The organism is Moorena sp. SIO4A1 (assembly GCF_010672065.1).
In the GTDB taxonomy this organism is placed as follows: domain Bacteria; phylum Cyanobacteriota; class Cyanobacteriia; order Cyanobacteriales; family Coleofasciculaceae; genus Moorena.
This window is the reverse complement of record NZ_JAAHHX010000048.1, coordinates 1-49,624: the sequence shown is the minus strand read 5'-3', so window position 1 is coordinate 49,624 and position 49,624 is coordinate 1. Positions and strand designations below refer to the sequence as shown.

Here is a 49,624-nt window from a genome sequence, read left to right as displayed (position 1 = left end):
GAATCGGGAATCGGGAATCGGGAATCGGGAATCGGGAATCGGGAATCGGGAATCGGGAATCGGGAATCGGGAATCGGGAATCGGGAATCGGGAATCGGGAATCGGGAATCGGGAATCGGGAATAGTAGACAATAATTATCACAATTTATTTAGAAAATCTATCTAGTAATTACTATTGAAATAATTAATCATGACTTATAGCAATTTGTAGATATTTTAATTATAAAAATGAATGGGATAAAAAAGATTAATTAAATTTTGAAATTGGCAATGATAAATAACTTAGGTTGAATGCTAAATACTCTATTCCCTGTTACCTGTTCCTTGTTCCCTGTTACCTGTTCCCTAAAAACCTAGAAATACGTACTTAATAAAGTCGCCAACCGCTATATGAACAATGAACCTATTTTTAAAGTGCGTGACGTGACTAAAACCTATCAGATGGGGGAGGTGAATGTTCAGGCACTAAAATCAGTTACTATTGACCTCTATGCAGGAGAATTTGTAGTCTTGCTTGGTCCGTCTGGAAGTGGCAAGTCCACTCTGCTGAATATTCTCGGAGGACTTGATGTTCCTTCCTTCGGACAAGTCAAATTCTATAATCGTGATCTATCAAGTGCTGATGATCGTGCTCTTACCCGCTTTCGTCGGGAGTGCGTGGGTTTTGTGTTCCAATTCTACAATTTGATTCCCAGCTTGACGGCTCAGGAAAATGTTGCTCTGGTGACCGAAATTGCTCCTCGTCCGATGCGTCCTCGGGAAGCTTTGGGACTAGTGGGACTAGCCCATCGCCTTAACCATTTTCCGGCTCAATTATCTGGGGGTGAACAACAACGGGTTGCGATCGCTCGTGCTATTGCCAAACGTCCTCAAGTGCTCCTATGTGATGAACCAACCGGAGCGTTAGACTTTCAGACCGGTAAGCTAGTATTAAATGTATTGGAGCGAGTGAATCAGGAATTGGGAACAACTACTGCTGTAATTACTCACAATGCTGGAATTGCGGCTATGGCAGATCGGGTGATTACCATGCGTAGTGGTGAGATTATTAGTGTACATGGTAATCAGACTAAGATTGCTCCTGAGGATTTAGACTGGTAAGTGAACGATTGAGTACGTTAAGAATTAAATCAAATTACTTCGCTCGATAGAAAACGGGAGGTATAAAAGAACTAGGGGGAGTCACAAAGTAAGAGGTGTTAGCTATGATAGCAATATTATTAACAACTTTCTTAGTTTGTTTTCTGTTTGGTTTGACGTTAGTGTGTGAAGCTTTGTTTTACAAAGAAGAGAAGCAGTTATAAAAAATCCGCCAATCTTTTGAAACCCATTAGAAGGCACTAGTTTTAAGCTGATTGGCTCTTGAAGTTGGTCTTACACTTCCATGAATTCCCTAGACCGTAAACTCTTACGTGACCTATGGCAATTGCGAGGTCAGGTAATAGCGATCGCATTAGTAGTAGCCTGTGGCATTGCTAGCTTCGTTCTAGCCAGGAGTGCGTATAGCTCTTTGCGACTAACCCAAGACACATATTACAACCGCTACCATTTTGCCCAAGTTTTCGCTTCCCTCAAACGCGCCCCAGAAACCCTCAAAGCCCAAATTGCTGCTATTCCCGGTATTGCCCAAACCCAAACTCGGATTGTGGTTGATGTCACCCTTGATGTCCCTGGTTTAACAGAACCAGCCACAGGAAGACTAATCTCAATTCCTGAGCGTCGTATTTCCATACTCAATGACTTATTTATTCGTCAGGGTCGCTATATTGAACCAGGACGAGGAGACGAAGTACTCGTAAGTGAAGCTTTCGCCCAAGCCAATCAACTCAACTTGGGTGATACCATGGGTGCCATTATTAATGGACGTTGGGAAAAATTGCGAATAGTAGGAAAGGCGCTATCACCAGAATACGTTTATGAAGTGCGAGGTGCTGGAGAAATCTTCCCAGATAATCGGCGATTTGGAGTGGTTTGGATAGGTCGGGAAGCCTTGGGTAAAGCCTTCGACCTTGATGGTGCCTTTAATGATGTCACCCTTTCGTTAAGTCCAGGAGCTCAAGAAAGGGAAATTATTAGCCGTTTGGATCGATTACTGGAACGCTATGGTGGGTTAGGTGCTTATGGAAGGGAAGATCAGTTATCCCATCAAATCCTAGCAGATGAACTCAGCAGTTTGGAAGTTTCTGCTACCTTTATGCCTTCGATTTTTTTAGCGATCGCATCTTTCCTACTGCATGTTGTCCTCTCTCGCCTGATCGGAACCCAACGGGAGCAAATTGCTGTGCTCAAAGCCTTTGGTTACAGTAACCTAACCATCGGTATCCATTATCTTAAATTTGTCCTTGCCATTGTCAGTGTAGGAGGTATCCTTGGCACCCTAGTTGGTCTTTGGCTTGGTAATGGACTAACCCAACTTTATGCTGAATTTTATCGCTTTCCCCTACTACGCTATGACGTCAGCTCAGACTTAGTCGCCACCGCAATCATAGTCAGCTTTACCGCAGCAGCAATTGGTGGACTAATGGCGGTACGTCGGGCAATTTCTCTTCCTCCAGCCCAAGCCATGCGTCCCGAACCCCCAGCTGAATTCAAACCTACCATTATTGAACGGCTAGGTCTACAGCAGTTTTTCTCCCCTGCCGGTCGCATTATCCTACGTAATTTGGAACGCAAGCCCATCCAAGCTTTCCTATCCATTATGGGAATAGCTGTTGCTGTAGCAATTCTCCTGACTGGGTTTTACATGGGAGATGCACTGACATACCTGATGGATTTTCAATTCCGCCAAGTGCAACGGGAAGATCTCACCATTATCTTTAATCAACCCCGTCCCGCACGTACCCGTTACGAAATCACTCACTTACCAGGAGTTATTCGTTCCGAACCCTTCCGCATCGTACCAGTACGTTTACGCTTTGACCATCATACCTATCGCAGTGCTTTAACTGGAATCGACCCAGCCGGAGAATTCCGCCGTCTGCTAGACAAGAATTGGTACACCGTGCATCTACCCCCAGACGGAGTTGTCATGACTACCAAACTAGCCGAAATCCTAGGTGTTACTCCTGGAGATACCCTAACCGTGGAAGTCCTGGAAGGAAGCCGTCCCGTGCGTCACATTCCTGTAGTCGGCTTGGTGGATGAACTCCTCGGTGTCTCAGTATATATGGATATCCATGCCCTCAACCGACTGATGCGAGAAGGACAAACTATTTCTGGTGCTTACCTCTCCGTTGATCCTCACCTTGCTAGTCAGCTTTACTATCGCCTCAAACGTCTACCCGCCATTACCGGTATTGCCACCCGTGAAGCCAGCCTAGAAAGCTTTGAGGAAATTAGTGCTAAAAATCTGCAAGTCTTTACAGCAGTACTAGTAATTTTTGCCTGCATTATTACCTTCAGCGTAGTCTATAACTCAGCACGGATTGCCCTATCAGAAAGAGGACGAGAATTAGCCAGTCTCAGGATTATGGGATTTACTCGTGCTGAAATTGCCTTTATTCTCCTAGGTGAACAAGTTATTCTTACCCTACTCGCCCTTCCTATTGGTTTTGGACTGGGATACGGTTTAGCTGCTTTAATGTCTCTTGCCTATAATTCTGAACTTTACCGTTTTCCCTTAATTATTACTAAAGATACCTATGCTTTTACATTTGTTATCGTAATAGTAGCAGCATTCTGTTCTGGATTAATTATCCGTAGACAGCTCAATCGTCTGGACTTAATCGCTGTTTTGAAAACCAGGGAATAAGCATCAACATCGTGATAGTTAGTAAGCTATCAGTTATCAGTTATCAGCTATAAGCTAATGCTTACAGTATTAATTAAATAGTAGTAATTAAATAGTAATAATTAAATAGTAGTAATTAAATACTGTTGCGATCGCACAATCGATTCCGCGAGTTGAGACACTTCATGAAGCACCTTCCTCAACGGCTAACTTACCTTATGGTTGGAGTTGGCATCATCACAGTAGTTGTCCTAGGATTTCGTCCTGCACCGATTCGGGTTGATCTAGCCGAAGTTAAACGCAGTAGTTTGCAAGTAACAGTGGATGGAGAGGGAAAGACCCGTATCCGCTCCCGCTTCGTAGTTTCAGCTCCTGTTGCCGGTCGGCTGGCGAGGATAAAACTAGATGAAGGAGATAAAATTAAACAAGGGGCAATAATTGCCCAAATTGACCGCCTTCCTCTAGATTCAGACGTCCGAGAAGCTCAAGCACGGCTAAGGCAATGGCAAGCAGAGCGTGATGGGGTAGCAACCAAGCGACCAAAACCAGAAGCTTTATTCCAGGCTCAAGCCCGCATCCGGTCAGCAATAGCCCAACAGCAAGAAGCTCAAGCTCGGGTCCAGCAAGCATTAGCAGCACTAGAGCAAGCAAAACGCGATCGCAAACGCTCCCAACAGTTACACATTGATGGCGCAATCTCTCGTAAAGAGCTCGAAACAGCTCAATTGCTAGAAACTACCCGCCAGAGGGAATTAGAAGCAGCGCAACGGGAAGTGGATAGTGTGGCCGCTGAAGTCGTAGCCGCCAAAGAAGCCCGTGCCATTCTCCAAGCCGAACAGCGAGACCCTGACTATTTACTTGATGTCTACAATGCTCGCATTGCCAGTGTTCAAGCTGAACTTGCCAAGCTAGCTGATGACGCAGCCCGTGCTGAAATCTACTCCCCAATTGATGGTTATGTGCTACGAGTCAATCAGGAAAGTGCTCGATATGTACAAGCCGGAACCCCCCTGTTGGAAATAGGGAATCCTGCTGACCTAGAGATTGTCGTTGATTTGCTTTCTACTGATGCAGTCAAAGTCAAGCCAGGAGCAAAAATGTTTATTGAACATTGGGGCGGAGAGCGCACCCTAAACGCTCAGGTCAAGTACATCGAACCCTCAGCCTTTACGAAAATTTCAGCTCTTGGGGTAGAAGAACAGCGAGTGAATGCGATCGCTAATTTTGTAGATTCCCCAATTCCTTTAGGTGATGGCTACCGGGTAGAAACACGGATTGTAGTTTGGGAAAGCTCAGATGTGCTAGTCGTTCCCTTAAGTGCCATTTTCCGATGTGACTCACAACAAAATAGGGATGATTTGTCCGTGTCTGTAACAGGGGGAACACAGGGAAGTAAGCAATTTTCAGATCATCAAGGGAGTATCCAGCGCTCCAATTTCCAGACCTGGTGTACATTTGTGGTGGAAAACAACCAAGCCAAGAAACGTCAGATTATAATTAGTCAGCGCAGTAATCTTGAAGCAGTGATTCAACAAGGACTTCGAGAAGGAGAAATAGTCATCTTGCATCCCACTGAACAAATTCAGGAAGGAAAACAAGTTGCACCCCGTTGACTAGCTATCCGTTGAATAGCTATAATCAGTGATTTTAATTTCTATAATTTACATTTGAGATGTGAAACTTAATTGATAGCAAAAGGGATTGGCGTTCCTGAATTCAGGTATAATCTTAAACTAGCCAAATTAGCGTAGGCTAAATCACAAATCAATCAGCAACGCCGGAAATATTATAAGTTAATCAACATTTAACTGGCATATTTTTTCTTCAGCGCTCTTCGTTAACCTACCCTACGGGAACGCCAAAGGCGAACAACCTTTTTGAATTAAGAATTAAGAATTAAGAATTTGGAATTCTACATTCTTAATTCTTAATTCTTAATTCTGCATTCTGACAGACAACCTTTAACCTTCAACCTTTAACCTTCAACCTTTAACCGTTAGTTACAATTGCTCCAGGTAACTCAACAGGTCTGCCATATCTCCAGTTTGAGGTTGAAACTTAGGCATTGGTGGTGTTCTACCACTGATCACTTGCTGAATCAGGCTGACGTCAGACTTTCTCTTAGAGATATTCAGTAGACTTGGTCCTACATTACCATCCCCGTTGGCTCCATGACACCCAGCACAGTTGATTTGAAAAATAGCATTACCTCGGACTGGATCACCGTTCAGGGACAAAACCTTTTGTACATAAGGATCCGAATCCTGCATCATGGGAATTCCGATCAGGCTAAGACTTATAGCAAGCAAAGCCACTAGTACTATCAAGGTGACTCGCCGCACTAGAACTCTAGGTTGGACAAGCTGGTTTTCCAAAGGATCTCCTGTCAAGTTGACTATCGATAAAGCGCTTGTAATCTCGATAAAACTGAACCATTGATTAAGTTGTGTTAAGCAATGATAAGTAAATACTTAGACTAAGTATTATTTTTGTTTATAAACATAGCTTAAAATTTATGGAGTCATTAATCAAGATCTTGTGTTGTATTTGTATTATATGCTACACTATGCCTCCCTCTATATACCTGATACTAAGGGAATAGATCTAAGGTATACATTTTAGTATATAAGCTGGGATATAGGAAAAAGTACTCAAGTCAAGTCAGGGCTTAGGTCATTAGGTCAGAGCCTCCTAAGTGTGACTGAGCAATCTCAACCCATGGAACTCAGGATGCTTGATAAATTAGTGTTTGACCACCAGCAGCACCCTAAGGTTGATCAGACCTAGTAATATGAGAAACAGGTAAAAAAACTTAATTAGGAGACTTAGTGTGGTAGAACCGTTGCTTGTTGGGATTGTCCTTGGCTTAATACCTGTTACTCTATTGGGGTTATTTTTTGCTGCCTATATGCAATACCAACGGGGTAACCAACTTGGGGGTTAGTTTTTCCTTCCCATGAGCTGACCATTACCCCTGACTTAAACTAATGGGCAATAGAAGGTCAAGGCAGTATTGCCATAGACCTTCTGGCGACAAATTTCTAAATTGGGGATTGGTTGTGGTTGCCAGTAGTTAGAGCTATGCTCAACAGCTAACTCACCATGGCTGTCGAGGAGCTGGTATTGAGCGATCGCATCTAACACTGGCTGGTACAAATCACTAGCGTAGGGGGGGTCAAAATAAATGTGGTCAAACTGCTGAGGAGCCAAGGTTTTCAATCGCCTGACCACATCCCCCTGCAACACCCGAAATTCTTGCTGCGCCTGAGCCATCTGTTGCCAGTTTTGACGAATAATTGAGCAAGCTTTTGCCCATTTGTCAATCCCTACCACTAAAGCAGCTCCCCGACATAGAGCCTCAGCACCCATTGAACCACTACCAGCACATAAATCCAGCCATCGGCAATTCTCTACACTGCCTTGCCAAATATTAAATACTGCCTCCCGCACCCGTGCTGGTGTCGGGCGGGTAATTTGTCCTGGCAAAGTTTTCAGTTGGCGATTGCCGTAAATTCTCATCCAAACACAGGACAGTGGGGAGCGTGCTGATTAAATCAGTAGTAGTAGCAGAATTTTAAGAAGAATAATTTTCAGGCTTTGGTGACAAGTGTACGATCATGGCAGTAACTCTTGACCTGAGCCACGAAATTAGACAAAATTTGCAGTCCTGTAGTAGAAGACTTTTCCGGGTGAAACTGTACTGCTACGACATTATTGTAAGCGATCGCAGCCGTCACCGTTTGACTCCCATGAGTAGTAGTTGCGGCTCGAATCCCAGGGTCAACTGGGTCAACATAATAAGAATGGACAAAATAGACTCGGGGATTGCCCGATAAATGCTGCCAAAGGGGACAATCTGGTTGAGTAAACTCTAGCTGGTTCCAACCCATATGGGGAATCGTAATACTTGGTTCTCGACGAAAGCGGCGCACTGTGCCAGGCACAATCCCTAATCCAGGTTCTGTGCCTTCTTCACTAGCCTCAAACAGAATGTGTAAACCTAGACAAATACCTAAAAAGGGTTTACCGCTGGCAATAGCTTGTTTAATCGGTTGCTCCAGGTTACGCGATCGCAAATGTTGTATCGCTGGGTCAAACGCCCCCACTCCCGGTAGTACCACCGCATCCGCCTGTGCTATATCTGCTGCTAAATCTGTCACTAAGGTAGTTGCACCAGCTTTCTGTAACCCTTTACAGGCAGAGTGCAGGTTCCCCATGTCGTAGTCTACAACCGCAATTACTGGCATTAACCTGCTTTCCCTTACATTGAACTATTGAAGCTATTTTTATTTTAATTGGTTCTGTTGAATGAACAAAAAAATCCTCTTGACATCCTTTCAAACCTGGCTACCGGATCAGGTATCTAACTCCTCTGATGATTTATTAGGGAAAATTGCTCAAATCAATGATTTATCTGCTTCCCTGACTTTTCTTAGACAGTTGCCCGTCGATATTGCCGAAGCTAGTGCTCAGGTAATTGCCAAAATTGATCAAATACAACCCGATCGGATTATTTGTTGTGGAATGGCTACTAAACGGCACAAATTAACCGTCGAATCCTGTGCTAGTCGTGAAGATGACTGCCTTCAAACCCCAGTGAACTTAGAGAAACTAGTAGCTGCCTTGAGTGGATGTGAGATTAGCCATGATGCTGGTAAATTTGTCTGCGAAGGACTCTATTACGAAGTGTTGAAGTATCTTGGAGAACATCACCTCAATACTTCTTGTATCTTTGTTCATGTGCCTGTGCTGAATCTAGACAATTTGCCTAGTATCTTGGCTGATTTTAGGATAATTTTGGAACAAATGGCACAATAGACTTTGTCGCAGTTGTCGGTAACTTCAGATCGGGTAACTTCCGATCAGCACAGAATAATTGAGAAAAACATTATCACGAAAGCAATGCAGCGCCTTAATTAGAGGGTTTCCCCCACTCGCGCTTTGCATCAAGACAATACATTTACAAGAAGCCTAATCAAAACAACCTTGGCCAATAGGCCACGCGATCGCGTTCAACTTGCCAACCTTGGCCTTTGGCCACGCTACGCGAACAGCCTTCAACCTTGTCCAATAGGCCACGCTACGCGAACAACGTTCAACTTTGAACAAATACAAACTTTAGTTAAGAAATATTGATGCTTATAGCAGTATCTATTAATACAGGTAAACAGAGCTTACGCAATTCAGCCATCGACACACTACCTGTAGGGGTTAAAGGGTAACTGTTAACACTACCTGTAGAGTTCTTGCGTAAGCCCTGCATCAGCTGTTTCGGTGCTCAATACTGATTATAGGACTGATTGAAAAACTTTTCCCTCGGCAATATTACTGAAGTTGGTTACGCTAATTAGCTCAAGTCATCTGTCTCAAGTTAGGTTTAGCTCCTCAATTCGCTTCCTCGCTTAAGTTCTGGTATTTCTTTTTCAATAGATATTGACAATATTGGTTCAATAAGACTTAAATTCTTTCCTTTTATAGACAAACATATCCATAGGGAACTTAGGCCCCCTAGAAAGACTATCTAGAAAGACTCCCTAGTAATACTCCCTAGTAGGACGCTCACTAGCTAGTACTCACTAGTAGAATCGGGCTTGCAATTTTACTTGTGTAGATGCTGTAAATGCTAAGGATTTACATTGGTGGTACTTAGGGTAGTACTTCTGGTGGTACTTCCAATGCAATTGCTCCGAGTAAACCCTTGCGAAAATCCCCCAATAGTTGCCGCGCTGTACGTTCGATGTTTCCCTGATAGCGATAGTCGGCTAGACCATGTAAGTAATCTTCAGCGGTTAATGGGTTTGGGTCTAGTTGGTACCTCTTTTGTAAAGAAGACTTTAATAAAAGAGTGTACTCCTTCATATTATCTAAATCTTTCAGGAATGCAACCAGTGCTGTTGCTACCCGTTGGTTGTCGTAAGATGCTTCACCAATGTCATCACAGATAGCTAACTTGAGCGCCTGCTGCTGATTGTTTAACTTGGCAGGAATAACACCAGGAGCATCAAGTAGTTCAAGTTGGTCAGAAATACGTATCCAACGCAATTGGCGTGTCACACCGGGACGACGAGCACTCTCTACCACACGACGTCCCAAAAGTCGATTAATTAAAGCAGATTTACCGACATTGGGAAATCCAATTACCACAGCTCGGACAGGACGAGGTCGCATTCCCCGTGAGCGCCTACGTTGATTGATTTCCTCCCCAGCTGTCTGGGCGGCTTTAGCCACAGCGCGGATACCCTTACCCTGTTGAGCATTAGTGAAATAGGGGATATCCCCTTGCTGTTGAAACCACGATTCCCAAAGTTGGCGCATCCTTGGCTCAATCATATCCACCCGGTTAATCACTAACACCCGAGTTTTATTACCCACCCACTGGTCGGTTTGAGGATGATGAGTAGAGAGGGGAATCCGAGCATCCCGCACCTCTAATACCACATCGACTCGCTTCAACTGTTCCTTGAGTTCTCGCTCGGCTTTGGCAATGTGTCCGGGATACCACTGGATTGTCATGAGTCATTAGCCATTAGTCATTAGTCATTGCTGATTAGTCATTGGTCATTAGTTAATTGAAAATCGACCATTGGCAATTGACAATTAGTAACCAAGGAATTTTATGAAACCAATGACTAATCACAAATTAGGGAATAATCAAAACTGGGCAAGGGGACAAATTAATCACTCGATCGGCCACGCTATTAGCTATACCTTCATCTGTCAACCCTAGCCCCCTAGAGCCCATCACAATTAAATTTGCCCCAATTTCGTCAGCCACATCGCAGATCACGAAGGCAGGCTTTCCTTCCCGCTCCAGGGTTTTGGCTTCAATGCCTTGCTGAGCAAATAGTGCTTTGGCACCGTTAAGCAGTTCTGTTACTACTTCAGGGGATGTCATTGCCTCGGGAGCAGCAGCTGTACCCTGGCCAGGGTCAGGTTTTTCAACCACTGACAGCAGATATAGATTGCTGCCGTACTTTTGCACTATGTTCCCAACAACCTCAGCAGCTTCACGGCTTTCTCGACTTGAGTCAATGGGAAATACAACGGTATTGAACATATCACAGATTTCCTCCAGGATCCGGACTCCGGTAAAATGTGAACGGTCTTAACAAAAGAATACCTTTTGTCCTGGTCATTCAGCTGGTGACTTACCAGTTAATGTACAGCGAACTCTCTGACGTCAAATCATCCTGCAAGACGGCTGATAGTCGGGGATTAGCAGGCAATAGCAATTAGGAGATTAATACTGTGTCCAAGAAAAGTGTAGCCAATTTAAGTGAATCAGATTTAGCCGGAAAAACGGTATTGGTCAGAGCAGACCTGAATGTACCCCTGGATGACAATGGCACCATCACCGATGATACTCGCATTCGTGCTGCTTTACCCACTGTTCAAGATTTACTTAAGAAAGGGGCAAAGGTAATCCTGTGTAGCCACTTGGGACGACCCAAGGGACAAGTGAAGGAAAGTTTACGTCTAACCCCCGTTGCTGAGCGTCTTTCAGAACTTCTGGGTCAACCGGTGACCATGTGTAAAGACTGTGTTGGAGACGAGGTGGCTGCCCAAGTTGGTGCTTTGGCAAATGGTCAGGTGGCTTTACTGGAAAATCTCCGCTTCCACGCTGGAGAGGAAAAGAATGACCCAGAATTCACCAAACAGTTGGCATCCCTTGCTGATTTGTATGTCAATGATGCCTTTGGAACAGCGCACCGGGCTCATGCCTCTACTGAGGGAGTCACCCATTACCTGAGTCCTTCTGTAGCTGGGTACTTGATTGAGAAGGAACTGCAGTATTTACAAAACGCTGTAGAAAATCCCGAAAAGCCTCTAGCTGCAATTATTGGCGGCTCTAAGGTGTCCAGTAAGATTGGGGTGATTGATACTCTATTGGAGAAGGTGGATAAACTGCTAATTGGCGGTGGAATGATTTTTACCTTCTACAAGGCCCGTGGTATGAGTGTGGGTAAGTCCCTGGTGGAAGACGATAAGCTCGATTTGGCGAAATCCTTAGAAGCTAAGGCAAAAGAGCGTGGTGTGCAATTGCTGTTGCCCACTGATGTGGTGATCGCAGATAATTTTGCCCCTGATGCTAATTCCCAGACTGTCAGTATTGAAGCTATTCCCGATGGCTGGATGGGTTTGGATATTGGTCCAGATTCTGTAAAGGTGTTTCAGGATGCTTTAGCAGATTGCAAAACTGTAATCTGGAATGGTCCGATGGGAGTGTTTGAGTTTGATAAGTTCGCTAAGGGCACAGAAGCGATCGCAAACTCTATGGCTGAGCTGACCAAGACAGGTGCATCTACCATCATTGGTGGTGGTGACTCAGTAGCTGCCGTCGAAAAAGTTGGTGTTGCTGACCAAATGAGCCACATTTCCACCGGTGGTGGTGCCAGCCTTGAGTTACTCGAAGGCAAGGTTCTACCTGGAATTGCTGCTTTAAATGATGCCTAATTAGTGTTTTTTTTAACGCATTGTTTTAAATCATAGTTTTAAATAGGGAGATAGCATTGCTGTCTCCCTATTTATCATTATCTTGATGGTGAAATTTTTTGGTTTCCAATCAATCAGCATTGGTTTTTATAATCTATTTGGAAATCCTAGATTGGGACTAAGGGCGCAAAAGTCATAAAAAAAAGAGCATGGCGTAAACGTTACCATCAGTGATTTTTTGGTAAACCTCATGCAGCATTGCTCCTGCAACCTGCAACCTGCAACCTGCAACCTTCAACCTTCAACCTTCAACCTTCAACCTTCAACATTTAACCTTTAACCTTCAACATTTAACCTTAAAACTTCAACTTCCAACCAAAACTTATTCCCAACTTTGGAATTGATTCATCCAAGCTGTAATCTGATCACGGCGAGTTTCAAAGGTAGCAGCAATCCAGATAAACCCAATTCCCACAAACAGCGCTACCACCCATTTAGAAAATGGATAATCAACGCTAAAAATCAGTAGTTGGTAGATCGCATTAATTAAAAATGTTCCCGTCCCAACATAAAGAAATGCTCTTACTTTCATCGCCAATCCAGCAAAAATTAGCACTACACTAATTCCCCCAGTTAATAACCCAAGCCATTGAGCAGTCCAAAAGGAAACCAAACAAATCATACTAGTCCCGATTAACCGGAGATTGTGACGTATTTGTTTTTGGGGGGGTTGGCTTAGATAGGGATCGACTTGGGCAATATAGAGTAAGGATAAACTCAAGGGGAGAACATACCAAAGAGCAGCAGTTAAGTGTAGTTGTCCAAACCAGCGGAGCAACATCCAGTCAATTACTATTACACTGATAAAGGTAAACCGAATTTGCTGATTAAAAATTGCGAGAATAATATAGAAAGCTGCGATAATCAGCAAACTAGCTAAATTACCGCTATAGGGATTTTCTGCAATGGCAATCAGGGGGATTAAGAAAGCAGCGATTTGCCAAGGACGTTTTGACCAACCCCAATTTTCCCAAGGTAGGAAATACAAAAAGTAAGCGACTAAGGATGCGATCGCACCTTTCCAAGGCACTAATGGTCCGGATAACAGACGCGCCACAGGGGTATTAATCCAATACAGCCGCATCCCCCATGCTTCAGCAAAACCTAAATAAACCCAGATTTCTCCAAGCAAGGGATTCGACCGATTCCGTCCTTGAGAAATAGCATAGATAACTAAAAACGCGCCAGTACTAAATCCCAGCATCATAGCGGATTCAATGGGCTCAGTTGTTGCTGCTATCAACAAACAACTACTCCATATCCAATGGAGATAGGAAATAACCTTTAGTTCTTTTGGGGTAAAATGTAGATATCCTTTCAGCCAAGGAGAAAATACCCGATAGGCGTACATAATACTAGTGCCAAGCACTGCCATTATAATCAATCCATCCCCTCTTGCTCCTCCTCCTAACTGGGATAATTGATAGAACAACAGTTGATAGGCAGAAACCGATATCCCAAATAGCGCCAGGTAAATTAGAGGTTTAAATTCTGCACGGCGACGCCCTACCCCAATGGCAATTATTGCTAGGGCAAAAGAGGATAAACCTGTCCAATTGGTAAAGGTTCCCCAACTTAAGAGCGGTCCTAAGCTACCGTATAGCAGGGGAATAATATGCCAGCTACTAGGTATTTTGTCGAGATTAGATCGGCGTCGCCACCAATCTCCTAACAATTGAGCAATTAGTCCTAATATTATATTGGCAATGGCTAAATTGATCAGTGAATGCTCAAATAAGCCCAGCGCTTCTGTTAAGCCCAGCGTTTCTGTAGTTAACAGTTCCACACTCCAACCAATCCCATAAATAGCCCAGTTGGATGGATAAGGAAAACTGCGATACGCGATCGCTCCTAAGGTCACTGCATTTACAATGAGCATAAACCATGTTGGTGACCAAAACCCAATGTAGACTATCAGAGAATAACAAGTCAGCAGAATTAGCTGAAAAATACACAGTGCGATCGCCCACCCATCCATTGCTTGTGCATAGAGTTTTGGGAGGTTAGTTTGTTGTTCGCGTAGCGTGGCCTTTTGGCCAAGGTTAGATGGTTGAAGGTTAGATGGTTGAAGGTTAGATGGTTGTTCGCGTAGCGTGGCCTTTTGGCCAAGGTTGGATGGTTGAAGGGTTGAAGGTTGAAGGGTTGAAGGTTGAAGGTTAGTTTGTTGTTCGCCTTTGGCGTTCCCTTCGGGTAGGTTGGCTTGTTGATTTGAAGTTTTGAATTGTGATTGGTTATCCTGTATCTTGCTAATACGAAGTAACCAGCTTTGCCATAACCATAAGGTTAAAATAGCGATCGCTCCAACAACAAACCAATCTTGTCCGGACGGTTGGGGAAACCCAAGGATGCCATCCCAAAGCAGGAACCCGACTAAGCTGATGCCGCATCCTACGGTAATTGCTGCTGATGTTAATTGCTTTAAATAGCGGGTATTAACCAACATCAGTGCTGTAGCGGATGCTAAACTGATTAACCTAATTCCTGGTATTCCTAGGATCAGCAATTGGGATAGGATGACAGCAACTACACTCAACCGGATCACAAACTTGTCTTGAGGGGGTTGCCAACTGCGATAACCACGTGCTAATCCAGTCAGAGATAATGGAGTGATTAGCCACAACAGACCCCATGCTCTCTGGTAACTATCTGGGTTAACGTCGTAGGGACTATAGTTAACACACAATAATACATAACTCAGACCAGCTAAAGTTAAACCCAAGTGCCAAGCACTCTCTCGCCAAATCTTGACATAGTCAGAAGTAGCGGGAATCTTTAAACTCAAGCTCCATTCTGCTAGCATCAGGGCTAATAAAATTGCTGAAAAGCCGCCTAGATGTAGGTTGGGAAAGAGATAGTTAATGGCACTGATAACGGTTGCGATCGCACTACTGTGGGTTAGGTAGACCCTTAAGCGCAGATGATGCTTAATCCCTAACCTATCCCGTCGCTGAGTCACAATCCCTAAAGTGATAGCAGAATTAATACCATTAATCGTGAGTAACAGGGGATTGGAAAAACATAGAGTAGTTAGAGAAACTCCTATTCCTAGTGCAATGACTTCTGCAAATTCTGCCAGATCATGTTTTTTGCGCTGATATAACCAATCTGCTAACCCAACAATTAAAACCAGATAGGGAAACAGTACTAAACTCAACAATACATAGGGAGTTTCTTGGGAATGGGTTAACGTAGTTGCTGTTTCCAGTAGCGAGGTTTGTATTGATGGCGGAATCAATCGCCATGAAAGCCAAACCATCTGTAAGCCAATGGCTAATATGGCGGCTAAATCGGAACGTCGCCAAGATTTTAGTAAACGATTGACAAATAACCACACCCCTAGCCCACTGACAATCATGGCTTGCCAAGGAATCTCAGCTGCTACACAAACTAGCCAACCCAGCACCAGCAAGCTACCCCCTAACCAAATCATAGGGAGACGGGGAGACGGGGAGACGGGGACAGATGGTGCCTGAGGCTTTTGGGATAGCCAGTAGAGAAACCAACCACACATCCCAATAGCTAACCCCAGTTGTTCAATATCGACACCTATGACAAAAATGGCTCTAAATAGCAGGATGCCGATGCCATAAACTAAGATGCGGAAGCCAGCAACATCAAAAATAAATGCTGAATTTTTCTTTCTGGATTCTATATATAAGGTAGCGATGGTGCTACCGATGCCCAAATAGACTGCTCCTATGGGAAATCCAGGGATACCCCAAGCCCAATTTAGGTAACTCAAACCTAAATAATTAATAATGGGTAAGGGAAATGATTTTTGTTGTCGTAATCGTAAAAATCCGTTCCCGTAGCCGCGACCTAAGAGTATCGAACTTAGTACTATCGCACTTAGTACCACTGTCGCCACTGCTACCACTAGCCAATTTAAGGGATGACGCCACAAACCAAAGCCATCCATTGCCCAAAAATTGACTGGGATCAGCAACAGAGTTACAACTCGCAAGGTCTGAGCCGTTAACGGTAAATTCCCTTGTTTGGTTGTCCAAGCACTAATCCCCCAAAAGCTCAAGGTATAGGCAAGCAATACTCCATACTGTCCAGCAGCTGGGAAATTGTCCCATTGACTAGCAGCCAGTACCCCAGAGGATACCACCACCATAAACATACCCAGGAATAGCAACCAGCGGACACTGAATTCTGCTTGAAGGGATTGCCACATTTGAGCAATCGAGTTGGGTTTCTTCGCTTTGGGTGTCTCCGGTGCAAAGTCATTACTAGCTAAGGGTGAGACTAGTTGAGGCGCTGGTTTCGAGACTGGTAGAGCAGAAACCTTTGGAGTTACACTAGGTTCTGGTAAAGCACAGGTGAGATGTTCTCGACACAACCGTTTTACAAAGGTTTCCTGGAGCAAACCCAAACGTAACCAAGCATCTAATCCCTCTAAAAGAGCCGGATGGGATGCTTTAGTTTTAAATATGATATCGATGCTAGTCTCAGAGAGTAAACCTAGCTCTTGCCATAGGGCTAAAGCTTCCAACAGTTTAGACTGGGAAGTATTGGTTTTGAGGGCAATAGTGATAGAACCCTCCCGTGGCGATGACATAAGCAATATTCCTAGTTAAATAGGAATGCAAGGGGGGCTGATTTAGGATACAGATACTTACTATTGTCTACTAAAGAGCCGGAACCTTGCTAGATACCACATTCCACCCTATCAACTGTCACAATAGAATCTTAAAGTTGGCAGTTATGACCCTATTAAGCCTTGATGATCAGCACTATTGCACGTCTTGATCAATAGTCGTTAGCATAATGCTTCCTGATTGATTATTGCGATTACCCTATACTATTTACTTAGATGTAAAGAATTGTAAATGCTGCTCAATGGCTCAACCCCTCAACCTTTTAACCTTACCGAAATTGCTCAATAAATTATTATCTTTGCTCCCAGCATTAAGGCAGGAGATTTGGATTCTAGCAACCGGTCGATTGTTATTGCATATCGGTCAAGGGTTTACTTTAGTTTATGCCTCGATTTTTTTTGTTAATCAGATTGGTTTATCCGCCACCCAAGTTGGGATTGCTCTAGGGAGTTCTTCAATTTCTGGAGTATTAGGACGCTTGATATCAGGGACTTTGGCTGATTCCCAGTTTTGGGGACGCAAGAAAACTTTGCTACTCTCGGCAGCTGTTTCTGCTCTAGCAAGCCTTTGTTTAGCGTTTACCTATAATTTTCAAACTCTGGTTATTGCTAACTTACTGATGGGTTTAGGGATTGGTCTATATTGGCCTCCTACTGAGGCAGTGGTTACCGATCTAACCACTCCTGTTCAGCGTAATGAAGCCTTTTCAGTGACTCGTTTAGCTGATAGCTTAGGGCTAGGATTGGGAGTTATTGGGGCAGGGCAGTTAATTGCTGCTTCTGGGAGTTACCGTACTTTATTTGTGCTCAAAAGTATTTTTTATGTGATTTTCTTCGTTGTGATTTATTTAGCGATCGCAGAAACAAATAACGTTCAAGAGGTGCCTCAATCCCCTACCCAATCCTGGAAACAAGCACTAAGCGATCGCTTTTTGATGATTTGGTTACTAGGGAATACTCTCTTCACTACCTATGATGCTGAACTCAATAGCATTATGCCCCTATATTTTGCAAATTTTGTTCCAGGAGGAGGAACAGAAACCGGATTAGCTCCAGAAACGATTAGTCTTATTTTCTTCTGGCATGTCGCCTTTAGTGCCATTTTCCAACTACCTGTTGCCCGCTTTCTAAACCAGTTTAAACGCACCAATATCTTGATGGTTTCTTTACTGCTGTGGTCTGGAGGATTTGTGTTAGTGTGGCTCACAGGAATTGTTGATAATCTTGCAGTTATTCCAGCATTTTGTGCTTTGTTACTCTTAGCCTTAGCTAAGGTGATTTATATCCCTTCTGCCTCTTCTTTGGTGGGGGATTTAGCTCCACAATCTTTGCGAGGAGTTTACTTTTCTCTTGAATCTCAGTGTTGGGCAGTAGGTTACTTGATTGGACCGTCTTTAGGAGGTTGGGCATTGGACCAATCTCCAGAATTTACCAGTGGTTTTTGGTTAGTGACTGCTAGCAGTGTGGGCTTAGGTCTTGGGATTTTGTCCTATCTGGGCAAGAAGAGTGATGAGGTTATAGGTGGGTAGTGGTACACAAGTAGTGATTTTCGCTCCCGTTACCTTGACCAAACCCTACTCAAAGCACTACAACTTTACCACTGCCAGTTTTGTCAGTCAATCAGGATAGATGCTTTACTCTCTTAGCCTAATACTTAACATCTTTAATACTCAAATCTCTCGATTAATCACAATTGTTAAAAATACTCTGTATTTTTGACTACAAAATTAGATGCGCTTGCCCTGGGGAAGACCTCCAGCTCTTACTTTTGTCAGTCAAGCAGGGCAAGGCAAATAGTTTTAATGTAAACAAAATTAAAGATAATATAAAGAAATCATAAAGAATAAAAGGTGTTCATTAGTTTCCATCCAAAATAAACAGTGTCATCTGAAATTTCGGATGCAGTACACTAATTCCCAACGAACGGGAGTAAATCCAATGAAAAAAGAAATCAAAAAAGAAACACAGCACAAAGAAACCGCAAGCAAAAAGCGTAAACTCGAACAAGTTGACAAGAATACCCGCAGTAAACTGGGTAATGTTTACTGGTAAGTCAGAACTGGCTTAGAACCTAGCAAACCAGCGTAAACGCATCTTATTTTGAAATGCCTACTAGATATGAGATTCATAGGATAAGTATTTTGGCTTATTAATTTTGAAATCTTTGCTGAGTAAGGCTTCTATAATTTAGATGCGTTTGCCTTGCTTAGGGAACAAAGAGATCTTTGCCAACTTTTCTTTCCGTGCGGTCGCGAACTCTAATAAATCTTGCTTGGGAATCGTTGATATCGGGAAGTTTCTTACTTATAGTAGTGAGTTTGTAAAGATCTCCTAAAGCAATTTGCTTGCGACTTGATTTTCATTTTTCCACCCAAAAAAAAAATACTGTTATATCTGAGTTTAAGGCTTTATTGTAAGCCAGCAAATCTAGGTGAGTATAAGTAAGACATTAAGGTGGATATTCGAGATTTTTATAGATCGTTAATTCAAAAACAAGTTCCAATTATTGTAGATAACTCTCAGCTGCTTACTTACCTCGGAGATCGAGGATATGAAACGATATTGTTTGAAAACTATGACTTTACAAAAAATCAAGTTGTCTTCACCATAGTTTCAGATTATGACTGCTACAGGCGATTGCTAGCTCTATCCAATAGCTCGATAAGTACAATCGTACAACTCGCAGCAGTTAGGCATGATGAAAGCTTGGAGGCAATTGTTTATGCATTCGATCGGGTTCTAGGTTGCAAAATTGAAGAAAATTTAGAGCGAAGGAGTCAGATATATGACAGAATCGCCAACAGCTCAGAGGAGTTATATTTAGCTGATGAAAGAGGCAGTGAGTTGAAGTTTTGGTTTGCAGAAACTTTAGAAGTTGTCAATAGCGAAAATAGTCTTAGAGCAGGATATTTTTACTCTATTTCTGAGTTTTGGGAAACTTCGATAGTAAATATTCAAGGTAATAAATCCAGTTTCTCGGTAGAAGGAAGGCTTTTTTTCGATGGAATGATACACGGTTCTACCCTACCAGAGACGAAAGAGCGCAACAAAGAAGCATTAAGCTGCTTATTTAGGGCTGTAACATCCAGCCGGAAAAAATATATTGATATTGAAGATAATTCAATCGCTCGACTAGTGATAGATGGTCAGGATAAAACGAGTTTATTGCTAGACCTAGATCTGGATGCTGAGAGGAAGATGAGCATTACCGAAATTGGTTTTGGTTGTAATGCCATGCTAATAAAAAGAGTGGATTGGAAAGTAAATTCCATAATTAATCGAGTTATACATGGCATGCATTTAGGGATGGGAACAGCATACAAATGTCCATATGTTAACTTTATCTCCCAGACTATCAAAATAGTTGAGGATTAAAGGCGATAAATTAGCAAAGTTTAAATAAATTAATGCGTATTTTAGATTTTTACGAGTCCCTAATCGGCAAGAAGATGATGATCATTGTTGATAATCATCAATTGCGTTCCTACCTTGATCGGGAAGGATATCAAACCATTCTGTTTGATGATTATGATTTTAGAAATAGAGAGGCCGCATTTGTTGTCTTTTCCGACTACGACTATCATGACCGTCTGAAAGAACTATGGAATGTATCCGAAAGTACGGTTGTCCATTTGCCAGCAGTCAAGTTTGATGGCAGTTTTGAGGGAATTGTTTATTCGTTGGAGCGGCTGCTAGAGGCTAATAGCCTCAATCTCGAACAAGGGCTAGTGCTGAGAAGTAAGACTTATAATAAAATTGCTGAGGTTCAAGGGGGACTATATTTGTCCGATGACAGAGGTAGTCAACTAAAGTGTCAGTTGGCGGAAAGCTTGGAGGTTGCTAATGCTGAAGATGAATTACAAGCAGGTTGGTTTTACTCCATTGCTGAGTTATGGGAAAGTTCGGTCGTAAATATCAAAGGAAATAAATCCAGTTTTTCAGTGGAAGGGATTTTTTATTTCGACGGTATTCTTTATTCTGCAAATAAGCGAGTGATAAAAGAGCGCAACCAGATGGCTTTAAAAGCCCTATCCGAGCGCATCGCATCTAGTCAAGAAAAATATATAGAGCTGGAAGATAACTCTGTAACTCGCTTGGTATTAGATGGTCGCGATGAAACCTCTGCATTACTTGATGTAGAACTTCATCCAGAAAGACAACTAAGTCTCACGGAGATGGCTTTTGGTTGTAATACTGGTATAGTAACTTGTGTGGATTGGGAAGTCAATTCGGTTATGAATGAAGGAATTTATGGGATGCATTTAGGAACGGGAATTCCCAATAAAAGTCCTCATATTGACTTTATCTCTAAAACGTTGAAACTGGTTTAAAATTTAATTGGTTTTGATAAACCCTCAGAGACAGCTTGAAGCAATTCGTGATTTTTGAATCCGGCCCTCTCATTATCCAATGTCCAATATTGTTTTCTTTGACCTTCCAATTTACTCGCGAATGGCGACAACGGTTGGAATAACGAATGAACTAGCTCAGCGTGGAGAAGAAATAGCTTGTTACTGCTTTGAGGAATTGCGAGATCTGATCGAGTCTCATGGAGCAAGATTCTGTAATCTTCCCAAGATGAAGGAAGCACCCGAGGATGTGACGCTTCAATCCCGCGTTATAGAGTACACTTTAGATGCTGTACCGATTTTGTTAGCACAACTCGAACGTGATCGACCCAAGTTACTCATTTTTACATCAAAATGCTTATGGGGAGCTGTGCTGGGTGACTTACTCAATCTCTCAACAGTTTGCATTCACACGAATTTCCTACTACCGCCTAGTTTTTTTCCCCCAATACAGCTTTTACTAGAAGCCTATCCGATTGCTGAAACTCCTCGACATCTACGCCTCTTTAATCGAGATAGGCAGCTTTGGCGACAATTGATACAAAAGTACCCACTCAAGCGGATCGAAGAGCGTGATGTTTTTAAGCTGCAACCGAATTGTATGAACTTACGAGGGGATTTAAATATTGTCTATGCATCCGAAATGTTTCAGATCCAGCGTTCGAAATTCAATAAAAACTATCATTTTACTGGACCCTGCTATATCGATAGACCTTTAGAACCCGAGCTACCATTAAAAACAATTCAGAACAACTCAATCATTTATATATCCTTAGGATCAGTTAAATTTTATAATACAAAATATCCTTTTTATGAAAAGTGTTTACAAGCATTCAAAGACAGCGATCGCACGATAGTGATGGCCGTAGGTGAGATGGTTGATGTTGAATCGCTCGGACAGATTCCATCTAACTTTATAGTAAGAAATTATGTACCGCAGCTAAGTATTCTCCAGCACGCTAGTGTTTTTATTACCCATGGAGGAACAAACAGCACTTGGGAGGCAATTCTTAACCAAGTTCCAATGATTGTTTTTCCTCAAGGAGGAGATCAATATCTAGTTGCTAATCGAGTGGAAGAATTAAGGTTAGGACGATGGGTGAAGCAGAAAAGTATTCAGCCTAGAGAATTCAAAAAAATTGTTGAACAGGTAATAGAAGATAATGAAATTCGTGATAGCATCAAACGGCTAAGCAAATCATTTCGAGAAGCAGGAGGAATCCAAAAAGCTGTCGATATCATTTTGGAGTACAAGAAATGAAACTAACAAAAGATCAGATAGAACAATATGAAGAACAAGGTTTTTTATTCATTTCAGAGTGTTTTTCCTCCGAGGAAGTTTCGGCAATCCGCGCTCAAGTACCAATCGTTGTAGCTGATGAGACATTGGGGCGAGCTTGGGAAGAAGATGAGGAAACCTTACGCACCCTTTACGGAATTCATCTCACCAACCGGATTTTTCGCAGTTTAGTCCGTCACCCGCGCTTACTTGAACCCGCACAACAGCTTTTCGGTCGTGAGTTATACGTCTTCCGTAGCAAAATAGTGATGAAGTCAGCATTTACAGGAGGAATGTGGGGATGGCATCAAGACTCAGCCTTCGCACAGCATTACGAAAAAATTTCCGCGCCGAAAGGGGGAAATGTCATCCTTTTTTTAGACGAGGTTAATGAGTTCAATGGGCCAATTTATTATATACCTGGGTCTCACACACAAGGTTTACTGGATTGGGATCACAGCGTTGTACAGAGTCCCACAGCCAGTGTACCATTGACCGTAGATCGAGGAACGTTTGTGAAATTTGTAGAGAAGTCAGGGATTTCAGCGCCGAAAGGTCCTGCTGGCTCAGTTTTGTTCGTACATTACGATACATTGCATGGTTCAGTTGCCAACATTTCTCCCTTTGAGCGTCGAAATTTTGTAATTACATACAGCTCACTTGAACAGAGCGCCCTTCCCAAAAAGGAAAGTCCAGCCTTCTTTTCAGATCCAGAGCGATCGCCGCTAGTTCTGCTTAGTGAAGATGAGGCTAATCGCTATTTGACTTCCAAAGGGTAGCTAATTATGGCAAATCCCAGGAGCAGATGTCTCAATTAAGGCCGACTTCCATCCTGAAACCTTTTTCTGGCAAAGATTTGATGGGTTTTCAACCTCAGCCTTCCTTAAACAGGAATAGGGTCTCCTGAGTTTTTAATCGTAAGGCAAGCTTATCAATTCTGAAGCCGTTGAATGGAGACTTTTTTTCGTGTAAAGCAAGTAGTTTTTTGTATGATGGCGAACCTTTTCAAGCACAAACCCAGGAGACCCCAGGGATAGAGCCTTTTATTTTTTTCAACTCCCCAACATCGAATCAAACAAGACAGCACCATGAAGATAAGGAAACATAGCCTCAGTGGGAAGACGGTCTGGATTTTTCGCAAAAACATACCAAGTTTGTCTTGGACGAAACCAGGGGATTGAAATTCCTACAAGCCCCACATCCTGTGCTAATTGCCTAATTGTCGATGGTCGAAATGTTACACACATCGGGTATTCCCAACTATCTCCTTCAGTGTCAGAATCTCCCTCCAAAAAGGTAGCAAGGATGAGACCATCAGGTTTCAAATATCTAGCAAAGTTCTGGAGACAAAGCCTCACTAGGTCAATCCCAGTATGAGTCAATATGGACTGTGCGAGGATAAAATCAAAATGGGTTTCAAATTCGGCCAAAGAGAATTGATCATTGTAACTAAAGAACGGTTTCTTGATACGGAGGAGATCCTGTCCAACTTGAAATTTTATCGCATCCTCGATTAACCACCTGTTAGGATCGACCCCGTAATAGCAACCTTCATCAAGGTAAGTCAGGAAAAGCCGACCTGCACGAAGTGAGCCACAGCCGAAATCGAGCAATTTATGCTTGGACCGAAGTCCCAGTGTACAGAGCAACCGAAATTGAGATGCTCCCATGAAATCGTACTCTTCTGCGGGACCCACATAATCGTTATAGTTTTCTCCAGCAGTTATCCCCAAATCTGTCATCGATATTGTTAAATTAACGAAGCCACCCTACTATGGTAGCAGTTCATGAGTTGATTTTGACACGATCGTTCAGAACAATATTAGCGATCCCCGCTATCTGGGTAGAATTGGATTTTCATACCAAACCACTCCTAAGTTAGTGGTTTCTTCGCTGGTAAGTACGTCTAAATCTCCATCTCCATCTAAATCGATTAATTGCACTAAATCAAACTTAATCCCCTCTAAACCGCTAATGTCGTAAGCTGCTAAATCGGAGTTAATGGATTGTGCTGCATCCGATAGCCACATTACAGAGGATTTATCCCGTGCATTTTCGCTGCTGAAAACAATATCTAGCTTTCCGTCTAAATTAATATCGGCAACTTTCAGGCTTTTAGCATTTCCAGTATTTTCGGGTAAGTTAATCGTAAATTCTTCCCATTGGTCGAGTTTAGCTGAAATTTGACGAAAGTAAATTAATTCTTGCCCTCTGATGGCGACTAAAATATCAAGCAATCCATCTTTATCTAAATCGACAAGCTCCAGAAACATTACCTCTCGATCGCCATAACTTTCTACATCACCGATCCGATGGAGGGGCCATTTTTCGGCCATCGCTCCTGGCAAACTGGGATTCTCGAACCACAGACAACCGCGATTTTGGCTCAGACGATCGGAGGCTACAAGATCTAAATCCCCATCTCTGTCTAAATCTGCCGCTACTAAAGACATGATCCAGCCAGCGTCGTATAGAGAATGCCACTGCCAAGCCGATAAGTCTCGGGGATTCTCTGGAGCCTCGAACCAACCAATTTGAGCTTTCCTATTTTTGCCTCCAGCTACTAAATCGAGGCCATGTTTGCCATCGAGCTGTAAGGGCAAGGCAAACATCCACTGCTGCTTATTCAAGCTTGCAGGAATGGCCTTGGTTTCCCAGAATGACTCTGAGAGATAATCTGTTTTTTCCTTCGGTGCCCAATGTACGGATAAGGTTTTAGTTTCCCCCTCGCTGGAACTAATTACATCGATCACTCCATCTCCGTCCAAGTCTGCAAATACAGCATCTTCTGGGGAAGCAACTTTACCTACAGTGACTTGAGGCCAAGGGGCCTTGGACTTACTATGGCCAGGGTTGAGATAAATTTTAATTAGACCCGCTTCTTCCCAGGGGGTGGCAATATCCAATAATCCATCGCCGTTAACATCTGCCAGGCGCACTCCGTCAGCACCGCGCACCTCATCAGTACCTTGCTCGATGGTATGTCTCTGCCAGGGTGAGGCGGCTTCTTCAGCCTTGACATTGGCTGGAGCGCTCGCCCACAGCATGGCCCAAATCAATAATTTCATCAAAATTACCGCCACTATTTTGAATTTGGCTCTCTTCAAGGGTAAAAAACTTGGGGACATTGGATTAATGATTCCGGTTCTTCTGGGGTAGTTATGCTAATTTAGCATAAAATAAACCCTAAAATCTTTGCTAAGCAAGGATTTTAGGGTTCAAAAAAAGCAATTATAATGTAAGCATTCAAGTAACTGGGGTTGACAAAGCCACCCCAGTTACTTGAAAACTGGAATGAGAGAAGCTTGTCAAGAGGTTACCAACCAAAAATATTGTTAATTGATGCTGGGTATGGTAACAATAAAAGCTTTTTGAAATAAGTATAAAAAAGAAAGCTAAAATATATAGTAGTAGTTGCTAAAAACTAAAAAATAATAATCAAAAAATCAGTAATTAAAATAAAACTTAGTCTAGGTAAATTATAAAAAATCTTGCCATAATAGTAATTTTAATAAATAAATTTAAGTTTAGATAAACTAAAGACGGTTTGGCTAGCAACATTCAGTGGGAGATTGTCTAGTCTAGAAGGATAAAGGCTCTTCCGTACTTGTTATGCTAAATAAACAGTATGTAAGAGGGAACAGGGAACAGGGAACAGGGAACAGTGGTCAGAGGCCGTATAAAGGAAAATTTTGTTAGTTGAATAGCCTAAGAATCCTTATACAGTAAGCTTTATAAGTTTTTTAACTGGAAATTTAGCATACCAGGTACTGAAGAACCAGGATAAAGAACTTTTGCTATCGTAATGAATGCTAGTTCTTTTGAAGAAGCGACAGATATTGACTATTTTATCACACACAAATGTTGAGTCAGAAAAAGTAACAACATAATGGCTATTATCAACCTAATTTAAAATAAACTGAGGAATTTTTGTTATCGAAACTACCCAAGAAAAATATGATTATAAAAAATATAAATGAGGGAATACGAAGCCTTATTAGGATTTTTGAAGTTATTGGTGTTTTGTGCCTATGTTTTTATTATTTTTAATGAGTTAAATGGAGGAGTATAAAGAATATGTTATAATCAACATTTGAAGACATTTACTGAAGCTAATAAAGCTTTTCGTAAAGCTATGTATTGATAGTTTATTCGATTGGCTGACCAAAAATAGGGATGTATTTGCTGCTCACAAAGAGGGTTTGGGGTCTATTTGGGCTTAAACTTCGTTTAAGTCCCACTGGGAATAATAAAAATGTAAACGTCCCATGCCACTTTTTGTGGTAATAGTAAAGATGTAGTAACTTGAGCGCAATCGGCCAAGGGGTTTGAGATGCTCAAACACTACTTGCGATCCACTACCCCAGCGACAATTGACACATGCATAATTACGTTGATGCTTATCTAATTTCATTCCCTAAATGCGGACGTACATGGTTGAGATTAATGATAGGTACAGCCCTACAACAACAATTTGATTTATCTCATCCCGATATTAAACAGAAAATGTTATCATTGACACCCCTAGCGGAGTTGCACCCGAACATTCCGACAATTCTGATAGATCACGATGATAACCCCCAATGGAACAAACCAGAGGAACTTCAAACATCGAAAGATCGGTACAAAAATGTCAAAGTTATCTTTTTGGTTCGAGATCCAAGAGATGTGGTTGTTTCTGCTTATTTCGAGCAAAAAAAACGGGTTTATTTATGGGCAGATGGTTTCAAACAAGATAAAAGCTTAAAAAAATACCTAGATAGGATTAAACCTTATGAAGGTAATTTGTCAGAGTTTCTTTATGAAGATGTAGGTAGCTTAAAGACTCTATTGAGATATTACAATATCTGGGAAAAAAATCGACATATACCTAAATATTTTTTGCTAGTACGTTATGAAGATATCCACGAAAATCCCCACCAAGAATTAAGAATAGTTCTAGATTTTTTGGGAGTGCAATACCGAGATGAGGTAATTAACGAAGCGGTGAATTACTCTTCTTTTGAGAAGATGCGAAATATGGAAAAAACGCAAAAATTCGATCTTAAGCTAAAACCTGCTAATCTAGAAGATGAAGAATCCTACAAAACTAGAAAGGGTAAAGTTGGCGGGTTCGCAGAATACTTAAATGAAAAAGAAATTGCCTATATTAATCATTTGATTAATGACACTCTGTCCGATTTTTATGGATATAAGGCATAATTAGGGCTTGCTTGCGAAACTGAAAAAGTTGAGTTACTTCCTAATCGTCCAGAAAGGCAAATACTGACTGGGATTGGTTGTGATGCCTTCAAGCCCATTATGAGCAAAAACAAAATCCTTGTTTTGCCAAAGGGGAATGTAAGGAATCTCCCGAGCTAGGATGTCTTGAAGTTCTGCCAAGATTTTGTGGCGAGCTTCTGGGTCTCGCTCTTGGCGCTGCGCGTCAATTAACTTATTGGCGCGATCGCTATAGAAAAATGAACCTAGACTTTGAGCAGCACCTTCCTTACAACCTGTTACCTCAGAGCCCCGATCGCAATCTAAAAAGGGTTGAATATAGTTATCTGGGTCTAAAAAGTCGGGATACCACTCTAAAAGAAAACTGGGATAGACTCCTTTAGATAGATTACTAGCAGCAGTGGCAGTGTCTACACTCTCGATCTCAAAAACTAGCGCTCCATCCAACTCTTTATCCGCCAAAGCTCTCAAAGTAACAGCTACTAATTCGTAAGTTTTAGAACCAGCAGGATACCAAATTTCTACAATTGCAGGATTTTCAGCCGAGTAACCAGCTTTTTTTAACAACTCTTTTGCCCGATCGTAATCTCCATCCCCATAGGCTTCTTCAAAGACTGGCTTATAAGCATTAAAGACAGTAGGAAGTAGGCTATAAACTGGTTCTACCTGATTCTGGAAGACTCGCTGGACGATCGAAGAACGCTTGACCAGAGCCGCGATCGCTTGGCGTACCTCCAGTTTATTCAAGGGTTCTTGCCTCAAATTCAATACCATGTAGCTTAGGGAAGTTCCCGAGGCTTCGATCCCTTGCCAATCTCCTCTAGCGCTGCCTTTTTGCAAACTTTTTATCTGTTCTGGCTCCAGGGTTCGATAGGCAATATCGACGGCATGAGTGCGAAAACTATTAAATAAGTTAGCGGGATTATCAGCGTAAATCTGCATATCCACCCCTTTATTAGCTGGTTTTTCTCCCCAGTAATCCTCAAAAACATCCAAGCGGATAGAATCGGTGTTATACTCAGCCAACTTATACGGGCCGGTGCCAACAAAGATTTTAGGATTAAACTTTTCTTTACCAATTTCATAAGCTTTGGGAGAAACTGCACAAGTACCAGGGAAAGCTAAGATAGCAGTAAACCCAGAGAATGGTTGTTTCAGTTTGATGCTGAGTTCATATTCTCCTGTGGCTTCTACAGATTCGACCAGCTCTGAGAGCAGGAATGAAGGTTTGCCGCCATTTTTGATAAAGCGTTCCAAGGAAAACTTCATGGCTTCTGCATTAAAAGGAGTACCGTCGTGGAAAGTTACTCCTTTCCGCAAAGGAATTTTGTAGAGCAAATTATTTTCACTTATTTCCGGCATTTCTGTTGCCAGTTGCGGTTCTAGCTCGGCTCTGCCCAATTTGTTAGCGTAGAGAGTGTTGCTCAGGTTATAAACTACATTAATTCCAGCCCATCCATAAGTAGCAGCAGGGTCGATATTTTGAAGTTTTAATGTCGTTCCAATAGTAAGGCGATCACTTCTCTGGCTTTTATGTGAAGTTGAATTTTGATAGTTCCCAGAGTCATGACAGGCAACGACTAAGCAAAAACCAATAAAAAATAGACCGATAAATTTGCTAAGGTAACAATAGCTATCGCTCCATTTATTTAATGTGTGGACTAATAATGTGTGGACTAAATAGACGCGATGTCTTGTTCGCAGTTTTTTATATAGGTCATAGATTAAAATTATCATGTTTTTCTCTGTTGCTTTTAATGACCTGTATGTATTTATCCCCAGATTAATCGTGATTAATTTGCGAGATGGATCGCTCTCAACTCGCTGTCGAAGTGGTTGTCGCATTCCCAAGATCGTCCCGCAACGTCTCTAGCAACTTTACCCCCAAGGCGATCGCCCTTACAAGCGAATATAAACACATTGCAAACCACAACAGGTTATTGCTATGCCAATACCAAGCAGCAATTGCGAGCGGCACAAATCCTATACTAAAGGCCGCCAAGCTAGAATTGCGCAAAATTTTTCCTTCTGTCAGTCCTACAAAGTATCCTTCTAGGCTCGAAGTCAGGGCGGAAAAAATCTGGAAAGGTAATAGCCACAGAAGATAGCGATAAATATTTTCAGTCACTTCTGTATGGTTTGTTAAAAGCGTAAATACGGAGTTTGGAAAGAGTATACATACACCAGCTAGAGAAAGGGCAATAAACAAGCTTGTCATTCCAGCGATCACGGCAAGATTTGCCAACTGCGAAGAAGCTCCCTGACCTTTAAAGTTGCCTGCCAAACTTTGGGTAGCAAATCCTACACCCTGAACCACAAACAGGCATAAAGCTGCTGCTTGCAATAGTACAGTATTTTGGACCAGTACAATAACCCCCATAGCTGAACTCAGATTGGTGAAAATGGATAAAGTTGTGACCTGAGTTAAACTTTGGACTAACAGATTCCCGTTCAGCTTAGAGGTAGCTTTGATAACCGACCAGTCCAGAACCTTTTTGATTGTTGCTAACACGGCTGACCAATCGATATGGAAGCATACTACGGTTAATCCCCCTAACAACATCAGATACTGACTTATGGCTGTGGTTACTCCTGCTCCAGTACTGCCCCACCCCCACCTAATAATAAATATATAGTCCAGTACCACATTGGCGACACTTTCAATTACAGATAAAACTAAAACAAAGCTGTTCATTTCTCGCCCAAACAACCAACCGATGAGGACGAAGTTTAATAAAACAGCCGGTGCTCCCCAGATACGGGCATTAAAGTAGTCAAGACCTGCATCTTTCACCTCCATCGAACCAACGAGGAAAGTGAACCCTAGCTTTTGTAACGGGTACTGAAGAGTCAGAATTAGGAGAGCGAGTCCCAGAGCGATGAGACCATTCCTCAGTAGAATCAGTAGCATAGCTTCGTCATCCTCTGCTCCCATAGCTTGCGCAGTCATACCAGTGGTAGAAGAACGTAAGAATTTTAAAACCCGATACAAGTAGCTAAAGACGATCCCAGCCAAGGCTACCCCTGCTAAGTAACGAATATCGGACAAATGTCCTAAGAATGCTAGATCTATTAACCCAGACAGAGGCACAATAATGCTAGAAAGAATATTGGTCAATACGAGTCGGTAGAAACGAGGTAAAAAGTCGTACTGGGAAGGTAGAGTAAAATTCATTGTGTCAGCTAGCTAAAAGGTTATATACGAGCTAATGCCCAGACATGGTAGGGAAAGTCAGGTTCGTTTTCTAGCGAGTGAACTTGGGGATTGTATGGAATCCATTGAGAGAAGTTAGCAATAATACATTGGCGATTTCCCCAAGAACCTGTTTGAATAGTCTCTAGAGGAAAACCGCATTCGTGAAGAAAGTATTTGAGTCCTGTTTCTGTCCACCGGGTACAGTCTATGGGGTAATTATGAACCTTGACTAGAAAGGGAACGGAGATGAGAAAATACCCTCCTGGAGAAAGCATAGAAATGACATTCCGACAAGCTCGATAGGGATATAATAGATGCTCGAAAACTTGCTCTGCTATAATTAAATCAAAACTTTCTGCTAGAGAATTCGAGCAAATATCGTACTCAGGATAACTGATCGTATGATATTCCCGGAACCCAAAATCTCTCCAAGTATGCCCAGAAATTTCCAATGCTCGCCATTCTGGGTACGGCAAAGCTTCTAGAAGCTTTGCCGTTTCCTGATTCATTATCACTCGACTCCAAGTAATCATAATACCTCGATTAAGCTGATTGAAATGAAATAGCGTTACTTATAAAAAATTAAGCCCAAATGAATGAAGCCCAAACTTGCTTGATCAACGGCAAAAACGTTACAATTCATGGTTAACCAATCAAAAAATCGAAAAGACATAACTGTCTTCCCACTCCCTCTGTCAAGTGGTCACTTTTTTGGTGACCATAATCATCAATTATCAATCTAAAACCTCTGCTGATTATTGTCTGAATAAACTTATTCATTATCTCCAAGCGACATTCATTGATCTTTGTCCCAGACCAGGGTGCTTTTGTTAAAAAATGCGACAAACGATGGTAGGTCACACCTACAGCGTTCTCTGCCATTTGAAATAGGTTTTTTCTTTCACATTACCCCAATAATCCTCCTGAATAATGTCCAAACTCCCTTTTTTGAGCTTTATGAGTAAATAGATCATCAAATCGTTTCCACCATTTTCCAAAACACGGAAACATGGCTGGCGTTGCATCAATGCGGAATGATTTTATTAGTTTTGTGGAATGGGCATCTTGTTGTGGAATGGGCATCTTGTTGTGGAATGGGCATCTTGTTGTGGAATGGGCATCTTGCCCGTTTCCTGCCTCGGGCGGGGAGGATGCCCACCCCACTTATATTCATGCCTTGATTCAGCCATGCGGCATTGCTACGGGGGTTGTCTCGTTCATTAGGGGTCACTTTGGCGTGAAAGCTTTGCCGACAAATCATTATACCCTTTTTTATTCTTCTATTTTCTCTAAATCCCGTTATGTGTTAGCTTGGATTTTTGCATTATTATGCATCATATTTGAGTAATTAAACAAAAAAAAGCCAACTTTGGGTATATATTTGAATTATAAAACTCTCTTTATGAGTAATAAATAATCTTGTTTTTCTTTATGATTAGGCGTTAAATCCTAAAACCCGACACCTAAGACCTATCACCTATAGCGTTTGTATTTGAGATGTAAACCTAGGAGGTCTTTTTTTATTGGACAATAAAACTGAGGATCTCGAACCCCTCTTGCCTCTTGCCTCTTGCCTCTTGCCTCTTGCCTCTTGGCCTTTGGGAGTATGTTCACAACCGATGATACAAACGCGCTTATCACCTATCATCTTTATTTTCCACTCAAGAGGTAAGGTTTTCTGGCTTTATAATTGGAGGATAGCCAAAAGTAGATGCTTTGCCACAATCAAAGCATCTACCTTTGGAAAGAGTGTTGTTGTCTTCCCTGTTGAGAGAGTTGAACCGACCTTGCTAGCTTTGCTAAAAACCCTTATCGACATTATCAGGCGTTGGTGGTCGGAGTTTACCCTCCAGACCAAGCTAATGGCAGCAGCAACTCTGGTTGTCTCATTGCTCATGAGTGGCTTGACCTTCTGGGCGGTGAATACGATTCAGCAGGATGCTAGGATGAACGACACTCGCTTTGGTCGTGATCTCGGTCTCTTGCTGGCTGCCAACGTTGAACCTCATGTTGCGGCAAATAATTTCGACGAACTAGCTCGCTTTTCCAGCCGCTTCTACAGTAGTACCTCTAGTGTGCGTTACATTATCTATGCTGACGAGGATGGGGAAATAATTTTTGGTATTCCTTTCTCCGCAGCAGAAGTAAAGAATTCTTTAACTATTAAGCGTCGGATTGAGCTACCCGAGGGCTACGCCAAAAACTCTGATCAGCCCATGGCACGGCAGCACCTGACTCCTGATGGTCAAGTCACTGATGTGTTTGTTCCCTTAATTGACGAAAACAAATACTTAGGGGTTTTAGCTGTCGGGATTAACCCTAACCCTACGGTGGTGGTTTCCTCCAATTTAACCAGAGATGTGACTATTGCTGTGTTTATCTCGATCTGGGTGATGGTGATTTTAGGTGCAGTGGGGAACGCCTTGACTATCACTAAGCCCATTAAAGAACTACTAGTAGGGGTGAGAAATATTGCTGCTGGTAATTTCAAGCAGCGGATTGAGATGCCTTTGGGAGTAGAACTGAAGGAATTGGTGTCTAGCTTCAATGACATGGCAGAGCGTTTAGAACGCTATGAAGAGCAAAATATTGAAGAACTTACCGCAGAAAAAGCTAAGTTAGAGACTCTAGTTTCCACAATTGCTGATGGTGCTGTACTGATTGATACCAATTTTCAGGTAATGTTAGTCAACCCGACAGCACGGCGGATTTTTGGTTGGGAGGAGGAAGACATTGTCGGTAAAAATGTCTTATACCATCTTCCTGATGTGGTCACAATGGAACTAACACGACCGCTGTATCAAATGGCTACAGCGGAGAAACAGACAGAAACAGAACGGGAATCCCGCGAAGGTGAAGAGTTTCGTATTACTCTGACCAAACCGGTCTCTCGTACAGTTCGCATTCTTTTAAGTAAGGTACTCAACCAATACCGGGAAAATATTAATGGAATTGCTATCACTGTTCAGGATATTACCCGTGAGGTGGAGCTTAATCAAGCAAAAAGCAATTTCATCAGCAATGTTTCCCACGAACTCAGAACACCTCTATTTAACATTAAATCATTTATCGAAACCCTCCACGACTACGGGGAAGAACTTAGTGAAGCTGAACGCAAGGAATTTCTTGACACGGCTAATCGGGAAACTGACCGACTAACCCGTCTAGTTAACGATGTCCTAGATTTATCACGGTTGGAATCTTGTCGAATTTATCAACTTGAACCCTTTGACATTGTTCGACCTATAGAGCAAACCCTGCGCACTTATCAGCTCAACGCTCGTGACCAAACTATTGAACTGGCTCAGGAGATTGAACCAGATTTACCACCAGTTATGGGTCACTACGATTTGTTGCTCCAAGTCTTGGCTAATTTAGTGGGCAACTCCTTGAAATTCACTCAGTCTGGTGGACGAGTGGTAATTCGTGCTTATCAATTAGAAGCCGAACTCAAGCCCCAAGAAGGAAAAGGGAGGGTGCGAATTGAAATCTCTGATACGGGAATTGGCATTGCTCCAGAAGACCAACAGGCGATTTTTGACCGATTTTTCCGGGTAGAAAACCGAGTTCATACCCTGGAAGGGACGGGATTGGGGCTTTCAATTGTCAGAAACATTATCGAAAGACATCATAGCCGAGTCCACTTAGTCAGTGAAGTGGGAGTTGGGACAACATTCTGGTTTGATTTAGAGGTGTGTGAAGAAAAAAAAATTACGGTTAAAGAACATTTGCAAGTAGACACCTCACAGACAACACCAACCGACTCAGCGACTGCTAGCAATCTGTCAATTTCGTAGTGCTTAGTACTATCATGTCTAGTCGATTCAATGTTGACGGAGTACTAGTTAAATTAAACTTAGTTTAATTTAACTATTTGCCATCAGGGCTAGCAAAAAGCTAGCAGCGATTAATACCAATAGACCTAGTAAGGCTGGGTTTCTTTGACACCAGAGCCTGACCGATTCGAGTAAGCCACGCTGGGGATTATAAATCTGCTCAGGCTCTAAGGTACTTTCAGAACTATCGTCGTAAAGGGTACACTGCTTAGCATAGGGACGTTGGGGAAAGTTACAGGTATCATCAGCATGATAGGTACAGGTTTCACACAAGGGTGTATCTCCTGTGGTTTGGTGTAAGGTAATCCCCGGATGACCATAGGCTTTAAGGATTGCTCCACAATGGGGACAGGTAATCACCTTGCTATTGATAGGTTGATGGCATTTGGGACAATTGGTCATTAGTCATTAGTCATTTCTCAATAGTCAGGACTTACCCATTTGCCCCCGTTGGTCCCCCAATTCTGGGGGACTTTGACATCATTACCCCCCAGAATTGGGGGGCTAGGGGGGCGAAATCAACTTAACCGCGTAAGTCCTGATAGTCATTTCTTCATCTTAACTGTCTTACACATCCAGCTGATTTCCCTTCTTTGCCTCTTTAGCGTTTAATCATGTCCCCCTACTTAATTATTTGCCCCGGTATCCATGAGCCCCAACTGACCCAGGATTTTTTAGCAAGCTTGGAGCTATCAAGTCCCTGGACTGAAAAAGTCTTAATTTTTCCAGCTCAGGACTACCCAGCTTACTCAGCTATTCATATTTTAGAGTTCTTGCAACGTCACATTGGTTTGGTGAAGACTCCCATAGTCTTGATCAGCTTCAGTGCTGGGGTAGTGGGTGCGATCGCAGCAGCTTGGGGTTGGCAGCTACTGGGAGGAAACATCCAAGCATTGATCGCTATTGATGGCTGGGGTGTCCCTCTGTATGGCAATTTTCCCATCCACCGGATTAGTCACGATTACTTTACCCACTGGAGTTCAGGGCTATTGGGGGCAGGGGAAGACAGTTTCTATGCTTCACCACCAATTGCCCATTTGGATTTGTGGCGATCGCCCAGATGCCAAGGCTGGTGGGTTCAGGTGCCTAGAGGTGAGCAACCCCCAGAACGAATTTATATCACTGCGGCTGAGTTTATTATCGAGTTATTAGTTAAATAGTAAAATTTGCTTGAGTATTACCAGGTTGAACTATTGTGGAAGATCACGAAATAGTGACAATTGCTGAGTATCAAGCAACAGCAGAATCTTTCCGGGAAGGCACCTGGAATCACGATGTGTCTCAAAATCGCAACGCCTTGGTGGATGCTATGCCCCGTAATCCAGGCAAGATTCTGGATTAGGAGGTGGTCCTGGTAGAGACTTGGTTGCTTTTAAAGACCAGGGTCATCAAGTAATTGGTCTCGATGCTACACCAGCATTTGTGAATATGGCGCAACAGATTTCAGGATGCGAGGTTTGGCAGCAATCTTGAACTCTCCACGGGTTGAAACCGCGTGGATTCTAAGCTGTTGTCACTTCGCGGGTTGAAACCGCGCTACGTGACGCTTCACGATAGGATCTAGATAGTGAGTCTAATCTATATCGTTGTGGCAGGTTCAAAACTGCTCTACCGACCTCGACTAGGGGAAACCCTAGCTGTGTCGCTACTTTTCTTAAAATGTTGCCAGCTCCGTTGCAATCGGCATTTATTAATTCGCCTTTGCCTGACCGATAAAATCCACGCTTTACTCTCTTTCCGCTTGCTTTCCACCCCTGCGCTTTGGCGCACGCTACGCGAACAGGTTTCGCGCCGAGCACAGGTATAAAGTCACGATCTAAAAAGCTAGCTTTACTGGTATAACTCTCTTCGGTTTCGACAAATTTAATGCCGTATTCAATGCACAGTTGCTCAATTCGATTCTTCAATTTAGCAGTAGGGATTTGCACAAACTGCTGGTTATTATTTTTGCCAATATTGATACTGTCTTTGTTCCGCTTGTTCCATCCAAAAACTACTGTGCTGATTTGATTCCTTTGGCACCAATTGATTATGAATCTAGCGACATTATTTACGTTGTCACGCATTTGTCGGTTGCGCTTCTCGGTCAAAGAGGCTAGCTGGTCATCCCAGTAGTCTTGGGATTTTCCTCTTTTAATCGCAGCTACACGCTTGTTGTACCATTGGTTCTGCGACTTAACTTTTCTGCCATCTATAATGAATGATTTTCCCACAGTAGAGACGCAGGTTAACCAATTGTTGAGACCTGGATCGATGCCTAGAACATTATTCGTCTGTAGTACTGGCTCAGGGCTTTGCCTTTCATACACAAACTCCAGGTAAAAGCAGCCATTCCTAGGAACAAAACGATATTCTTTGATTGATTTTAAATCGATATTGGATGGCATCGGTAGTAAGAAGTGGTCAATCCCAAACCAAGCTTTAATCTGCTTCCCTAAAGTGAATTTAAGTTGACCTTTTACTAGTTTTACCCACCGAGCGGGATAACTAACTACAGCTAGACCTCCCTTTTTGCGATACTTTGGGACTCTAGGCTTGTCAGTCAATTGCCCTTTGTCGTACAGCTTCTTGAGAGCCTTGTAAGACTTGAAAGACTCAATAACTCCGTGTAATGTCTGTTGAGCACAGGCAGACCTCATTGCCTTAAAGTGGACATTAGTCTTCATTATTTTGTCCAGCTCTGCGTTGTTGAGGTATTTACCAGCTTTGAACAACATTTGACGGCAATAATATAGTCCACAATTAGTTAGCTTGTTAGCTTCTGAACAGATGAACTCTATAACTGCTTGATTCTCAGGTGTCGTAGCTATTAAATGTTGCTGGCAACCGTACATATTATTGTCACTTCCTTGTATATATAGTATCTTTAAAATACAGCAACTTTCAACACTTATGGCCATCAAAAACCAAAATATTTTTAGGACAAATCCTCATTCGGTAACACTACTCAACTATCACTTTGTGTGGTGCCCAAAAAGAATAAAACCTGTACTAACAGGAGGAGTAAAAATGAGGCTGCAAGAAATTATTTTTGAGTTATGCAAGGATAACAACTGGCGATTGATTGCCTTAGAGATAATGCCAGATCATGTTCACATGTTCTTGGAGGTCGATCCTACTTTTGCCCCATCGGTAATAATCATGCATAGTAAAAGGTCGAGCTTCTCACCATCTTAGGAGAGAATTTCCTGAATTGTTAAAACTCCCAACTCTTTGGTCTCCTAGCTATTTCTGCTCAACCACTGGAAACGCTAACACAGAGACAGTTAAAAGGTATATAGAGAATCAAAGAGGCAAATAACACGAGAGCCGGGATAAATCCCGGTGCGCTCCCCGGCCACCCAATAAATTAGGTGGCTAACTCTCGCTCGTTATTTCTCTGTTTCTGAGCCTCAAGCTGCCACCAAAGAGCTTTGATGGGATCTTTGCCAATGCATCCCTGATTCATATTCCTCGTGCTTCGATGGTTAGGGTACTTAAGGATTTAAAGCGATCGCTTGTTACCAATGGTGCCATAGTTATGTCAATGATTCGTGGTGATCATGAGGGTTATAGTGTTCGTCCAACCGGCTATCGCTATGTTGTAGGTTGGGAATATAAAAGCTTGGCTCCCTGTGTTGAACAAGCAGGATTTGATATTTTTGATTATTACTACCGCCCACCTGGTTTACCCTGTGAGCAGCAATCTTGGTTAGTAATTGTGGCCCTTAATCGAGTGCAATATTAGTGGTAAATAGGGCGTTGCTGAATAAAAAAATGGTATTCTAAAAAGAAAACTATGGAATGCCCGCGCATGTCATGTTTTTATTTTCATTATAGCATTCTTTGATTCAGCAACGCCGAATAAAAATACAAGATTGAGACATTATTTAGCCAGACTACATCGACGAACTCTTTGTTACTCTAAATCTGAAGAAATGTTGGAGTTATCAATTAGGCTTATTATTTATTAGAGCTGATTCGTAAACTCGCTGTAATCCTTGTAGGATAAGGCTTGCGCTCAAATAGAACATTTGAACTATTTAATAAGCAAAAGACAATCATAGCAAAGCTTTCAGACTTCTTAAGATTTACTTGACGAATCAGCTCTTATTTAAGAGATCATAAAATCCCCCTTTCTGGTTAAACCATTTTCATATTCAGCAACGCCGATTCAGGAGCATAGAGACTCTCAAACAGCATCCCTTCTTGCCTCGGCGACAAGGGGTAGATTGATTCTAGATTCCTATAGTTAATTAATGTGAGTAAACTGTCGAGTTCGGTTTGACTCAACTGGGCAAGAGGAAAGTCGGAAGGACTATATATTCTCGCTTCTAGAGATTCTATTCGCTCTTGTAAGTTCACTATATACTGGTCTTTTCTGCGGCTCAAATCCTATTATACTGTATTGGGCGATCGCGACTTAGATAAACTTCCCAGAATCCTGGTATAATTACCTGAGTTGAGTTATTTTTTTTGTTTTCTGAATCATGGAACTACCAACTCTCAATGCTGTAGATAGGGTGACGCGAGAAGAAATAAACACCCTTGTTAATCTGGGTTGCTGCTATGTCAGAATACCAGAACCAGAAATTTTTCAACATTTTAAAATTATAAAAAGAGAGGCTTTAGCTTTTTTCAGGCAGGACGAAATCAAAAAACAAAAATGGTTTGCCCATGGTAAAGTTGAAGGTTATATCGACCGTTCAATTGATGACATACATTCGGTTCAACAGTTTTTATTTAGGTTGAAGAATCCCAGTGGCCCCTTTAAAGAGTGTCGCAATTCAGTTTTTAAAATTTCAAACTATTGTGAAGAGCGTATTATTATAGTTCTGTTAAAAGAGATATTTAGTTACTTTGGTGTTGAAGACTATTTCGAGGAAGTCGTGATTGATAGTGATCTCTCTTCATCATTCTCAATTGCCTATTATCCGGCTAAGGTAAATACAAAGAAGAAAAGCAATAGTGGAATGAAAGCTCATAAAGACTATGATTTGATGACTGTAATTTTGATGGACAAGCCAGGATTAGAAGTGTTTTGGGATGATCAATGGCATGACGTTAATCCCCAACCAGGGTATGGGGTGCTATTTCTGTCTGAAACCTTAGAAAAAATGCTAGGCGGAAGGATAAACTCAATTATACATCGAGTTCGCATACCAGATGAGGAACGTATTTCTATAGGTGTTTTTAAAGGACCAAATACTAATATTCCTATTCGAGATTACATTAATGATCAAATCCTGTTTGATTCACATGAGCAGTGTTTAGAACATCATCGCCAGTTATTCCGGGGGGAGTGACAAAAAGGCCTCTAATATCAAGTCTGGTTGAATACCCATAATTAAGGGGAGGGTGGGGAGGGGTTGAAGTGTGGGGAGATGGGGAGATGGGGAGATGGCTAGATGGGGAGATTTTTATTAAGGGTAATTATGCCGACATGATATAACTAAAAATGCTACCCACAATTTACCAAAATCATCTTAAAAGTGCGATGTTCCTTTGGAGCCGCTACGCGAACGCATTATCTTGATTGATTGGATTTCACCAAGCTCAACCCAACCTATATTTTATTCCCTGATATCTGGCAACAAATAGCATAAAATCAAGCAAGGGGCAACGAGCTATGATCGGCGAGTCATAGCCATTACCCCGTTGACCGTAAGTTCGGGTAGAATGCCTAAACTTGGCAGAATCTCTGCTCCTGAACAGATTATGGGTAAGTCATCTCCCTGCCAGACCCAAATCTGCTGACGAGCGAAATCGATTAACCAGGCTAATTGTGTTCCATTACTGAGGCAATGCAGAATCTTATTTTGCAAGTTTAAAGTACTTTGGTCAGGGGAACGAATTTCAATCAGCCAATCGGGTGATCCATCAAGGGATCCGTCCTGATGGTGAACCTCACGTTCAGGTATTAGCTGAAAAACTTAAATTTTGTCTAGCTAGCGTTTGCTGAAAAAGTCTACAAAGGCTGGGGGAGCTTACATTCCCTTTGATCTGGGCTATCCTCAAGAACGTTTAGCCTATATGTTGTCTGATTCTCAAGTGTCGGTGGTTTTGACGAGTAATACCAAATCTGGTTTAGCCAGACCACAAACAAGTCAATTAGAATCCATATATATCAAAATTGTATCAATAAGATATGTGTCCTATAGTAACCGGATTTGGTATAAGACCTCAGCCCTAGCCTTGCCTAGCTGCAACCGATGATAACTGGCTGGACTTATTGTCCACGCCCCGGTTTACAGTCTACAAAACTTAATGCTTCGGTATCGAGAAAGCTGGCAATTGCCATCTCAATAACTGCTTCAATTGGATACTCAATTTCAGCAGCACGCTCAACGAGAGCAGCCTGAATATGTTCGGGCAGGCGTTCCAAGATGACCTTTGCATCAGTGGAGGAGATTCGCCCCAAAAGTTCTACCTGCATAAGTTTACTGCTCCATTGGGATTTTGACATTATAGGGAGGTTCGGTAGCCCTCAAGATGATAGCTTCTAGCTCCAATAGTAGCGCAGGGTTTTGCCAGTAGGAAATTGTCTGCATAGCAATACGAACATCTTCGTCGCTATATTTGTCGAGCCATGCCCACAAAAAAGCTTTGTGTCCACCACTGAAGCGACCTCGCAAGCTCTTGGTCTTACCAATGTAAAGCAGTCCATCAGTTTTATGCCTGATGGCATAGATGCCAGGACGAGCAGGGATGTGGCTAAAATCACGGTTCAAGAGTTGGCATTGGTCAAAGGGAGTGAAGGCTATTGCGTCCAAGATTCTTCGTGCTTGGTCTTTTACTTCAGAGTTATTCTTTGGCATGGAAACATCGGAGCTATTTGCACAGATGCCATGCTCCCACAGATTATGTGATGGTTGCCAGCTTTTTGCGATCACACTGGTGCCTTAGGCAATCCCTCGCTACTAGCCGTAACTTGAGGTGGGCAAAAATCGGCAATCTATCAGTTCAATTGTTAAAGATATTTGTTTTGCCCAATCGACAAGATAATCCGATCACTAAGCGATGCTCCTTTGGAGCCGCTACGCGATTGACCTTTGGTCACGCTACGCGAACGCATTATCTTGTAGTTGGGTTGAGGCAACGAAACCCAACATCATCTCTGGCTTCTTTTACCTTGATTTATTGGATTTAACCAACCTCAACCCAACCTATATTTTATTCTGTGATCGCTGGTCAAAAATAGCAGAAAATTAAGCAATAGGCAACGATCTAATATAACGGACTAACCCTTTATAGATTAGCTTGCCTGAATGTCTTTCTCATCCGCTTAAAGTTCCACAGACCAAAGATTAACCAGAAGGCTAGTAATCCTGTTGTTAGCAGTAACACTACCGATGGGCCAAATTGCACAATCAGTGCTGGTGCAGCAGCAGTAAACAAGCCACCACCTACTATCGGTTCAAAGAACAACTGTTTGTAGGCGAAACTCTCAAAAGCACCGGTATGGTTATCTGGGTCTACCATCTGGATCAACAAAATACCGGTTGCTGTCACTCCCATGGATTGTCCCATGTCCCCGATGCCACGCTCAAACCAGTATCTGGGGAGTATACGGGGTGCGAGGAAAACAAATGCCCAGATGTTCCAGACGATGCCAGCGATCGCAAGAATTAAAAATGGCAGGAGGTTATTTCCCAGCACTTTTAGGGAAATCGACGCTAATGCGGTCACAATTACCACATCTAACGCTACCCCAGAGATGCGCTCCTGCAAGGGTCGAATAATTAGTGACCCTAGTCCTAGACGCACGGTTACGACTTGGACAATCAAACCACCAATTAGTGCCATGGGAAACAGAGGCACATACTGAATTACTTGAAAGCCACCGGCTCCCCAAGTCACTGACTCAATGAACTTGAGCACTGCCAGGATTAGCCAGCCGATTGCGATCGCAACTCCTACAAAAGCAAGGTTCAATGACAGGGGATCGATCAGTAAACCATCCATTAATCTCGCTCTGGCTAACCTAACTTCAGTAGGTTCTCCTTGAATTGTCTGTTGAATTGTATTTTGAATTTTATCCCGAAACTGTTGTAGGTCGCTGGTCGCAGGGCTGGCCTGGATGTAGCCCTTGCGCCTGCCCCAGCTTGCTAGCCAGGTACCTGCGATCACCCCTGAGAGAATACCGAGTGTAGCCAAGCCTAGAGCCAAGTCACCACCGTCGTTAAAACCCAATTTTCTAAAGGTATCGGTCATGCCAGCAGCGGTGCCGTGACCGCCTTCAAAGGCAATTTCGATTAATGCACCTGCGATGGGATCGACACCGAATATCGGACTCAAGACTAACAGAACTAGCAGCAGTCCAATCACATATTGTCCCCAGGCCAGGGTTTGACCGAATGCGACCTGAGGTGCCGCTTTGCGCCAAATTTTTATGGGACTGGGGATCGCTTCACCTAAAAATAAGGCGGCGAAGACAACATTGATAAAGACACCAGGAGACTGAGACCAAACTATTCCCATGGTTTTCGGAAACAGACCCCCAGCCAGTAATGAATCTGTACCTGATAGGGTAGATGCGATCGCACCCAATACTGCTGGTCCGAGTAACAATGCTACTCCCCCAGCAATAACAGATTCTGGTAGATAAAGGGATTGAAATAGCCGAACTTTTTGTTTAAGAAACCTGCCGATCAGGAGTAGAATCCCGATCATGATCAAAGCAAATAAAGCATTGATGAGCGTAAACATAGCACCTTCCCCTCAGTGGGATAGTTACACCACCGATGTCAACTGCCTCTGGTAACTAAAAATTTAAAATTTGACGGTAAAGCTTTGAGGGTAAAGCTTTAACAGTAAAGCATCGTCGGCGAGTTGAGTCTGTAGTGGTGAAGCTGAATAAAGGATTATTGTAACTCAGGCGAGAGAGAAAATTCCGTCTAGTCTCTAGTTTTTGGGTCAGGCTAATCGGACACATCGCATTTCTCACAATATTAATTGTGATAATTTTTGATCGGAATTTCCCTACTCCCTACTCCCTACTCCCTACTCCCTACTCCCTACTCCCTACTCCCTTTGCTATATCATAAATACTCAACCAGATTTGATCTAACCCATGACTTCTACTCAATACCGTAATCCTGCTCCCACTGTTGATATCATTATTGAACTAATCGACCGACCCCATCGACCGATTATTTTGATAGAACGGCAGAATCCCCCCCTAGGCTGGGCAATTCCCGGTGGCTTTGTAGATTACGGCGAGTCGGTAGAAACAGCAGCGGTGCGAGAAGCTAAGGAAGAAGTCAGCTTACACGTTGAACTAATTGAGCAATTCCAGGTGTATTCCGACCCTAATCGTGATGCCCGTAAGCATACCATTAGTATTGTCTTTTTAGCTACAGCAACGGGTGTTCCCAAAGCCGCTGATGATGCTAAAAATCTGGGCATTTTTCACCCTTGGGAAGTGCCATCTAATCTCTGCTTTGACCACAACAAAATTTTGCGGGATTATTGGAATTATCGTCATTATGGGATTAGACCTAGGCTATCTGCGGAAGTGATACAGTAACTCATCAACTACGGATACATTGAACTAACCTGAATGCAAACATCAGCCTGTAATCCTGATAATTAAGAACAGTTAAGGATTACCACTCATGAACATCAAGCCCTCTTTAATGGCAGCTGCTACTGTAACAATCGCTGCTTCTACATTGAACGCCATCTCTGCCGAAGCGGCTGTTCTTGACTTCGATATTTCTCCGTTTACCGGTGATCCAGCTACAGTCAACATTACTTTAGAGGAAGTTGGCAATGATGTTAAGTTTAACTTTGAAGTGACTGATACCTTGGCCGACATCACTGGGGTATTCTTCGATATTAACGACACTTTCAATTTGAACTCAAATGATTTGAGTGTTAGTGGCAATGATGTAACCGGGAGTTTGGTAACCAATACTAGCAATCTTGGCAATGGTGTCAATCTGAACGGTGGTGGTCCTAGCAACCCTGGCTCATTCGATTTTGGTTTAAAGATTGGCACCAATGGTATCGGAACTGATGATATTAAATCCACTAGCTTTATCCTATCTCACGCTACAGAAGCCTTAACGATCGATATGTTTGAGGAGCAAAAGTTTGGAGTGCGTCTGCAAAGTGTAGGGTCTAATCGTGAAGGCAGTAGTAAACTAACAGCAATATCCCCTATAAAAGTTATCCGCCCCTCTGACCCCAAACCAGTTAGTGTACCGGAACCCTCCACTCTACTGGGATTAGGCTTATTCGCTGTAGGTCTAGCTGGGACACGCCGCATTGTCTAAAACCTAAAAAGTTGATATCAATAAAGCGGCTTTTGTCTTGGATATTACTAATAGTAGAGTAGAAAATTCGTTTGTTATCAATCGGTAAGGATATGCGCTACGCGCATATCCTTATACCAATGGGGAAATAATAAAATTGGATTGTGATTCTATCGTCGTCACAAACAATGATTGTTCTTGATAAAGGATACTCAGGAATTTGATGCTTCAGTTTCTGTAATCGAAGAATTCGAGAGATTAACTAAGCGCAGGGTGTATCTACTTTTCTTTGGGACTGAAAAAGTAGAATAAAAAAAATAATACCTGCTGATAATATCACCTTAGGATCTAATATCTTAGAGTTTACAGATAGCTTCCAAAAATTTTAACAATTGAAGATAACTCTCAGATTACATCAAGTTTAGTAATGGCATCAGCTGATAAGTTGGTGAAGTTTCCTGGTGCAGATAAACAAATTGATAGCGTAAACCATTCGTCACTAGCCCCCATACGGATTTTTGTTGAAAATGTTAGTTACCCTTATTATATCAAAAGCATCTAAAATTTAAACTAAAGGATCGTAATTATATTTTAGTAAATATTGTAGTTATTATGCTACAATCAATCAAAAGAGTTAGCCATTGAAAAGTTAGCCAATGCTTTACCTCTTGGAATAAAGTTTGAAAGTAAAAGAAAAAGACTACAGCGCTTCTTGATGCAGCGCGCTGCATCAAGACAATGAATTGAGAGTTAATTTGGGACTGTATCTTGCCTGAGTTAATTGGCCTCAAAGCCTTATACAGCAAGCTTTTCATTGCTCATGTCACCCCCTCAGCAATGTCATACCAAATCCGGCTTACAGAGAACCCTTTCTTATTGATAAAAGACTGATATACATAAATATTAATTGATAATAAGGGACCTATCTCAACAGGATTTGGTATCAGTATTAATTTCAAGGCAAAATTAGCTTTTAATGTTTTTGGAAGAATGTATCTATTGCTGTGATAGCACGATCTACATCTGCATTGATGTCATAGAGCGATACATGACTTGCACCTGAAATCTCAACCAGCTCTTTCGGTTCGCTTGCAGCCTCATAAAATTTTACTGTCAATGAGCCAGTATCCTGTAATGCCTTCTCACCGTAGATACCGATGTAGGGTGTGTAAAGATAAGGTGCATAGGACTGAGCATCAGCTAGCATTGGTGTTTCCAGCATAAAAGTTGGCGACTTGTGAGAGTAGTTAGGATAGGTTTCAGCTCCAGCCCGTTTGGTCATGTAGTACTGATAGCCTTCATACTGAGCTGATTTTTTGTCGAGGGAGTCGAGATCCAAACTTTCCATACCAAGGCCATCGATGTATTCGACTTTACCCGTTTCATAAAACTTTTGCCGTCCCGCATTTGCTGTTGCGATGGTAGCGCAAACAGTTTCACGGTCCATCGTTTTGAAATAACTTGTTTGATTACTCATCATCCCAGAGACGGTTGCGATAGCTTTGAGCCTTTTATCCGTAGTTGCCACCAGGGCCATATAGCCACCACTGGCGCACATGCCAAGGCCAAAAAGGCGATCTCGATTAACAAAGGGTAAGGTGCCCAGAAAACTAATCCCATCGCGGATGCTTTCCATCTTAATGTTGGCGTTCTCATAGTTGCGAATTTCACCTTCACTGTCACCATAGCCAACGTGGTCGAAGGCTAAAGCAACATAGCCCCTCTCGGCCAGCTTGTGGCAATAGATCGCACCACTTTGTTCCTTGACCTGATTGAAGGGAGGCGAATAGATAACAGCTGGATAGCTGTTAGAGGGATCAAAGTCTCTAGGAACATATAGATTAGCAGCTAGAGTATATCCCTGGCTTTTAAAGGAAATCTCGTTTTTTCCGGGATTAAGGATCATATTAAACATGTTTTATTCCTATCTACATAGTTTGATTAGCAGAGTATTCAGCACGATTTTCAGGACTTCTCCACAGAGCATTTATGACCTTAGAATGTGCCCCAAGCGCTCTGCGTCTACTTGCAGATTAATCCCTTGGAATCTTCTAAAACAAGCCTATTCCTCTCATTTTTTTGCCTATTTATCTCAGAAAAGGATCAATATAGTCAAAATAAGTCATCCTAGATTCATGAATATGTGTAAGATTGTCCATCTTATTAATCGTCACGCAAGTTCCGAGGGCGTAAACGATACCCCTATTGAGGGATTACAACTGTTTCGAACGAGTCACCTTGTGGAACGATTGCCAGGGGTATACGAACCTGGCATTTGCGCCATTGTCCAGGGTAGGAAACGAGCATATTTGAACGGCACAACGCAAATCTATGATAAGAACCAATACTTGTGCTGTACGCTGCCTCTTCCTGTAGAGGCAGAGGTGATCGAGGCATCACCGGAAAAACCCCTACTTGGTCTTTGGTTGGGCATTGAGACTCCCACAATGTTTGAAACTGTTATTGACATGGCAGCTATAGACAGTTCCAGCACCTCCAGTACCGAAATAGTACCTGGGCTAACTGTGGCCAAATGGGATAACGAATTTACGAAGGCACTTCAGGGCATCCTGGAATTGCTAGATGATCCTGTTGCCCTCAATATACTCGGCAACGGTAGGCTTAAAGAACTGATGTTTGCCGTTCTTCGAGGCGAGGCTGGGTGCTCGGTTTACCAAGCATTTGGTGGAGGAATGCAGAAAATATCGCGGGCCTTGACCTTCCTGAGAGCCAATCTTCATGAAGCTATCTCGATTGACGAATTGGCCAAGGAAGCAGGCATGAGCCGCGCAGCGTTTCACCGCAAGTTCAAGGAAATCACGACTTATTCCCCTATTCAGTTTATTAAGCTTCATCGCCTCAATGATGCATCCAGGCTTATTGTGAGTGGCTCTACAGTTGCTGAGGCCGCATATCAAGTGGGTTACTCTAGCCCATCTCAGTTTAGTCGAGATTTCCGGCGGTATTTTGGCCAATCCCCTCGCCAGTGGCAGGGCTATTCCATTATAGAAAAAAAAGGTTTATAGTGAAGCAATAGCCCGAAAAAATGGCATAATTCCGATAATATACCCAAATCCTGAAGAAAAGCTTAATCGACGTTTCTCTTGCAAATACTTGATCACCCTTGATCCTCATGGTCTTCGTCATCCTCTATGGCTAGTGCTTCTAATTATCATTATGGGGATGATCAGTGGTTATTGAGGTTATCGACAATTGGGTAGATTTGTGGAACGCCACCGAGCCCGAATTAATTAGTAGACTTCAAATTCATGCATGCTCGTGTTCCTTCTTATTCAGCAATCAGAAGAGTCATGATTAATTTAGATTACGAAGAACTCCAAGTTGTGTTTAATCAATCGAGTAAACAGTCCGGTGCGCTTTCCTATCAGCTTTGAGGAGATGCACCCAATGGCCGCATGGCCGCTCAAGTAGCGTGCCCATAGCCCATAAGCTGAATGCTTACAGTCTTCGAGGTCAGAATTCAGTATTGCCAAGGGAGAGCCGGTGACTTGCTGAAAAGCCGGGATTGATGATCGTGATTTTTTTTTGCATTATAGAAGTAACTCCTACTTGGTTGGGAGGAAAGCCGCGCTGGTGATGATTAACGGCCATGCTCAGCGCGGTTATTAGTATCAGTCTTTACCTTCTTTAGTATAGATAAATTCTCGAAAAAATGCAAGGGCTAATTAAAAAAAATTACATTTATTTACAAATAATAGTTATAGCGACTTAAGTTACTAGTAGTTAACGTTTTTATAGCTACTATGGTTGAGTAATTATCATAGTTGATATCGGGGAAAAGGATTAGAAATTAATCATTTGTATTGACAGGCATAAGGTTTTGCAGCCTGCGGAACACTATTGTTTTATATAGCGCTTTTAAATTAGGTGAGGTACATGTTTTTAGGGAGCTTTGGAGCTGGAAGCAGTGAAATCAGAAGGTAAGCCTATGGGCACTTATCACAGGCTAGAAGCCTGTTCCACCCACGCTACGGGAACAGCTGTCAGCCGTCAGTGGTCAGTAGTCAGCCTTTGGCTGAAAGCTGAAAGCTGAAAGCTGAAAGCTGATCGCTGATCGCTGATCGCTGATCGCTGATAGCTGATAACTGATAGCTCATAGCTGATAGCTGATCGCTGATAGCTTACCTCAAAGCTAACCCATACCAGCAGAAACTGAATTTTTATCCAATTCTAAGACAGTTTTGATATTACAGGTTTTCTGATTCCAGATATATGCCCCTAAGCCAACAGCTACATTAGAAATACAGGCAGCGGCAAAGATACCATTCACCCCAAATAGCTGACTGCCTAGATAGGCCAATGGTATGTAAAGCACTACCATCCGAGTCACCATCATCACCACTGATGGTAAGGGTTTACCTAAGGCATTAAAGGTGGAACTGGCAACTAGAATCACGCCTGCTCCGGCATAGCTAATCGGGACAATAACTAGGTAAGTGGCGGTAATTGTGATTACTTCTGGGTTGCTGTTAAACAGGGAGGCTAACCAAGGAGCTGTGGCAGCAAGAATCACTGTTACTAGCACTCCCCAAAATAAGCAAAATAGGAAACTTAGACGCAAGGCTTGATGGACACGGAGGTATTTTTTCGCCCCCCAGTTTTGCCCTACAAACGGTCCAATGCTGGCAGAGATTGCAATTAGGACAATCTGGCTAAAGG

General features: G+C 42.5%; 44 protein-coding genes and 3 pseudogenes. 26 read left to right on the top strand and 21 right to left on the bottom strand.

Translation table 11 applies throughout. From position 1 onward, the window contains the following. The first annotated feature begins 390 nt into the window (after positions 1 to 390). From F6K53_RS25690 to F6K53_RS25680, 3 genes are all read left to right on the top strand, one after another. Positions 391 to 1,101: an ABC transporter ATP-binding protein gene (locus tag F6K53_RS25690; RefSeq protein WP_293046773.1), complete on the top strand. Its 711-nt coding sequence runs from the start codon at positions 391 to 393 to the stop codon at positions 1,099 to 1,101. 283 nt (positions 1,102 to 1,384) lie between these two features. Continuing rightward, positions 1,385 to 3,751 carry an ABC transporter permease gene (locus F6K53_RS25685; RefSeq protein WP_293046772.1) on the top strand — a complete coding sequence of 789 codons (2,367 nt, stop codon included), beginning with the start codon at positions 1,385 to 1,387 and terminating at the stop codon, positions 3,749 to 3,751. A gap of 125 nt (positions 3,752 to 3,876) precedes the next feature. Further along, a complete protein-coding gene (locus F6K53_RS25680) occupies positions 3,877 to 5,343 on the top strand; it encodes an HlyD family efflux transporter periplasmic adaptor subunit (RefSeq protein ID WP_293082624.1) in 1,467 nt (488 codons plus the stop codon). Positions 5,344 to 5,730: 387 nt separating this feature from the next. Here F6K53_RS25680 and F6K53_RS25675 read toward each other — a convergent pair whose 3' ends face one another. After that, positions 5,731 to 6,105, bottom strand: coding sequence for a cytochrome c (locus F6K53_RS25675; protein WP_075903624.1), 375 nt, complete (start codon positions 6,103 to 6,105; stop codon positions 5,731 to 5,733). A 455-nt stretch (positions 6,106 to 6,560) separates the two neighbouring features. Here F6K53_RS25675 and petG point away from each other — a divergent pair, with 455 nt between their 5' ends. Then, a complete protein-coding gene (gene petG, locus F6K53_RS25670) occupies positions 6,561 to 6,674 on the top strand; it encodes a cytochrome b6-f complex subunit V (protein ID WP_070395274.1) in 114 nt (37 codons plus the stop codon). 35 nt (positions 6,675 to 6,709) lie between these two features. Here the strand turns inward: petG and rsmD are convergent, their stop codons facing one another. Together rsmD and hisH are read right to left on the bottom strand one after the other, a co-directional pair. Next, complete coding sequence (rsmD, locus tag F6K53_RS25665; protein ID WP_293037418.1) at positions 6,710 to 7,249, bottom strand: 16S rRNA (guanine(966)-N(2))-methyltransferase RsmD; 540 nt, start codon at positions 7,247 to 7,249, stop codon at positions 6,710 to 6,712. A 71-nt stretch (positions 7,250 to 7,320) separates the two neighbouring features. Beyond that, positions 7,321 to 7,977, bottom strand: coding sequence for an imidazole glycerol phosphate synthase subunit HisH (gene hisH / locus F6K53_RS25660; RefSeq protein WP_293037415.1), 657 nt, complete (start codon positions 7,975 to 7,977; stop codon positions 7,321 to 7,323). Between the two features lie 61 nt (positions 7,978 to 8,038). On the opposite strand from hisH, the gene F6K53_RS25655 reads away from it, so the two are divergent. Continuing rightward, positions 8,039 to 8,548 (top strand): peptidase C15, encoded by a 510-nt coding sequence (locus F6K53_RS25655; RefSeq protein ID WP_293082620.1) that lies wholly within the window; start codon positions 8,039 to 8,041, stop codon positions 8,546 to 8,548. 168 nt (positions 8,549 to 8,716) lie between these two features. After that, a complete protein-coding gene (locus F6K53_RS25650) occupies positions 8,717 to 8,866 on the top strand; it encodes a hypothetical protein (RefSeq protein WP_293082617.1) in 150 nt (49 codons plus the stop codon). 510 nt (positions 8,867 to 9,376) lie between these two features. Here F6K53_RS25650 and ylqF read toward each other — a convergent pair. Both ylqF and F6K53_RS25640 read right to left on the bottom strand, forming a co-directional pair. Next, the gene (ylqF, locus tag F6K53_RS25645; protein ID WP_293072186.1) at positions 9,377 to 10,243 is read right to left on the bottom strand and encodes a ribosome biogenesis GTPase YlqF; all 867 of its coding nucleotides are present in this window, start codon (positions 10,241 to 10,243) and stop codon (positions 9,377 to 9,379) included. A gap of 127 nt (positions 10,244 to 10,370) precedes the next feature. Beyond that, entirely contained in the window at positions 10,371 to 10,787 is a 417-nt protein-coding gene (locus F6K53_RS25640) for a universal stress protein (protein ID WP_293072187.1), read from the bottom strand. 191 nt (positions 10,788 to 10,978) lie between these two features. Between F6K53_RS25640 and F6K53_RS25635 the strand changes: the two genes are divergently transcribed. After that, positions 10,979 to 12,184, top strand: a complete 1,206-nt coding sequence (locus F6K53_RS25635) for a phosphoglycerate kinase (RefSeq protein WP_293019052.1) — start codon at positions 10,979 to 10,981, stop codon at positions 12,182 to 12,184. Between the two features lie 361 nt (positions 12,185 to 12,545). On the opposite strand, the gene F6K53_RS25630 is transcribed toward F6K53_RS25635, so the two are convergent. Then, complete coding sequence (locus F6K53_RS25630) at positions 12,546 to 16,787, bottom strand: DUF2157 domain-containing protein (protein ID WP_293082614.1); 4,242 nt, start codon at positions 16,785 to 16,787, stop codon at positions 12,546 to 12,548. A 281-nt stretch (positions 16,788 to 17,068) separates the two neighbouring features. Between F6K53_RS25630 and F6K53_RS25625 the strand changes: the two genes are divergently transcribed. The 6 genes from F6K53_RS25625 (at position 17,069) to F6K53_RS25600 (ending at position 23,233) form a co-directional block, all read left to right on the top strand. Beyond that, entirely contained in the window at positions 17,069 to 18,355 is a 1,287-nt protein-coding gene (locus tag F6K53_RS25625; protein WP_293082611.1) for an MFS transporter, read from the top strand. A 370-nt stretch (positions 18,356 to 18,725) separates the two neighbouring features. Beyond that, positions 18,726 to 18,878: a hypothetical protein gene (locus F6K53_RS25620; RefSeq protein ID WP_293082608.1), complete on the top strand. Its 153-nt coding sequence runs from the start codon at positions 18,726 to 18,728 to the stop codon at positions 18,876 to 18,878. A gap of 402 nt (positions 18,879 to 19,280) precedes the next feature. Continuing rightward, positions 19,281 to 20,201 (top strand): hypothetical protein, encoded by a 921-nt coding sequence (locus tag F6K53_RS25615; protein ID WP_293064325.1) that lies wholly within the window; start codon positions 19,281 to 19,283, stop codon positions 20,199 to 20,201. Positions 20,202 to 20,233: 32 nt separating this feature from the next. After that, on the top strand, positions 20,234 to 21,157 hold the full coding sequence (locus F6K53_RS25610; protein ID WP_293019045.1) for a hypothetical protein: 924 nt from the start codon (positions 20,234 to 20,236) through the stop codon (positions 21,155 to 21,157). A 79-nt stretch (positions 21,158 to 21,236) separates the two neighbouring features. Continuing rightward, positions 21,237 to 22,436 (top strand): macrolide family glycosyltransferase, encoded by a 1,200-nt coding sequence (locus F6K53_RS25605; RefSeq protein WP_293019043.1) that lies wholly within the window; start codon positions 21,237 to 21,239, stop codon positions 22,434 to 22,436. Next, on the top strand, positions 22,433 to 23,233 hold the full coding sequence (locus F6K53_RS25600) for a phytanoyl-CoA dioxygenase family protein (protein WP_293019041.1): 801 nt from the start codon (positions 22,433 to 22,435) through the stop codon (positions 23,231 to 23,233). The genes F6K53_RS25605 and F6K53_RS25600 overlap by 4 nt, the downstream gene beginning before the upstream one ends. Before the next feature lie 273 nt (positions 23,234 to 23,506). Here the strand turns inward: F6K53_RS25600 and F6K53_RS25595 are convergent, their stop codons facing one another. Both F6K53_RS25595 and F6K53_RS25590 read right to left on the bottom strand, forming a co-directional pair. Continuing rightward, entirely contained in the window at positions 23,507 to 24,196 is a 690-nt protein-coding gene (locus tag F6K53_RS25595; RefSeq protein WP_293064321.1) for a class I SAM-dependent methyltransferase, read from the bottom strand. A gap of 93 nt (positions 24,197 to 24,289) precedes the next feature. Further along, positions 24,290 to 25,501, bottom strand: coding sequence for a VCBS repeat-containing protein (locus F6K53_RS25590; RefSeq protein ID WP_293064318.1), 1,212 nt, complete (start codon positions 25,499 to 25,501; stop codon positions 24,290 to 24,292). Positions 25,502 to 26,834: 1,333 nt separating this feature from the next. Between F6K53_RS25590 and F6K53_RS25585 the strand changes: the two genes are divergently transcribed. Next, the gene (locus tag F6K53_RS25585) at positions 26,835 to 27,656 is read left to right on the top strand and encodes a sulfotransferase domain-containing protein (protein WP_293082606.1); all 822 of its coding nucleotides are present in this window, start codon (positions 26,835 to 26,837) and stop codon (positions 27,654 to 27,656) included. A 33-nt stretch (positions 27,657 to 27,689) separates the two neighbouring features. Here the strand turns inward: F6K53_RS25585 and F6K53_RS25580 are convergent, their stop codons facing one another. The 4 genes and pseudogenes from F6K53_RS25580 to F6K53_RS25565 all read right to left on the bottom strand — a co-directional run. Beyond that, positions 27,690 to 29,519, bottom strand: coding sequence for an ABC transporter substrate-binding protein (locus F6K53_RS25580; protein WP_293064309.1), 1,830 nt, complete (start codon positions 29,517 to 29,519; stop codon positions 27,690 to 27,692). Beyond that, complete coding sequence (gene gntT / locus F6K53_RS25575) at positions 29,491 to 30,849, bottom strand: guanitoxin biosynthesis MATE family efflux transporter GntT (protein WP_293019033.1); 1,359 nt, start codon at positions 30,847 to 30,849, stop codon at positions 29,491 to 29,493. The genes F6K53_RS25580 and gntT overlap by 29 nt, the downstream gene beginning before the upstream one ends. 20 nt (positions 30,850 to 30,869) lie before the next feature. Beyond that, on the bottom strand, positions 30,870 to 31,379 hold the full coding sequence (locus F6K53_RS25570; RefSeq protein ID WP_293019032.1) for a methyltransferase domain-containing protein: 510 nt from the start codon (positions 31,377 to 31,379) through the stop codon (positions 30,870 to 30,872). Positions 31,380 to 31,545: 166 nt separating this feature from the next. Continuing rightward, positions 31,546 to 31,953 (bottom strand): annotated as a pseudogene (locus F6K53_RS25565) (transposase); the annotation flags it as partial. 704 nt (positions 31,954 to 32,657) lie between these two features. On the opposite strand from F6K53_RS25565, the gene nblS reads away from it, so the two are divergent. Continuing rightward, positions 32,658 to 34,667, top strand: a complete 2,010-nt coding sequence (nblS, locus tag F6K53_RS25560; protein ID WP_293064496.1) for a two-component system sensor histidine kinase NblS — start codon at positions 32,658 to 32,660, stop codon at positions 34,665 to 34,667. Positions 34,668 to 34,736: 69 nt separating this feature from the next. On the opposite strand, the gene F6K53_RS25555 is transcribed toward nblS, so the two are convergent. Beyond that, on the bottom strand, positions 34,737 to 35,108 hold the full coding sequence (locus F6K53_RS25555; RefSeq protein ID WP_293019031.1) for a zinc ribbon domain-containing protein: 372 nt from the start codon (positions 35,106 to 35,108) through the stop codon (positions 34,737 to 34,739). Between the two features lie 212 nt (positions 35,109 to 35,320). On the opposite strand from F6K53_RS25555, the gene F6K53_RS25550 reads away from it, so the two are divergent. Then, positions 35,321 to 35,866, top strand: coding sequence for a hypothetical protein (locus F6K53_RS25550; RefSeq protein WP_293037397.1), 546 nt, complete (start codon positions 35,321 to 35,323; stop codon positions 35,864 to 35,866). Between the two features lie 35 nt (positions 35,867 to 35,901). Then, entirely contained in the window at positions 35,902 to 36,048 is a 147-nt protein-coding gene (locus tag F6K53_RS25545; RefSeq protein ID WP_293019029.1) for a hypothetical protein, read from the top strand. Positions 36,049 to 36,208: 160 nt separating this feature from the next. Here F6K53_RS25545 and F6K53_RS25540 read toward each other — a convergent pair whose 3' ends face one another. Further along, on the bottom strand, positions 36,209 to 37,540 hold the full coding sequence (locus tag F6K53_RS25540) for a transposase (protein ID WP_293064304.1): 1,332 nt from the start codon (positions 37,538 to 37,540) through the stop codon (positions 36,209 to 36,211). Positions 37,541 to 37,598: 58 nt separating this feature from the next. On the opposite strand from F6K53_RS25540, the pseudogene tnpA reads away from it, so the two are divergent. The 3 genes and pseudogenes from tnpA to F6K53_RS25525 form a co-directional block, all read left to right on the top strand. Next, positions 37,599 to 38,007: pseudogene (gene tnpA, locus F6K53_RS25535) on the top strand (IS200/IS605 family transposase). 162 nt (positions 38,008 to 38,169) lie between these two features. Then, a complete protein-coding gene (locus F6K53_RS25530) occupies positions 38,170 to 38,433 on the top strand; it encodes a hypothetical protein (RefSeq protein ID WP_293064301.1) in 264 nt (87 codons plus the stop codon). A 118-nt stretch (positions 38,434 to 38,551) separates the two neighbouring features. Further along, positions 38,552 to 38,659 (top strand): annotated as a pseudogene (locus tag F6K53_RS25525) (IS1 family transposase); the annotation flags it as partial. A 169-nt stretch (positions 38,660 to 38,828) separates the two neighbouring features. Here F6K53_RS25525 and F6K53_RS25520 read toward each other — a convergent pair. After that, entirely contained in the window at positions 38,829 to 39,050 is a 222-nt protein-coding gene (locus F6K53_RS25520) for a hypothetical protein (protein WP_293019026.1), read from the bottom strand. A gap of 125 nt (positions 39,051 to 39,175) precedes the next feature. On the opposite strand from F6K53_RS25520, the gene F6K53_RS25515 reads away from it, so the two are divergent. Further along, positions 39,176 to 39,991 (top strand): 2OG-Fe(II) oxygenase family protein, encoded by an 816-nt coding sequence (locus tag F6K53_RS25515; RefSeq protein ID WP_293064298.1) that lies wholly within the window; start codon positions 39,176 to 39,178, stop codon positions 39,989 to 39,991. Positions 39,992 to 40,312: 321 nt separating this feature from the next. Here F6K53_RS25515 and F6K53_RS25510 read toward each other — a convergent pair whose 3' ends face one another. After that, a complete protein-coding gene (locus tag F6K53_RS25510; RefSeq protein WP_075903592.1) occupies positions 40,313 to 40,606 on the bottom strand; it encodes a Uma2 family endonuclease in 294 nt (97 codons plus the stop codon). 34 nt (positions 40,607 to 40,640) lie between these two features. On the opposite strand from F6K53_RS25510, the gene F6K53_RS46025 reads away from it, so the two are divergent. After that, entirely contained in the window at positions 40,641 to 40,901 is a 261-nt protein-coding gene (locus F6K53_RS46025; RefSeq protein ID WP_364300811.1) for an AMP-binding protein, read from the top strand. Positions 40,902 to 40,914: 13 nt separating this feature from the next. Here F6K53_RS46025 and F6K53_RS25505 read toward each other — a convergent pair whose 3' ends face one another. Both F6K53_RS25505 and F6K53_RS25500 read right to left on the bottom strand, forming a co-directional pair. Continuing rightward, the gene (locus tag F6K53_RS25505; RefSeq protein WP_071106566.1) at positions 40,915 to 41,121 is read right to left on the bottom strand and encodes a hypothetical protein; all 207 of its coding nucleotides are present in this window, start codon (positions 41,119 to 41,121) and stop codon (positions 40,915 to 40,917) included. A gap of 4 nt (positions 41,122 to 41,125) precedes the next feature. After that, the gene (locus tag F6K53_RS25500) at positions 41,126 to 41,578 is read right to left on the bottom strand and encodes a GIY-YIG nuclease family protein (protein ID WP_293037388.1); all 453 of its coding nucleotides are present in this window, start codon (positions 41,576 to 41,578) and stop codon (positions 41,126 to 41,128) included. 127 nt (positions 41,579 to 41,705) lie between these two features. Here F6K53_RS25500 and F6K53_RS25495 point away from each other — a divergent pair, with 127 nt between their 5' ends. Then, positions 41,706 to 41,897 carry a hypothetical protein gene (locus F6K53_RS25495; protein ID WP_293064294.1) on the top strand — a complete coding sequence of 64 codons (192 nt, stop codon included), beginning with the start codon at positions 41,706 to 41,708 and terminating at the stop codon, positions 41,895 to 41,897. 36 nt (positions 41,898 to 41,933) lie between these two features. Here the strand turns inward: F6K53_RS25495 and F6K53_RS25490 are convergent, their stop codons facing one another. Continuing rightward, a complete protein-coding gene (locus tag F6K53_RS25490; RefSeq protein ID WP_293064291.1) occupies positions 41,934 to 43,394 on the bottom strand; it encodes a sodium/glutamate symporter in 1,461 nt (486 codons plus the stop codon). A 364-nt stretch (positions 43,395 to 43,758) separates the two neighbouring features. Here F6K53_RS25490 and F6K53_RS25485 point away from each other — a divergent pair, with 364 nt between their 5' ends. Together F6K53_RS25485 and F6K53_RS25480 are read left to right on the top strand one after the other, a co-directional pair. Continuing rightward, a complete protein-coding gene (locus F6K53_RS25485; RefSeq protein ID WP_293064289.1) occupies positions 43,759 to 44,214 on the top strand; it encodes an NUDIX hydrolase in 456 nt (151 codons plus the stop codon). Between the two features lie 88 nt (positions 44,215 to 44,302). Beyond that, on the top strand, positions 44,303 to 44,965 hold the full coding sequence (locus tag F6K53_RS25480) for a PEP-CTERM sorting domain-containing protein (RefSeq protein WP_293064287.1): 663 nt from the start codon (positions 44,303 to 44,305) through the stop codon (positions 44,963 to 44,965). 952 nt (positions 44,966 to 45,917) lie between these two features. Here the strand turns inward: F6K53_RS25480 and F6K53_RS25475 are convergent. Continuing rightward, positions 45,918 to 46,859 carry an alpha/beta hydrolase gene (locus F6K53_RS25475; RefSeq protein ID WP_293064285.1) on the bottom strand — a complete coding sequence of 314 codons (942 nt, stop codon included), beginning with the start codon at positions 46,857 to 46,859 and terminating at the stop codon, positions 45,918 to 45,920. Here F6K53_RS25475 and F6K53_RS25470 point away from each other — a divergent pair. Continuing rightward, positions 46,858 to 47,970 (top strand): AraC family transcriptional regulator, encoded by a 1,113-nt coding sequence (locus tag F6K53_RS25470; protein ID WP_366511368.1) that lies wholly within the window; start codon positions 46,858 to 46,860, stop codon positions 47,968 to 47,970. The genes F6K53_RS25475 and F6K53_RS25470 overlap by 2 nt on opposite strands. Before the next feature lie 1,127 nt (positions 47,971 to 49,097). Here the strand turns inward: F6K53_RS25470 and F6K53_RS25465 are convergent. Continuing rightward, a partial coding sequence (locus tag F6K53_RS25465; protein WP_293082603.1) for an MATE family efflux transporter occupies positions 49,098 to 49,624 on the bottom strand: 527 nt, incomplete at its 5' end.

Coding starts and splice junctions, on each gene's coding strand:
- F6K53_RS25475 (WP_293064285.1), bottom strand. CDS start 46,859: ATGTTTAATATGATCCTTAATCCCGGAAAAAACGAGATTTCCTTTAAA.
- F6K53_RS25480 (WP_293064287.1), top strand. CDS start 44,303: ATGAACATCAAGCCCTCTTTAATGGCAGCTGCTACTGTAACAATCGCT.
- F6K53_RS25470 (WP_366511368.1), top strand. CDS start 46,858: ATGTTTTATTCCTATCTACATAGTTTGATTAGCAGAGTATTCAGCACG.
- F6K53_RS25595 (WP_293064321.1), bottom strand. CDS start 24,196: ATGACAGATTTGGGGATAACTGCTGGAGAAAACTATAACGATTATGTG.
- F6K53_RS25515 (WP_293064298.1), top strand. CDS start 39,176: ATGGAACTACCAACTCTCAATGCTGTAGATAGGGTGACGCGAGAAGAA.
- F6K53_RS25550 (WP_293037397.1), top strand. CDS start 35,321: ATGTCCCCCTACTTAATTATTTGCCCCGGTATCCATGAGCCCCAACTG.
- F6K53_RS25505 (WP_071106566.1), bottom strand. CDS start 41,121: ATGCAGGTAGAACTTTTGGGGCGAATCTCCTCCACTGATGCAAAGGTC.
- F6K53_RS25690 (WP_293046773.1), top strand. CDS start 391: ATGAACAATGAACCTATTTTTAAAGTGCGTGACGTGACTAAAACCTAT.
- F6K53_RS25585 (WP_293082606.1), top strand. CDS start 26,835: ATGCATAATTACGTTGATGCTTATCTAATTTCATTCCCTAAATGCGGA.
- gntT (WP_293019033.1), bottom strand. CDS start 30,849: ATGAATTTTACTCTACCTTCCCAGTACGACTTTTTACCTCGTTTCTAC.
- F6K53_RS25630 (WP_293082614.1), bottom strand. CDS start 16,787: ATGTCATCGCCACGGGAGGGTTCTATCACTATTGCCCTCAAAACCAAT.
- F6K53_RS25640 (WP_293072187.1), bottom strand. CDS start 10,787: ATGTTCAATACCGTTGTATTTCCCATTGACTCAAGTCGAGAAAGCCGT.
- F6K53_RS25540 (WP_293064304.1), bottom strand. CDS start 37,540: ATGTACGGTTGCCAGCAACATTTAATAGCTACGACACCTGAGAATCAA.
- F6K53_RS25625 (WP_293082611.1), top strand. CDS start 17,069: ATGGCTCAACCCCTCAACCTTTTAACCTTACCGAAATTGCTCAATAAA.
- ylqF (WP_293072186.1), bottom strand. CDS start 10,243: ATGACAATCCAGTGGTATCCCGGACACATTGCCAAAGCCGAGCGAGAA.
- F6K53_RS25530 (WP_293064301.1), top strand. CDS start 38,170: ATGGTTAGGGTACTTAAGGATTTAAAGCGATCGCTTGTTACCAATGGT.
- hisH (WP_293037415.1), bottom strand. CDS start 7,977: ATGCCAGTAATTGCGGTTGTAGACTACGACATGGGGAACCTGCACTCT.
- F6K53_RS25610 (WP_293019045.1), top strand. CDS start 20,234: ATGCGTATTTTAGATTTTTACGAGTCCCTAATCGGCAAGAAGATGATG.
- F6K53_RS25590 (WP_293064318.1), bottom strand. CDS start 25,501: ATGCTGTGGGCGAGCGCTCCAGCCAATGTCAAGGCTGAAGAAGCCGCC.
- rsmD (WP_293037418.1), bottom strand. CDS start 7,249: ATGAGAATTTACGGCAATCGCCAACTGAAAACTTTGCCAGGACAAATT.
- F6K53_RS25685 (WP_293046772.1), top strand. CDS start 1,385: ATGAATTCCCTAGACCGTAAACTCTTACGTGACCTATGGCAATTGCGA.
- F6K53_RS25620 (WP_293082608.1), top strand. CDS start 18,726: ATGCAGTACACTAATTCCCAACGAACGGGAGTAAATCCAATGAAAAAA.
- F6K53_RS25570 (WP_293019032.1), bottom strand. CDS start 31,379: ATGAATCAGGAAACGGCAAAGCTTCTAGAAGCTTTGCCGTACCCAGAA.
- F6K53_RS25655 (WP_293082620.1), top strand. CDS start 8,039: ATGAACAAAAAAATCCTCTTGACATCCTTTCAAACCTGGCTACCGGAT.
- F6K53_RS25485 (WP_293064289.1), top strand. CDS start 43,759: ATGACTTCTACTCAATACCGTAATCCTGCTCCCACTGTTGATATCATT.
- F6K53_RS25495 (WP_293064294.1), top strand. CDS start 41,706: ATGCTCCTTTGGAGCCGCTACGCGATTGACCTTTGGTCACGCTACGCG.
- F6K53_RS25555 (WP_293019031.1), bottom strand. CDS start 35,108: ATGACCAATTGTCCCAAATGCCATCAACCTATCAATAGCAAGGTGATT.
- F6K53_RS25605 (WP_293019043.1), top strand. CDS start 21,237: ATGTCCAATATTGTTTTCTTTGACCTTCCAATTTACTCGCGAATGGCG.
- F6K53_RS25600 (WP_293019041.1), top strand. CDS start 22,433: ATGAAACTAACAAAAGATCAGATAGAACAATATGAAGAACAAGGTTTT.
- F6K53_RS25490 (WP_293064291.1), bottom strand. CDS start 43,394: ATGTTTACGCTCATCAATGCTTTATTTGCTTTGATCATGATCGGGATT.
- F6K53_RS25580 (WP_293064309.1), bottom strand. CDS start 29,519: ATGCGACAACCACTTCGACAGCGAGTTGAGAGCGATCCATCTCGCAAA.